The following is a 54079-nucleotide window of genomic DNA, read 5'->3' on the forward strand; positions in this document are numbered from 1 at the left end:
CGCCCGGCACCGGACGGCCGCGTCGGGCGAGAGCTCGGCGAACGCCTCCCGCAAGGCGCCCTCGTCCAGGCCCCTGACCTCCTCGGCGTGCAACGCCGACCACTCCACCTGCTCATGTGCCTCGTCCGTCGCCGCCGTGGCGCGGGCGACCGCGTGCAGCAGACCGAGGTCGGCGGCCAGGGACAGCCGGGCCAGACCGGTCCGGCGGTCCTCGTCCGGGTAGGGCCGGTGCAGCGCGGGGTGCAGTCCCACGAGGTCGGCGACCCGGCGCGCGAGCGGCATGCCCACGACCCCCGCCGTCCGAGCCGCGATCCGGGCCCGTCGGCCGCCCTGGTCGTGGTGGTGCAGCAGCGCGGCCAGTACGCCGATGAGCCGGTCGTCGCCGGTCCGCCCCGCCGGGTCGAAGCGGGCGACGGCCTCCCGGTCCCCCTCGCCGGGCAGCCCGACGGCCTCCGCCAGCGCGTCGGCGTCCGCGGACGCGCCGGAGCGCACGGCCCAGAGCGGGGCTCCCGTCCCGAGCCCGTTCTCCACGACGGCCGCGTGCATCCAGTGCGTGTCCGTCCGTACGTGCCCGGCCCGCACCCACTTCGCGACGCGCGCGCCGAACTCCTGTGCGCCGAAGCCGTCCACGACCCGGACGACGTACCCCTCCTGCCGCCCGAGATCCAGCCGCAGCGCGCGCAGCGCCCGCTCGTCGAACACTCCCCGCCACAGCACGCGCGGCACGGGGATACCGAGCCCGCGCAGAAAGACCACCGTCCGGTCCCAGTCCAGGCAGCGCCCGTCCACGTCCCACACCGAGAAGCCGTAGAACCAGCTGTCCAGGTCGTCGTACCGGAGGGAGTGGCGGGCGAACATGTTCTCCCCGCACACCCGCCAGCCCGCCGGGACGGCGTGGCCGATCCGGGCCTGCAGAGCCTTGACCCAGGTGCGGGAGGGGTGGTGCGCGGAGTCGAGCGAGCGGGCGTGCAGGCCGTCGGCGTACAGCGTCGTGTTCTCGCCGTCGAGTTTCTCGGTCACGACGACCTCGTGGCCGCGCAGGCCGGACAGGTCGGTGACCCGCAGATCGTCGGGGGTGGCGCCGGGGGACCAGGGCAGATGCCTGGTCCGCGGATAGTGCGTACGCATGGTGAACGTTCCCCCGTGACAGCCGATTTACCTGATCAGCGTAGGAGCGTGTGGCGGCGGCGGGCGAGCGGATTACCGTGGCCCGGGGTCCCGTCGTGAACCGGGCCCGGGCGAAGCCGGTCCCGTCGTGAAGCGGGTCCGCCGAAGCGGCGGGCCAGGGAGAGTTTCGGCCAATCGTCCTGCCCGGCACCGCGCTCTTCCGCATCATGCGAGTACCGGAATGCGAACTGCCCGGAGTCCCCAGCCTGGTGTGCGAGAACGGCCGGATCGTCTGCCTGGGCACCTACGCGACGGCGCTGTTCATGATCTACTTCCCACTCGGCGTCGTCGCTCCCGCACCGCGTCCCTGGGCCGCCGCGATGTCCATCGGCTTCCATGTCTCCCTCGCCGTGTTCATGGGTCTGACGGGCTTCGCGCCGACGAGGGTCGCCTGCGCTCTCGTCTTCCTTTCCTCCTTCCTCGACCGCGCCCTGTCCGCGGCTCACGCCCTGCGTGTCCGTGTCGCCGACCGTCCGCACACCCGACGCACCGGAACCGGCCCGTCCGACGGCCGTGTTCCGCAGGCGTCCGAGGCCGAAGGGGTATCCCGATGACGACCGCCACCTGCGTCCTGGCGAGCGAGGGCATCCGCTCCCACACGACTCCCGGTCACGACCCCGACGCGTTCGCCGAGATGGCCTCGCTGACGAAGGTCGTCACCGGCACCGTCCTCACGCAGTTGGCCAAGGCCGGAGCGCTCGGCCTGGACGACCCGCTCGGCACCTGGCTGCCGGCCGCGACCGGCACCGGGATCACTCTCGAACAGCTGGCCCGCCACACCTCCGGCCTGCCGCGTCTGCCGCCCCGGATCCGGTCCCGTGATCCCTATCGGTCCTTCACGCAGGACACCCTCGACGCCCTCCTCCCTCGGCTGGACACCCTGGCCACCCGCCCGCCGGGCGCGGAGGAGGAGTACTCGAACCTCGGCTACGCGATACTCGGCGCCGCCCTGACGGCCGCCACCGGCCGTACCTACGAGCAGCTCGTCACCGACCACGTGCTCACTCCCCTCGGGCTGCCGGCCGGCGCGATGACCCCGCGGCCTCCCCAGCGCCGATCCGTGCGCCGGGGCCTCCTGGGGCGCCAGGTCACCCCGTGGACCCTGGACGGCGCGATCCTCCCCGCCGGGGGACTGTGGGCGACGCCACGCACGATGGCCACGCTGCTGAGGCTGGTCACCGACCGCACCTTGGGGGAGCCCGCGCCTTCCTGGCGGCAGACCGGGCCGCTGACCTGGCACAACGGGGCCGTCCGCGCCTCCTCGGTCTTCGCCGGGGCCCTTCCGGACGGACGCTGGCTCCTCATGCACCGCCTGCACGGCTCGCCCGCCAGGACCGACGACGCGGCTGTCCAATGGTTCAAGACCCGAGGACAGCAGGAGGGACCACAGTGACCGTCCTGGTCGGTCGGATCGTGGAGGAGATCATGCGTCCATGCATCTTTCAGTAAGTCGTATCACCGGTGTGGCGGCGGTTCTGGCCGGCATCGCCCTCGGTCTCTGGGTGGCCTTCGGCGCCCCCCGTGACTGGCACGGGGGCATGAGGTTCCTGCGGTACGCGCTGGTGCTGGGGTGCCTCGGAGCGATCAGCGGCGGCGCCAAGCTCGTGTTTCCCGACACCTCGGGTGACCTTCCGGACGCCACCTCTCGCGAGGCCCCGGACGGCGGGAGCGGCTCCCGGGTTTGACCTGCGTCACTCTCGGGGTAATCTCTCCGGCTCGATTGGCGGAGGTGCTGCGCCGTATGGCAGACTAGCGGGGTTGCTCGGTCGAGTGTTGATGCTGCGCGCCTCCCGCCGGGAGGACCGGAAGCGAGTCCCACAGTACTCGTCGCCCCAACTGCCGTAAGGCAGCGCTGAGGCGGACGTACGGGAATCTTTCGGGAAGTGTCAGTGCGGCGCCGGCCAGGCACCCGGTGGGCTTCTGCCCCCGGCCCGCGGTTGCAGTAATGGGCCGTGTTTCCCGGACAGGGGATGTTCGAACAAGGGGCATCTGTGTCAGCGGAAGCGCGACACGCCCGACCGCGTGGGTCGGAGGAGCGGGTGACGGAACACCGGGTTCCAGAGCGTTAAACGAGACAAAGGACTACTGAGTAGCCATGGCGGGACAGAAGATCCGCATCCGGCTCAAGGCCTACGACCACGAGGTCATCGATTCCTCGGCGAAGAAGATCGTCGAGACGGTGACGCGCACTGGTGCGTCGGTCGCGGGCCCGGTGCCGCTGCCCACTGAGAAGAACGTGTACTGCGTCATCAAGTCGCCGCACAAGTACAAGGACTCGCGCGAGCACTTCGAGATGCGCACGCACAAGCGCCTGATCGACATCCTCGACCCGACGCCCAAGACCGTTGACTCTCTGATGCGACTCGACCTCCCGGCCGGTGTCGACATCGAGATCAAGCTCTGAGGGCCGGTGATCTGAGAATGGCTAAGCAGATCAAGGGAATCCTGGGCGAGAAGCTCGGCATGACGCAGGTGTGGGACGAGAACAACCGTGTTGTTCCGGTCACCGTCGTCAAGGCCGGCCCCAACGTCGTGACCCAGGTCCGTACGAACGATGTCGACGGCTACGAGTCGGTCCAGATCGCCTTCGGCGAGATCGACCCGCGCAAGGTGAACAAGCCCCTCAAGGGTCACTTCGCCAAGGCCGACGTCACCCCCCGCCGCCACCTCGTCGAGATCCGCACCGCGGACGCCTCCGAGTACACGCTGGGCCAGGAGATCTCCGCCGAGGTCTTCGAGGCCGGCGTCAAGGTGGACGTGACCGGCAAGAGCAAGGGCAAGGGCTTCGCCGGTGTCATGAAGCGTCACAACTTCAAGGGCCTCGGCGCCGGTCACGGCACCCAGCGCAAGCACCGCTCTCCCGGCTCCATCGGTGGCTGCGCCACCCCGGGCCGTGTGTTCAAGGGCCTCCGCATGGCGGGTCGCATGGGCAACGAGCGGGTCACCACCCAGAACCTGACCGTCCACGCCGTTGACGCGGAGAAGGGTCTGCTGCTCATCAAGGGCGCGGTTCCCGGTCCGAACGGCGGCCTCGTCCTGGTCCGCACCGCGGCCAAGGGGGCCTGAGGTACCGATGAGCACTGTTGACATCCTTTCGCCTGCCGGCGAGAAGACCGGAAGCGTCGAGCTCCCCGCGGAGATCTTCGGCGTGGAGAAGGTCAGCATCCCGCTGATCCACCAGGTCGTCGTCGCGCAGAACGCGGCTGCCCGCCAGGGCACGCACAAGACCAAGACCCGCGGTGAAGTCCGTGGTGGCGGTAAGAAGCCTTACCGGCAGAAGGGCACCGGCCGCGCCCGTCAGGGCTCGACCCGCGCGCCCCAGTTCGCCGGTGGTGGCGTCGTCCACGGCCCGCAGCCGCGTGACTACTCGCAGCGGACCCCGAAGAAGATGAAGGCCGCGGCCCTGCGCCACGCCCTCACCGACCGGGCCCGCCACAACCGCATCCACGTCGTCTCCGGCGTGATCGAGGGCGAGAACCCCTCCACCAAGGCCGCCAAGTCGCTGTTCGGCAAGATCTCGGAGCGCAAGAACCTGCTCCTGGTCGTCGAGCGCGCCGACGAGGCCGCGTGGCTCTCCGCCCGCAACCTGCCCCAGGTCCACATCCTGGAGCCGGGCCAGCTGAACACGTACGACGTGATCGTCTCGGACGATGTGGTCTTCACCCAGGCCGCCCTTGAGTCCTTCGTGTCCGGCCCGAACAAGGCCAACGACACCGAAGGGAGCGAGGCCTGATGGCTACGCGTCACCCGAGCATCGCCTCCAAGGCGGCCAAGGCCGCCAAGGCCGCGCGCGTCGCCAAGGCGCGTCGCCACGAGGCCGAGGGCAAGAACACCGTCATCACCGCGCCCAGCAAGGCGTTCACGGACCCCCGTGACGTGCTGCTGAAGCCGGTCGTGTCGGAGAAGAGCTACGCGCTCCTCGACGAGGGCAAGTACACCTTCATCGTCGCCCCCGGCGCCAACAAGACCCAGATCAAGCAGGCCGTCCAGGCGGTCTTCTCGGTCAAGGTCACCGGGGTCAACACGATCAACCGCATCGGCAAGCGCAAGCGCACCAAGACCGGTTTCGGTCAGCGTGCCGGCTCCAAGCGCGCCATCGTGACCCTTGCCGAGGGCGACCGTATCGACATCTTCGGCGGTCCGACCGCGTAAGCGGGTCGGATCGTCCGATATCGGACGAGGACTGAGAAATGGGAATCCGCAAGTACAAGCCGACTACGCCGGGCCGTCGCGGCTCCAGCGTCGCCGACTTCGTCGAGATCACGCGGTCCACGCCGGAGAAGTCGCTGGTCCGCCCGCTGCACAGCAAGGGCGGCCGTAACAACGCCGGTCGTGTGACCGTTCGCCACCAGGGTGGCGGACACAAGCGCGCCTACCGAGTCATCGACTTCCGTCGTCACGACAAGGACGGCGTGCCGGCGAAGGTCGCGCACATCGAGTACGACCCCAACCGCACCGCGCGCATCGCGCTGCTGCACTACGCGGACGGCGAGAAGCGCTACATCCTCGCCCCGCGCAACCTGCAGCAGGGCGACCGCGTGGAGAACGGTCCCGGGGCCGACATCAAGCCGGGCAACAACCTGGCGCTCCGCAACATCCCGGTCGGTACCACGATCCACGCGATCGAGCTCCGTCCCGGTGGCGGCGCCAAGTTCGCCCGCTCCGCCGGTACCTCCGTGCAGCTGCTCGCGAAGGAGGGCTCGATGGCCCACCTCCGCATGCCGTCCGGTGAGATCCGCCTGGTCGACGCGCGCTGCCGCGCCACCGTCGGCGAGGTCGGCAACGCCGAGCAGAGCAACATCAACTGGGGCAAGGCCGGCCGTAAGCGCTGGCTGGGCGTCCGCCCGACCGTTCGCGGTGTGGCGATGAACCCGGTTGACCACCCCCACGGTGGTGGTGAGGGCAAGACCTCCGGTGGTCGCCACCCGGTCAGCCCCTGGGGTCAGAAGGAGGGTCGTACTCGCTCGCCGAAGAAGGCTTCGAGCAAGTACATCGTCCGCCGCCGCAAGACGAACAAGAAGCGCTAGGAGCGGGTTTAGATGCCGCGCAGTCTCAAGAAGGGGCCCTTCGTCGACGACCACCTGATCAAGAAGGTGGACGTACAGAACGAAGCCGGCACCAAGAACGTCATCAAGACCTGGTCCCGTCGCTCGATGATCATCCCGGCCATGCTCGGCCACACGATCGCGGTGCACAACGGCAAGACCCACATTCCGGTGTTCGTCACCGAGTCGATGGTCGGCCACAAGCTCGGCGAGTTCTCGCCGACGCGCACCTTCCGGGGTCACGTCAAGGACGACCGGAAGTCGAAGCGCCGCTAACGCGGGGTGGAATGACCATGACAGACACTGGAAGGACAACCATGGAAGCCAGGGCCCAGGCGCGGTACATCCGCGTTACGCCCATGAAGGCCCGCCGCGTGGTGGACCTCATCCGTGGCATGGATGCCACGGAGGCTCAGGCGGTCCTGCGTTTCGCCCCGCAGGCCGCGAGCGTGCCGGTCGGCAAGGTGCTGGACAGCGCCATTGCCAACGCCGCGCACAACTACGACCACACGGACGCCTCTTCGCTGGTCATCAGCGAGGCGTACGTCGACGAGGGTCCGACCCTGAAGCGGTTCCGTCCGCGTGCCCAGGGCCGTGCCTACCGGATCCGTAAGCGGACCAGCCACATCACCGTGGTCGTCAGCAGCAAGGAAGGAACCCGGTAATGGGCCAGAAGGTTAACCCGCATGGGTTCCGGCTCGGCATCACCACGGACTTCAAGTCCCGGTGGTACGCCGACAAGCTGTACAAGGACTACGTCAAGGAAGACGTCGCCATCCGTCGGATGATGACGTCCGGCATGGAGCGCGCCGGCATCTCCAAGGTCGAGATCGAGCGCACCCGTGACCGTGTCCGCGTGGACATCCACACCGCGCGTCCGGGCATCGTCATCGGCCGCCGTGGCGCCGAGGCCGACCGCATCCGCGGTGACCTCGAGAAGCTCACGGGCAAGCAGGTCCAGCTGAACATCCTCGAGGTCAAGAGCCCCGAGACCGATGCTCAGCTGGTCGCTCAGGCCGTCGCCGAGCAGCTCTCCTCCCGCGTCTCCTTCCGTCGCGCCATGCGTAAGAGCATGCAGGGCACGATGAAGGCCGGCGCCAAGGGCATCAAGATCCAGTGCGGTGGCCGCCTCGGTGGCGCCGAGATGTCCCGCTCGGAGTTCTACCGCGAGGGCCGTGTGCCCCTGCACACGCTCCGCGCGAACGTGGACTACGGCTTCTTCGAGGCCAAGACGACCTTCGGCCGCATCGGCGTGAAGGTCTGGATCTACAAGGGCGATGTCAAGAACATCGCCGAGGTCCGCGCCGAGAACGCCGCGGCCCGTGCGGGTAACCGCCCGGCCCGTGGTGGCGCCGACCGCCCGGCCCGTGGTGGCCGCGGTGGCGAGCGTGGCGGGCGCGGTCGTAAGCCGCAGCAGGCTGCCGGCGCCGAGGCCCCCAAGGCCGAGGCTCCCGCCGCCGCCGCTCCGGCTGAGAGCACCGGAACGGAGGCCTGACCGTCATGCTGATCCCCCGTAGGGTCAAGCACCGCAAGCAGCACCACCCGAAGCGCCGTGGTCAGGCCAAGGGCGGTACGACGGTTGCGTTCGGCGAGTACGGCATCCAGGCCCTCACGCCGGCGTACGTGACCAACCGCCAGATCGAGGCGGCCCGTATCGCGATGACCCGCCACATCAAGCGTGGCGGCAAGGTCTGGATCAACATCTACCCGGACCGCCCGCTGACGAAGAAGCCCGCCGAGACCCGCATGGGTTCCGGTAAGGGTTCGCCGGAGTGGTGGATCGCGAACGTTCACCCGGGCCGGGTCATGTTCGAACTGTCCTACCCCAACGAGAAGATCGCCCGTGAGGCCCTCACTCGCGCAGCCCACAAGCTGCCGATGAAGTGCCGGATCGTCAAGCGCGAGGCAGGTGAAGCGTGATGTCGGCCGGTACCAAGGCGTCCGAGCTGCGCGAGCTGGGTGACGAGGAGCTTCTGGCGAAGCTCCGCGAAGCCAAGGAAGAGCTGTTCAACCTCCGCTTCCAGGCGGCGACCGGACAGCTTGAGAACCATGGCCGTCTGAAGGCGGTCCGCAAGGACATCGCGCGGATCTACACCCTGATGCGCGAGCGTGAGCTGGGCATCGAAACGGTGGAGAGCGCCTGATGAGCGAGAACAACGTGACTGAGACGAACACCGAGGCGCGCGGCTTCCGCAAGACTCGTGAGGGCATCGTCGTCAGCGACAAGATGGACAAGACCGTCGTCGTCGCTGTCGAGGACCGCAAGAAGCACGCCCTGTACGGCAAGGTCATCCGTAGCACGAGCAAGCTCAAGGCGCACGACGAGCAGAACGCCGCCGGCATCGGCGACCGTGTCCTCCTCATGGAGACCCGGCCGCTGTCCGCCACGAAGCACTGGCGCGTCGTAGAGATCCTCGAGAAGGCCAAGTAATTTCCTGCGGGCAAACCCGCAGGACAGTTCCGCCAGGCTCCGGGGGCCGTTCCTGAACGGCCCCCGGGGAACCGGCAGACAATCAGGAGATAGACGTGATCCAGCAGGAGTCGCGACTGCGTGTCGCCGACAACACTGGTGCGAAGGAAATCCTTTGCATCCGTGTGCTCGGTGGCTCCGGTCGCCGCTACGCGGGCATCGGTGACGTCATCGTCGCCACCGTCAAGGACGCGATCCCCGGCGGCAACGTGAAGAAGGGTGACGTCATCAAGGCGGTCATCGTTCGCACCGTCAAGGAGCGCCGCCGTCCGGACGGCTCGTACATCCGCTTCGACGAGAACGCCGCTGTCATTCTGAAGAACGACGGCGACCCTCGTGGCACCCGTATCTTCGGCCCGGTCGGCCGGGAGCTGCGCGAGAAGAAGTTCATGAAGATCATCTCGCTCGCGCCGGAGGTGCTGTAAGCATGAAGATCAAGAAGGGCGACCTGGTCCAGGTCATCACCGGTAAGGACAAGGGCAAGCAGGGCAAGGTCATCACGGCCTTCCCCCGCGAGGACCGCGTCCTGGTCGAGGGTGTCAACCGGGTCAAGAAGCACACCAAGGCCGGCCCGACCGCCAAGGGTTCGCAGGCCGGTGGCATCGTCACGGTCGAGGCGCCGATCCACGTCTCCAACGTCCAGCTGGTCGTGGAGAAGGACGGCAAGAAGGTCGTCACGCGTGTCGGCTACCGCTTCGACGACGAGGGCAACAAGGTTCGCGTTGCCAAGCGGACGGGTGAGGACATCTGATGGCTACCACCACGACTCCGCGTCTCAAGACGAAGTACCGCGAGGAGATCGCGGGCAAGCTGCAGGAAGAGTTCTCCTACGAGAACGTCATGCAGACCCCGGGCCTCGTCAAGATCGTGGTCAACATGGGTGTGGGCGACGCCGCCCGCGACTCCAAGCTGATCGAGGGCGCCATCCGCGACCTCACCACGATCACCGGTCAGAAGCCGGCCGTCACCAAGGCCCGTAAGTCCATCGCGCAGTTCAAGCTGCGTGAGGGTCAGCCGATCGGTGCCCACGTCACGCTTCGTGGCGACCGCATGTGGGAGTTCCTGGACCGCACCCTGTCGCTCGCGCTGCCGCGCATCCGCGACTTCCGTGGTCTGTCCCCCAAGCAGTTCGACGGCCGTGGCAACTACACCTTCGGTCTCACGGAGCAGGTCATGTTCCACGAGATCGACCAGGACAAGATCGACCGCACCCGGGGTATGGACATCACCGTGGTGACCACGGCGACCAACGACGCTGAGGGCCGCGCGCTCCTCCGTCACCTCGGCTTCCCCTTCAAGGAGGCGTGAGCGAGATGGCGAAGAAGGCTCTGATCGCGAAGGCTGCTCGCAAGCCCAAGTTCGGCGTGCGTGGCTACACGCGCTGCCAGCGCTGTGGCCGTCCCCACTCCGTGTACCGCAAGTTCGGCCTGTGCCGCGTGTGCCTCCGTGAGATGGCTCACCGTGGCGAGCTGCCGGGCGTGACCAAGAGCTCCTGGTAGTCCCTCCTTTCAGGGATTCCCGAAGCTCTCGGTAAGCACTGGGCGTGTCAGGCGCCCGCCCTTCCATGGCTTAGGCTTGGAGGGTTGGGCGCCTGACGGTCGCCCGTACGACTTACTACGCCGTAGGTCCCCGCACCGCACCCGTCCCGCCACCGAGTGGGGAGAGGGATGGCGCATACAGGAAACCCCGGCGAGAGAGGCCGAAGGCCAATTCATGACCATGACTGATCCGATCGCAGACATGCTTACGCGTCTGCGGAACGCGAACTCGGCATACCACGACTCCGTGACGATGCCGGCATCGAAGATCAAGTCTCACATCGCGGAGATCCTCCAGCAGGAGGGCTTCATCACGGGCTGGAAGGTCGAGGACGCCGAGGTCGGCAAGAACCTCGTCCTCGAGCTGAAGTTCGGCCCGAACCGTGAGCGCTCCATCGCGGGCATCAAGCGGATCTCCAAGCCCGGTCTCCGGGTTTACGCGAAGTCCACCTCCCTGCCCAAGGTGCTGGGTGGCCTCGGCGTGGCGATCATCTCCACGTCCCACGGGCTCCTCACCGACAAGCAGGCCGGCAAGAAGGGCGTAGGCGGAGAAGTCCTCGCCTACGTCTGGTAGCGGAAGGGAACGGAGGAAACAGCTATGTCGCGCATTGGCAAGCTCCCCATCACGGTTCCCGCCGGCGTGGACGTCACCATCGACGGCCGTACGGTCTCGGTCAAGGGCCCCAAGGGGTCCCTGAGCCACACCGTCGCTGCGCCGATCGACATCGCCAAGGGTGAGGACGGCGTTCTCAACGTCACCCGCCCCAACGACGAGCGTCAGAACAAGGCCCTGCACGGCCTGTCCCGCACGCTGGTGGCGAACATGATCACCGGCGTGACCCAGGGTTACGTGAAGAAGCTCGAGATCAGCGGTGTCGGTTACCGCGTGCAGGCCAAGGGTTCGAACCTCGAGTTCGCGCTCGGCTACAGCCACCCGATCACCGTCGAGGCGCCCGAGGGCATCACCTTCAAGGTCGAGAACCCCACGCGGTTCTCGGTCGAGGGCATCGACAAGCAGAAGGTCGGCGAGGTTGCGGCCAACATCCGCAAGCTGCGCAAGCCTGACCCGTACAAGGCCAAGGGCGTCAAGTACGAGGGCGAAGTCATCCGCCGCAAGGTCGGAAAGGCGGGTAAGTAAGCCATGGCATACGGTACGAAGATCGCTAAGGGCGATGCTTACAAGCGTGCTGCCATCAAGCGGCGCCAGATCCGGATCCGTAAGAAGGTCAACGGTACGGCTGAGCGTCCCCGCCTGGTCGTGACCCGCTCGAACCGCCACATCGTGGCCCAGGTGATCGACGACCTCAAGGGTCACACCCTTGCGTCGGCGTCCACCCTGGACTCCTCGATTCGTGGTGCGTCGGAGGACAAGTCGGCGCTGGCCGGCAAGGTCGGCGCCCTGGTCGCCGAGCGTGCCAAGGCCGCCGGTGTCGAGGCCGTCGTGTTCGACCGTGGTGGTAACCGGTACGCGGGTCGCATCGCGGCCCTGGCCGACGCCGCCCGCGAGGCCGGGCTCAAGTTCTGAGCTCGCTGCGTAGCTAGCGGAAAGAGAGAGGTAAATCCAATGGCTGGACCCCAGCGCCGCGGTGGCGGTGCCGGTGGCGGCGAGCGGCGGGACCGGAAGGGCCGTGACGGCGGCGCAGCTGCCGCCGAGAAGACCGCGTACGTTGAGCGCGTTGTCGCGATCAACCGCGTCGCCAAGGTTGTGAAGGGTGGTCGTCGCTTCAGCTTCACTGCGCTCGTCGTAGTGGGCGACGGTGACGGCACCGTGGGTGTCGGTTACGGCAAGGCCAAGGAGGTGCCGGCCGCCATCGCCAAGGGTGTTGAGGAGGCCAAGAAGCACTTCTTCAAGGTCCCCCGTATCCAGGGCACCATCCCGCACCCGATCACGGGCGAGAAGGCCGCGGGCGTCGTCCTGCTCAAGCCTGCTTCCCCCGGTACCGGCGTTATCGCCGGTGGCCCGGTGCGTGCCGTGCTCGAGTGCGCCGGTGTGCACGACATCCTGTCGAAGTCGCTCGGCTCGTCGAACGCGATCAACATCGTGCACGCGACCGTGGAGGCCCTGAAGGGTCTGCAGCGTCCCGAGGAGATCGCGGCCCGCCGTGGTCTGCCGCTCGAGGACGTCGCTCCCGCGGCTCTGCTGCGTGCGCGTGCCGGGGCTGGTGCTGCGTAATGGCTCAGCTCAAGATCACGCAGACGAAGTCGTACATCGGCAGCAAGCAGAACCACCGTGACACCCTGCGTTCCCTTGGTCTCAAGGGCATCAACACGCAGGTCGTCAAGGAGGACCGCCCCGAGTTCCGCGGCATGGTGCACACCGTCCGCCACCTCGTGACGGTCGAGGAGGTCGACTGATCATGGCGGAGAACAACCCGCTCAAGATCCACAACCTCCGTCCGGCCCCGGGCGCCAAGACCGCGAAGACCCGTGTCGGTCGTGGTGAGGCGTCGAAGGGTAAGACGGCCGGTCGTGGTACCAAGGGCACGAAGGCCCGCTACCAGGTTCCGGAGCGCTTCGAGGGTGGCCAGATGCCCCTCCACATGCGTCTCCCGAAGCTGAAGGGCTTCAAGAACCCCTTCAAGACGGAGTTCCAGGTCGTGAACCTGGACAAGCTCTCCGCCCTCTACCCCGAGGGTGGGGAGGTCACCGTTGCCGACCTGGTCGCCAAGGGTGCCGTCCGCAAGAACAGCCTCGTCAAGGTCCTCGGCCAGGGCGAGATCTCCGTGGCGCTGCAGGTGACGGTCGACGCCGTCTCCGGCTCCGCCAAGGAGAAGATCACCGCCGCCGGCGGTACCGTCACCGAGCTCGTCTGAACACATCAGGTGTCTCGATGACTTGAGCGATCCCGACCGGGGATACCCCACAAATGGGGTATCCCCGGTTGGTCGTTCCTAGGGAAGCAGTCTCGCCGGTAAGGTGACCTGCGCTGCCCGTTTTCACAGGGTGCTCCTACACGGGCACTCGGCGCGGCAGTTAAACGTTACGTAAGTCGTTACGTAAGTCGTCCTCATCAGAATCTCAAAACCGTCACCCTTGACGCAGTAGCGCGGGGGTCGCAGGAGGCACCGTGCTCACCGCGTTCGCCCGGGCGTTCAAGACGCCCGACCTGCGCAAGAAGCTGCTCTTCACGCTCGGCATCATCGTGATCTATCGGGTCGGCACGCATGTGCCGATCCCGGGTGTCGACTACACCGCCGTCCAGTTCTGCATCGACCAGGCCCAGACCAACAAGGGGCTCTTCGGTCTGGTCAACATGTTCAGTGGTGGCGCGCTGCTGCAGATCACGATCTTCGCGCTCGGCATCATGCCGTACATCACAGCGAGCATCATTCTGCAGCTGCTGACCGTGGTGATCCCGCGTCTGGAAGCCCTGAAGAAGGAGGGGCAGGCCGGCACGGCGAAGATCACGCAGTACACGCGCTACCTGACGGTGGCCCTGGCCATCCTGCAGGGCACCGGCCTCGTCGCCACCGCGCGCAGCGGCTCGCTGTTCAGCGGCTGCCAGCTGGCCGGCCAGATCGTCCCCGACCGCTCGATCTACACCACCATGGTCATGGTCATCACCATGACCGCCGGTACGGCCGTCGTCATGTGGCTCGGTGAGCTCATCACCGACCGCGGCATCGGCAACGGCATGTCGATCCTGATGTTCATCTCGATCGCCGCCACCTTCCCGTCCGCGCTGTGGGCCATCAAGGAGCAGGGTGACCTGGCGGGCGGCTGGATCGAGTTCGCCATCGTGATCGCCGTCGGCTTCGTCATGGTCGGGCTCGTGGTCTTCGTCGAGCAGGCCCAGCGTCGTATCCCGGTCCAGTACGCGAAGCGCATGATCGGCCGTCGGTCCTACGGCGGCACGTCGACGTACATTCCGCTGAAGGTCAACCAGGCGGGCATCATCCCTGTGATCTTTGCCTCGTCGCTTCTCTACATCCCGGCACTGGTCGCCCAGTTCGTCGGTGGAACTTCCGGCTGGAAGACCTGGATCGAGAAGAATCTCGCGGAAACGGATGCTCCGGCGCACCTCGCTCTCTACTTCCTCCTGATCGTTTTCTTCGCGTTCTTCTACGTGGCCATCTCGTTCAACCCCGAGGAAGTCGCGGACAACATGAAGAAGTATGGTGGCTTCATCCCGGGCATCCGGGCTGGCCGACCGACCGCTGAGTACCTGAGTTACGTACTCAACCGGATCACCTGGCCGGGTTCGCTGTATCTGGCTCTGATTGCTCTCGTCCCGACGATGGCGTTCGCCGGCTTCGGGGCAAATCAGAACTTCCCGTTCGGTGGTACCAGCATCCTGATCATCGTGGGTGTGGGTCTGGAGACGGTGAAGCAGATCGAGAGCCAGCTCCAGCAGCGCAATTACGAAGGGTTCCTCCGCTGATGCGTATCGTCCTCGTCGGGCCGCCGGGTGCGGGTAAGGGAACGCAGGCCGCGTTCCTGGCCAAGAACCTGTCGATCCCGCACATCTCCACGGGCGACCTGTTCCGGGCCAACATCAGCAAGCAGACGGAGCTCGGCAAACTCGCGAAGTCCTACATGGACAAGGGCGAGCTGGTCCCGGACGAGGTCACCATCGCGATGGCCAAGGACCGCATGGAGCAGGCGGACGCCGAGCAGGGCTTCCTGCTCGACGGCTTCCCGCGCAACGTCTCGCAGGCCGAGGCGCTGGACGTGACGCTCCGGGACGAGTCCATGAACCTGGACGCGGTGCTGGACCTGGAGGTCCCCGAGGAAGAGGTCGTCAAGCGGATCGCCGGCCGGCGCATCTGCCGGAACGACTCCGCCCACGTCTTCCACGTCACGTACAAGAAGCCGAAGCAGGACGGCGTCTGCGACGCCTGCGGCGGCGAGCTGTACCAGCGTGACGACGACTCCGAGGAGACCGTCCGCAAGCGCCTGGAGGTCTACCACACGCAGACCGAGCCGATCATCGACTACTACAAGGCCCAGGGCCTCGTGGTGACGATCTCGGCGCTCGGTCCGGTGGAGGAAGTCACCCAGCGCGCCATGGAGGCGCTCAAGCGCGAGGACGACGACAAGTAAGGTCGTCGGTTCAGTACGTCGGCCGCGGTGCCCTGGAGGGGCGCCGCGGCCGTACTGTTGTGCAGGCAACCCAAGACCCAGAGTTCGTATTCACGGAAGACGGAGAGCGCAGGCCCCCATGGTGCAGATCAAGAGCCCCGAGCAGATCGCCAAGATGCGCGAGGCGGGGCTGGTCGTCGCCGCCATCCACGCGGCCACCCGGGAGGCCGCCGTGCCGGGCGCCTCCACGAAGGACCTCGACGAGGTGGCCCGCAAGGTGCTCGCGGAGCACGGGGCCAAGTCGAACTTCCTCGGGTACGGCGGCTTCCCCGCGACCATCTGCACCTCGGTGAACGAGGTCGTGGTCCACGGCATCCCGAGCGACGAGGTCGTCCTGAAGGACGGCGACATCATCTCCATCGACTGCGGCGCGATCGTCGACGGCTGGCACGGTGACGCGGCCTACACCGCGTTCGTGGGGTCCGGTCACGCTCCGGAGCTCCTTGAGCTGTCGCGGGTGACCGAGGAGTCCATGTGGGCCGGGATCGCCGCCATGAAGGTGGGGAACCGGCTCGTGGACGTCTCCCGGGCCATCGAGACGTACATCCGCCGGCAGCCGAAGCCGGGTGGGGGGAAGTACGGCATCGTCGAGGACTACGGCGGCCATGGCATCGGGACCGAGATGCACATGGACCCGCATCTGCTGAACTACGTCGAGCGGCGGCGGGGCAAGGGGCCGAAGCTGGTTCCCGGGTTCTGTCTGGCGATCGAGCCGATGGTGTCGCTCGGCACGCCGAAGACCAAGGTTCTCGCGGACGACTGGACCGTGGTGAGCACGGACGGGACGTGGTCCTCGCACTGGGAGCACTCGGTGGCGTTGACCGAGGCGGGGCCGCTGGTGCTGACCGCGCCCGACGGGGGCAGGGCGAAGCTGGCCGAGTACGGGATCACCGCGGCGCCTGATCCGGTGGGTTGATCTTCGTTGCCGGGTGCGGGGGGTTCGTGGTCGCCCGCGCGGTTCCCCGCACCCCTTCAGACGCGTACGGCCGGGCGCATAAGGATCTTCCACCCTGGGCATCCTTACCCGAATTCGTGTTTCTGGAGGCCCTGACGTAGACTGACTCGTCGGCTCTCGTGTTTCCGTGTGTCCTCATTCGGTTACGCGGAGTCGATCAAGGTAGTCGATTCGAAGGGCGAAGCGTGGCCAAGAAGCAAGGTGCCATCGAGATCGAGGGCACTGTCGTCGAGTCTCTTCCGAACGCCATGTTCAAGGTCGAGCTCCAGAACGGCCACCAGGTCCTGGCACACATCAGCGGCAAGATGCGTATGCACTACATCCGTATCCTCCCTGACGACCGGGTCGTGGTGGAGTTGTCTCCGTACGACCTGACGCGTGGCCGGATCGTCTACCGCTACAAGTAGATCTTGCCCCTGCTCTCCGTGCCCGGTCTCCGGGTCGCGGGTGGTGGCACTGACCCGGAGAACCTCACCCCATGAAGGTCAAGCCGAGCGTCAAGAAGATCTGCGACAAGTGCAGGGTGATCCGCCGTCACGGTCGGGTCATGGTCATCTGCGAGAACCCGCGCCACAAGCAGCGCCAGGGCTGACGCACGACCGATCCCTCTGCTCGATTCGCAGAGATTCGCGCGACGCAAGCTGAATATGTTCATACGCAGGACCCAGGCGCCCGAGAGTGCCTGACACCCCCGGCTCGGAGGCCGGGGACCCGGGTCGTACCCACTCTTCGACACAAGAAGAGGCCGGCGGCCGGGACCCGGTTCTGTGGAAGACCTCCGACAATCACCAGGAGCCATTGAATGGCACGCGTTTCCGGTGTTGACATCCCGCGCGACAAGCGCGTGGAGGTCGCCCTCACCTACGTGTTCGGCATCGGCCGGACCCTCTCCCAGGAGACGCTGGCTGCGACCGGCGTCAACCCGAACACCCGCGTTCGCGACCTCTCCGAGGAGCAGCTCGTCGCGATCCGCGAGTACGTGGACAGCAACATCAAGACCGAGGGTGACCTCCGTCGCGAGGTACAGGCCGACATCCGCCGCAAGGTGGAGATCGGCTGCTACCAGGGTCTCCGTCACCGTCGTGGTCTGCCCGTCCGCGGTCAGCGCACCAGCACGAACGCCCGTACCCGCAAGGGCCCGCGTCGCGCCATCGCCGGTAAGAAGAAGCCGGGCAAGAAGTAGTCCGCAGCGGATTCGCCGTCCAGCGGTCTTCGCTGTAGGACCGACCACCTCCCGTAGGAGTTATAGATGCCCCCCAAGGGTCGTCAGGGCGCTGCCAAGAAGGTGCGCCGCAAGGAAAAGAAGAACGTCGCTCACGGCCACGCGCACATCAAGAGCACGTTCAACAACACGATCGTCTCGATCACGGACCCCTCGGGCAACGTGATCTCCTGGGCCTCCGCCGGCCACGTCGGCTTCAAGGGCTCCCGGAAGTCCACGCCGTTCGCCGCGCAGATGGCCGCCGAGTCGGCTGCCCGTCGCGCGCAGGAGCACGGCATGCGCAAGGTCGACGTGTTCGTCAAGGGCCCGGGTTCGGGTCGTGAGACGGCCATCCGTTCGCTGCAGGCGACCGGTCTCGAGGTCGGCTCCATCCAGGACGTCACGCCCACCCCGCACAACGGCTGCCGTCCGCCCAAGCGTCGCCGCGTCTGACCCGACGTACGGCTGCTTGGTCTGAGGTTTTCGGGCGGTATGGCTCTTCGGGGCCATATCGCCCGTACCCTTGTAGTACTCAAGGGCATCAAATAGTGGGTGCCCATGACTGAAGGATTCACTTCATGCTGATCGCTCAGCGTCCCTCGTTGACCGAAGAGGTCGTCGACGAGTTCCGCTCCCGGTTCGTGATCGAGCCGCTGGAGCCGGGCTTCGGTTACACCCTCGGCAACAGCCTCCGCCGTACGCTCCTCTCCTCGATCCCGGGTGCGGCGGTCACGTCCATCCGTATCGACGGTGTCCTGCACGAGTTCACCACCGTGCCGGGCGTCAAGGAGGACGTCACCGACCTGATCCTCAACATCAAGCAGCTGGTCGTCTCCTCGGAGCACGACGAGCCGGTCGTGATGTACCTGCGCAAGCAGGGCCCGGGTCTGGTCACCGCCGCCGACATCGCGCCCCCGGCCGGTGTCGAGGTGCACAACCCCGACCTCGTCCTCGCCACGCTCAACGGCAAGGGCAAGCTGGAGATGGAGCTGACGGTCGAGCGCGGCCGCGGTTACGTCTCCGCCGTGCAGAACAAGCAGGTCGGTCAGGAGATCGGGCGCATCCCGGTCGACTCGATCTACTCGCCGGTTCTCAAGGTCACCTACAAGGTCGAGGCCACGCGTGTCGAGCAGCGCACCGACTTCGACAAGCTGATCGTCGACGTCGAGACCAAGCAGGCGATGCGTCCCCGTGACGCCATGGCCTCCGCCGGTAAGACCCTGGTCGAGCTGTTCGGTCTCGCCCGCGAGCTGAACATCGACGCCGAGGGCATCGACATGGGTCCGTCCCCGACGGACGCCGCGCTCGCCGCCGATCTGGCGCTGCCGATCGAGGAGCTGGAGCTCACCGTTCGGTCGTACAACTGCCTCAAGCGCGAGGGCATCCACTCCGTGGGTGAGCTCGTGGCGCGTTCCGAGGCCGACCTGCTCGACATCCGTAACTTCGGTGCGAAGTCGATCGACGAGGTCAAGGCGAAGCTGGCCGGCATGGGCCTGGCCCTGAAGGACAGCCCGCCCGGATTCGACCCCACCGCGGCGGCGGACGCGTTCGGCGCGGACGACGACGCGGACGCCGGGTTCGTCGAGACCGAGCAGTACTGAGAGCTCGGGACCGACTGCCGGATCCTGGCTGCGGGACCGTTGTGGCTGGTCGCGCAGTTCCCCGCGCCCCTTACGGGGCGCGGATCCTCCGGGGTGCTTCGAAAGAGGCGCCCCGGATCTCCGACAGGCGATCGCCTGCTCGGACACTGACCTCGGTACCTGATACGGCCGGGGCAGACACCTAGGAGAAACACCATGCCGAAGCCCACCAAGGGTGCCCGTCTGGGCGGCAGTGCCGCGCACGAGAAGCTGCTGCTCGCGAACCTCGCGAAGAGCCTTTTCGAGCACGGCCGCATCACCACCACCGAGGCGAAGGCCCGCCGTCTGCGGCCGTACGCCGAGCGTCTGGTCACCAAGGCGAAGAAGGGCGACCTTCACAACCGCCGCCAGGTGCTCCAGGTCATCACGGACAAGAGCGTCGTGCACACGCTCTTCACCGAGATCGGCCCGCGGTACGAGAACCGTCCGGGTGGCTACACCCGTATCACCAAGATCGGTAACCGCCGTGGCGACAACGCGCCCATGGCTGTCATCGAGCTGGTCGAGGCGCTGACGGTCGCGCAGCAGGCGACGGGTGAGGCCGAGGCCGCCACCAAGCGTGCGGTCAAGGAGTCCGAGGAGGCCAAGGTCGAGGAGACCAAGGCCGACGAGGCGACCGAGGCTCCGGCCGAGGAGTCGAAGGACGCGTAAGCGTTCTGTCGGGGGGCTGTGCGTCTGCGGCTGCGGGTTCGTGGTGGTTGTTCGCGCCCACGCGGCGGAGCCGCACATCGATACAGTCCCGCGCCCCTTCAGGGCGTTGGCGGGCCCGTCCCTTTCGAGGGGCGGGCCCGCTTTTGTGTTGTTGAGAGGATCTCTGAGTGAGTGACGAAGTACAGCCCGGGCAGGTCCGGGTGCGCCTCGACCTGTCGTACGACGGTGCCGAGTTCTCCGGGTGGGCCAAGCAGGCCGCAGGGCGGCGGACCGTGCAGGGGGAGATCGAGGACGCCCTGCGGACGGTCACCCGGTCCCGGGAGGCCTATGAGCTGACCGTGGCCGGACGGACCGACGCCGGGGTGCACGCGCGGGGGCAGGTGGCGCACGTGGATCTGCCGGAGGCCGTTTGGCGTGAGCACCACGAGAAGCTGCTGAAGCGGCTCGCTGGGCGGCTGTCGAGGGATGTGCGGGTGTGGGCCCTCAGGGAGGCGCCCAGTGGCTTCAACGCGCGGTTCTCGGCGATCTGGCGGCGGTACGCCTATCGGGTCACCGACAATCCCGGCGGTGTCGATCCGTTGCTGCGCGGTCACGTCCTGTGGCACGACTGGCCGCTCGACGTGGACGCCATGAACGAGGCGGCGCGGCGGCTGCTGGGGGAGCACGACTTCGCGGCGTACTGCAAGCGGCGGGAGGGGGCGACCACCATCCGTACGCTGCAGGAGCTGAGCCTGGTGCGGGGGGACGACGGGATCATCACCGCCACCGTGCGGGCCGACGCCTTCTGCCACAACATGGTGCGCTCGCTGATCGGGGCCCTGCTGTTCGTGGGGGACGGCCACCGGGGGCCGGAATGGCCCGGGAAGGTGCTGGCCGCCGGTGTCCGGGACTCCGCCGTGCATGTCGTACGGCCGCACGGGCTGACCCTGGAGGAGGTCGGGTACCCGGCCGACGAGCTGCTGGCCGCGCGGAGCAGGGAGGCGCGGAACCGGCGGAGTCTGCCGGGAGTGCCCGGGGGCGGCTGCTGCTGACCCCGGGCGGCGGGGGACTGGGGACCCGGGTTACTGGCCGTTGGCCGCGGCGGCCGCCTGGGTCTCGCCGCGGCGGCGGATCTGTCCGTACGTGGACGTGGTGAGGTCGTCGCCGGCGGCGAAGACGGCCTTGTCCTTCTCCGTCACGTCCCTGCCGTCGGTGAAGCCGGAGAGGGTGAAGTACGTGTAGCGGCCGTAGGAGTTGGCGGTCGTCCGGCACACCGTCGTACGGCAGAAGACGGGGACGCCCTCACCGGAGAGGGAGACGATGGTGCTCTGCTTGTCCCAGTCGTCCTTGACCTTGGTCGCCTTGGCCTCGGTGTCGAACAGGGCGACGCCGATGGTGGTCGCGACCTTGTCCCGGAAGTAGGTCACGCGCATGAAGCGGGTGCAGTCGTTGTCGGTGAGGAGCTTGTCGAGGGTGCCCTGGACGGCCGAGGCGCAGTCCTTCGTCGAGGCCGTGGCGCCCTTGCGGTAGACGACACCCTCGCGCTTGGTCAGCTGGGAGCCCGGGAAGAGGATGTCCGGGCTGATCGGCGCCTTGTCCTTGCCCGAGCTGGAGATGAAGTCCTTCGGGTTCAGCGGGGGCGGGGCCGACGTCGGTGCGAACGACGGGTCCGTCTTGGCGCTGGCGCTCGGGATGCCCTCCGTGGCCGGCAGGTCGTTCGGGCCGTTCGCCGAGGCGCTGCCGTTGTCGGTGTTGACGACGGCGACGGCCACGGCGACGCCTATGCCGACCGTGGCGAGGGCGCCGCCGACGATCAGCAGGAGTCTGCGGCGCCTGTTGCGTGTTTCGGACTGCTCGGCGAGTGACGCCCAGTCCGGGGTCTGGTTACTGGCGGAACCCCACTGATTGTCCCACGGATTGTGGGAACCCCCGGGGCTCCACTGAGACCCCCCCTGCCCAAAGCTCATGGGCCGCAGTTTAGACGGGCGAGGGGAGGCCTTCTTCAGTTATGGGTCACGCCGGGGACGGGTTACGCCTTGTCCTGCCTGCTGGCGACGAGCTCGCGCGTGTTGTGGTCGCTCAACTTCGTGTACGAGAAGACGTTGATGTCGAGCTTGTGCCCGTTCTTGAACTTCATGTCGCAGGTCTTGCCCTTGCCCTTGCCCTTGCCCTTGCCCTTGACGTGGCAGGTGTCGAACGTCGGGTTCTTCGCGGACTCGTCGTAGACGGAGACGTAGAGACCGGTCTTGCCCGCCTTCATGTCCCAGATCTTGAGGATCTCGCCCTTGGACGTGAACTTCACCTGGCCGCCGGGCACCGAGTAGTAGCTCGACGCGGACGCGGTGCCGGCGTTGCCCAGGGTCAGGGCGACCCGGCCTCACGTGCCTCGCGGCGCGTGAGGCCGGGTCGTATCGAACCCGTGGGCGAAGTGGATCAAGGGTGCGGTGGCCTCCCCGGCCCGGACCCGTTTTGACCTGTCCGGGGCGGCGCGGGTACCCTTTCAGTTTGTTATGCGTATGGGCTTGGTCGTTCTCACGCGAGAGGCCCTTGCGTAGGTTCCCTGGAGCAGTTACCAGTGGGCGGCATACGGGCAGCGTCCCCGGCATTGTCGTCCCCAGCTGCACGATCGCTTCAGTGATGCCATGTGTCAGCACCCATCCACTGAAGAAGAAGGCTGCGAAGTGCGTACGTACAGCCCCAAGCCCGGCGATGTGACTCGCCAGTGGCACGTCATTGACGCTCAGGACATCGTCCTGGGCCGTCTGGCTACCACTGCCGCGAACCTCCTCCGTGGCAAGCACAAGCCGACCTATGCCCCGCACATGGACATGGGCGACTTCGTCATCATCATCAACGCCGACAAGGTTCACCTGTCCGGCAACAAGAAGACCCAGAAGCTGGCGTACCGCCACTCCGGCTACCCGGGTGGTCTGCGCTCCGTCCGCTACGACGAGCTGCTGGCGAAGAACCCCGAGAAGGCCGTCGAGAAGGCCATCAAGGGCATGATCCCCAAGAACACCCTGGGCCGTCAGATGATCTCGAAGCTGAAGGTCTACTCGGGCGACCAGCACCCGCACGCTGCGCAGCAGCCGGTGCCGTTCGAGATCACCCAGGTCGCGCAGTAGTTCCGGCCACAACCCCCTAAGACAGAAAAGAATCTGAGGAGAATCGTGGCCGAGACCACCGTTGAGCAGCCGGTCGAAGAGACTGAGCTCGTAGACATCGACAGCTACACCACGGAGTCGGACGTCCCCGTCGAGGGCGAGTACACCTCCGAGTCCATGGCCTCCCGCTTCGGCGACCCGCAGCCGGCCGCCGGCCTGGGCCGTCGGAAGAACGCCATCGCCCGCGTCCGGATCGTCCCGGGCTCCGGCAAGTGGAAGATCAACGGGCGTACGCTCGAGGACTACTTCCCGAACAAGGTGCACCAGCAGGAGGTCAACGAGCCCTTCAAGGTTCTTGAGCTCGAGGGCCGCTACGACGTCATCGCCCGCATCTCCGGCGGCGGCGTCTCCGGTCAGGCCGGTGCGCTCCGTCTCGGTGTCGCCCGCGCGCTGAACGAGGCCGACGTCGACAACAACCGTGGCGCCCTCAAGAAGGCCGGTTTCCTCCGTCGCGACGACCGTGCGGTCGAGCGCAAGAAGGCCGGTCTCAAGAAGGCCCGTAAGGCTCCGCAGTACAGCAAGCGCTAAATCGCGCTTGCGCCGCATCGCGCGCATCGCCCCGGTGGCACGTACCCGTGCCGCCGGGGCGGTTTGCGTAGCAGGGCCGATCGTTTATCACAGGCTTATACACGGACTGTCGGTACAACCCCGAAAGGGGGAGGACAGTCTCAGGGGATGTACTTGGTCCGGGGAATGCCGGGACACTCGGGGACACCCGGTGCGGGACCGCCCGGTAGGGGACCATCAGGTACGAGCCGCACATTCTCAGCAATTCGGAGGACACCACAGTGGGACGACTCTTCGGCACGGACGGCGTGCGCGGTGTCGCCAACGCGGATCTGACGGCCGAGCTCGCGCTCGGACTCTCTGTCGCGGCGGCACACGTACTCGCCGAGGCGGGAACGTTCGAGGGCCACAAGCCGGTGGCGGTGGTCGGACGGGATCCGCGAGCGTCCGGGGAGTTCCTGGAGGCGGCCGTCGTGGCCGGCCTCGCCAGTGCGGGCGTCGACGTGCTGAGCGTCGGTGTGCTGCCCACCCCCGCGGTGGCGTTCCTCACCGGCGAGCTGGGCGCAGACCTCGGCGTGATGCTCTCCGCCAGCCACAACGCCATGCCCGACAACGGCATCAAGTTCTTCGCCCGCGGCGGCCACAAGCTCGCCGACGATCTGGAGGACCGGATCGAGGGCGTGTACGAGGAGCACCGCACCGGGGCGCCCTGGGACCGGCCGACGGGTGCGGGTGTCGGGCGCATCCGGTCGTACGACGAGGGCTTCGAGCGGTACGTCGCGCATCTGCTCTCCGTCCTCCCCAACCGGCTGGAGGGGCTGAAGGTCGTCCTCGACGAGGCGCACGGTGCCGCCGCCGGGGTCTCGCCGGAGGCGTTCACCCGCGCCGGCGCCGAGATCGTCACCATCGGGGCCGAGCCGGACGGGCTCAACATCAACGACGGGTGCGGGTCCACGCACCTCGGGAAACTGCGGGCCGCCGTCGTCGAGCACGGGGCGCACCTCGGCATCGCGCACGACGGGGACGCGGACCGCTGCCTCGCCGTGGACCACGAGGGCAACGAGGTCGACGGGGACCAGATCCTCGCGGTGCTCGCGCTGGACATGCGGGAGCGGGGGGTGCTGCGGTCGGAGACCGTGGTCGCCACCGTGATGTCCAACCTCGGCTTCAAGCTGGCGCTGGAGCGGGAGGGGCTCACGCTGGTGCAGACCGGGGTCGGTGACCGGTATGTGCTGGAGGAGATGAAGGCGCACGGGTACGCCCTCGGGGGCGAGCAGTCCGGGCATGTGATCATCTCCGACCACGCGACGACGGGTGACGGCACGTTGACGGGGTTGCTGCTGGCCGCTCGGGTCGCGCGGACCGGGCGTACGCTCAAGGACCTCGCGGGGGTGATGGAGCGGCTGCCGCAGGTGCTCATCAACGTCCCGGACGTGGATCGGTCGCGGGTGGGGACGTCCGCGGAGCTGGCTGCGGCGGTGGCCGAGGCCGAGGGGGAACTGGGTTCTACGGGGCGGGTGTTGCTGCGGCCGTCCGGGACCGAGCCGCTGGTTCGGGTGATGGTCGAAGCGGCGGATATCGAGCAGGCTCGGTCTGTCGCGGGGCGGCTTGCTGATGTTGTGAAGTCGGCGCTCGGTTAGGTCTGGCGTTCCGTTCGTTCCGGGTAGGGGCGTGGGGTTCTGTGCGTTGCGGGCCGCGGGTGATTCGTGGCTTGTCGCGCAGTTCCCCGCGCCCCTGTTGAGTGCGCCCCCTGGTTAACAGGCGCCGCGTTGCCTGGACCACAGCCACTTCTGGAGCAGCAGGGTGAGGGTGCCTGCCAGGACGATGCCCAGGAGGTTCAGGAGGAGTTGCTCCGTCGAGCCCACGGTCTGGGGCGTGTCGCCGTAGCTCAGGGCCACTGCCGCGTTCGCGGCCGCCGGGACCGTGGTGACCGAGATGGCCACCCCCACCAGGGCACCCGACTTCGCCGAGGTGAGGGAGAGGGTGCCGGCGATGCCGGCGAGGACGGCCACGACGAAGGAGAAGGCGTCGGGGGCGTAGACGAAGGCCGTGTTGGGGCGTTCGGCGTCCAGTTGTTCGCGGCTGAACAGGTCGAGGGCGTCCATGAAGAGGCTGAAGCCGACGGTCACGGCCATGGCCATCGCGAAGCCCACGAGGAGCGCGATCAGGGAGCGCAGGGCCAGGCGCGGGTGGCGTTGGACGATGGATGTGCTGATGCCCGCCAGGGGGCCGAACTCGGGGCCCACCGCCATCGCGCCGACGATCAGGATCGCGTTGTCGAGGACCACACCGCAGGCCGCGATCATCGTGGCGAGGGTGAGGAAGGCGACGTAGGTGACGGAGAGCGTCGACTCCTCGTGGGTGGCGTCCGTCAGGTGCTCCCACAGGACCGCGTCCGCGCCCTCGCCGGGCGCGTCCTTCTCGGCCTCGTCGGCGCGTTCGGAGAGCGACAGGTCGATGTTCTCGACGGCGATGGAGCCGGTCCTGTCGAGGTCCAACGCCCTGAGCGCGCCGATCAGTTCGTCGCCCGCCTCGCGCGCCACGTCGCACATCACGACGTCTCCGGCGGGGTTGCGGGCGGCGCCCGGTACGACGACGAGGTGGGTGGTGCCGACCGCGTCCTCGAGCAGGCGCACCACCTCGTCGGTCCTGTCGGACGGGGTGATCAGGCGGAGATGCAGCATGCCGCCCTTTCTAACAGGCCGGGGTTACGGCCGGGGTGGTGCGGTACCCCCGGTCTCAGAGTTTGCGCAGGCTGAGGCGGCGCACCTTGTGGTCGGGGCCCTTGCGGATGATGAGGGTGGCGCGGCCGCGGGTGGGGGCGATGTTCTCCACCAGGTTGGGCTTGTTGATGGTGCGCCAGAGGGTGCGGGCGTAGTCGAGGGCGTCGTCCTCGGAGACCTGGGTGTACTTGCGGAAGTACGAGTCGGGCTTCTGGAACGCGGTCTGGCGGAGTTTCTTGAAGCGGCTGAGGTACCAGCGCTCGATGTCGTCGGCGCCGGCGTCCACGTACACGCTGAAGTCGAAGTAGTCGGCGAGGCCGACGCGGGTGCGGCCGTCCTGGCCGGGGAGGGCGGGCTGGAGGACGTTCAGGCCCTCGACGATGAGGATGTCGGGGCGGCGGACCGTGAGCCGCTGGTCGGGGACGATGTCGTAGATGAGGTGGGAGTAGACGGGGGCCGTCACCTCGTCCTTGCCGGCCTTGATGTCGGCGACGAAACGGGTCAGGGCCCGGCGGTCGTACGACTCGGGGAAGCCCTTGCGGGAGACCAGGCCGCGTTCCTGGAGGTCCTTCATGGGGAGCAGGAAGCCGTCGGTGGTGACCAGTTCCACGCGCGGGTGTTCGGGCCAGCGGGCGAGGAGCGCCTGGAGGAGACGGGCGACGGTCGACTTGCCGACGGCCACGGAGCCGGCGACGCCTATGACGAACGGGGTGCCGGACTGGGAGCCCTGTTCGCCCAGGAAGGTGTTCAGGGCGCCGCGCAGGCCGTGGGTGGCGCCCACGTAGAGGTTGAGGAGACGGGACAGCGGCAGATAGATGTCCCGCACCTCGTCGAGGTCGATGACATCGCCCAGACCGCGCAGCTTCTCGACCTCCTCGGCGTTCAGGGGGAGCGGCGTCTTTTCACGCAGCGCGCTCCACTCGGCACGGGTGAGGTCGACGTAGGGAGTCGCCTCCGGCCTGGGCCGGTGGGCGCTCCGCGGCAACGAGGAGACCGGTGAGATCACAGTCCATTGTTAACGGAGTTCGAACGGGGTGGCGGGGTGGGGTCCGTCACGCCGGGGGACACGGTAGGGGGTTTGCCCTTAGCTGTGCGTGAACTGTGACGAAGGTATGGACCTCGGGTGGGGGGCGGGACTAGCGTCCGGGCGGTCGGGAGGGAGCCGCCTCCCGGTCGATCAGGGGGAATTGGGGGATGAGGATGACTTTCGGTGTGCGTCTGCGGTTACGGGACGCTGCTCGACGAGGATCTACGCGCGGTGACGCGGAGCTCGCCGGGCGGGTGTGCAGTGAGCTCTCGGCGGATCTGCCGGACGAGGATCTGGGCGAGCACCTCTACGACGCGATTGACATGTACCGCATGGGGAGTAAGCCGCGGTGCGAGGAGGTCGAGTATCTGGGGATGGTGCGCGAGGCGATCGACCGGATCGAGGAGGGGGAGTAGGGGGAGGAGGGGAGCAGAGGGAGTGAGGGTGCGGGACGGGAAGCGGAGTGGAGCGGACGGGGCGAGGGCGTACCGGGCGGGGTGAGGGTCAGGCGGTGATGTCCCGCCATGCCGCCGGGATCGCCTCCGCCACGTCGTGGGCGCCCGTCGGGGCGCCGTCGGCGGCGTAGCGGCCCGCCAGGCCGTGGAGGTACGCCGCCGCGCTCGCCGCGTCCAGCGGGGAGAGACCGGCGGCCAGGAGCGAGCCCGCCAGACCGGAGAGGACGTCGCCGCTGCCGGCGGTGGCGAGCCAGGGGGTGCCGGTCGGGTTGACGCGGACCGGGGCGTCGGGGTCGGGGGCGGCGATCAGGGTGGTGGAGCCCTTGAGGAGGACCGTCGCGTCGTAGGCGCGGGCCAGCTCGCGGACGGCGGTCAGGCGGGAGGCCTCCACCTCCTCGCGGGAGATGCCGAGGAGGGCCGCGGCTTCTCCGGCGTGCGGGGTCATCAGGGTCGGGGCCGGGCGGGTGCGTACCGTGTCGCGGTCGGCGAGGCGGAGGCCGTCGGCGTCGAGGAGGACGGGGACGTCGGTGGAGAGGGCCTCGGCGACGGGGGCCGGGTCGTCGCCGGCCCCGGGGCCCGCCACCCAGGCCTGGACCCGGCCCGCCTTCTTCGGGCCCGTGTTCGAGACCAGGGTCTCCGGGAAGCGGGCCAGGACCGCGTCGGTGGCCGCGCCCACGTAGCGGACCGCGCCCGCTCCGCCGCGCAGGGCGCCCGCGACCGCGAGGACCGCCGCGCCCGGGTAGCGGGCGGAGCCCGCCACGATCCCCACGACCCCTCGCCGGTACTTGTCGCTCTCCTGGGACGGGTGCGGGAGAAGGGCGGCCAGGTCGGCGTGCTGGAGGGATTCCAGGGCCGGGGCGGCCGGGAGGGTGTCCGCCAGGCCGATGTCGATCAGACGGACCGAGCCGGCGTACGCGCGGGCCGGGTCGATGAGGAGGCCCGGCTTGTGGGTGCCGAAGGTGACGGTGAGGTCGGCGCGGACGGCTGCGCCGCGCACCTCGCCGGTGTCCGGTTCGATGCCGCTCGGGAGGTCCACGGCGACGACCGTGGCCCGGGAGGCGGCCACGAGGTCGGCGAGGTGGGCGGCTTCGGGGCGCAGGCCGCCCTTGCCGCCGATGCCGACGATGCCGTCCAGGACGAGGTCGGCACGGGAGATGGGGGCGGCGGCGGAGTGGGGGGTGGTCGTGGTGCCGCCTGCTCGCAGGAGGGTCTTGAGGGCGTCCGGGTGGGTGCGGTCGGGGGTGAGGAGGACGGCCGTCACGCCCGCGCCACGTTTGGCCAGGCGGGCGCCGGCGTAGAGGGTGTCGCCGCCGTTGTCCCCGCTGCCGGTGAGGAGGACGATGCGGCTGCCGTACACCCGGCGGGGGAGGACGTCCGCGCAGGCCGCGGCCAGGCCTGCGGCCGCGCGCTGCATCAGGGCGCCGTCGGGGAGCCGGGCCATCAGGGTGCGTTCGGCTGTGCGGACGGTTTCGACACGGTGGGCTGAGCGCATGGGGATGAGTCTGCCTTGTGGTGGGGGGTGGGTGCAGCTGGGCGGGGGTGCGGGGTGCGGTTGGCTGTCACTGGGCGGGGATGTTGGGTGCCCTCCGCTGTGGCCGGGCGGGGGTGGGTCCGCTGCTCGGCGGTGACGAGGTGCCGCTGCGCCCACCCTCCCCCACTCTCGGCTTCGCTCGAGCGGGGGGGACCCCCATCGCCCCAGCGGCACGATTGCCCGCAGTTGGGGCGGGGCGGCAGGGTTGCCCGCGGCTGTGAGGGAGGGGGCGGGCAGTCGTGCCCCTTCAGGGGCGCGGGGAACTGCGCGATCGGCCACGTACGGCCCGCAGCCGCCCGATGACGCGCACCCCTGAGCTGTCAGGCGCCCCTGACGCGCACCCCCGAGCTGTCAGGCGCCCCTGACACGTGCCCGAGCTGTGACGCGCCCCTCACCCCTCGGCGATCACCACCGCCGAGGCCACCCCCGCGTCGTGGCTCAACGAGATGTGCCAGGACTTGACGCCCAGTTCGGAGGCGCGGGACGCGACCGTGCCGGTCACGCGGAGGCGGGGCTGGCCGGAGGGCTCGACGTAGACCTCGGCGTCGGTCCAGCGCAGGCCGCTGGGGGCGCCCAGGGCCTTGGCGAGGGCCTCCTTCGCGGCGAAGCGCGCCGCGAGGGAGGCGATGCCCCGGCGTTCCCCGCTGGGGAGCAGGAGTTCGCTGGGGAGGAAGAGGCGATCGGCCATGCTGGGGGTGCGGTCCAGCGAGGCGCGGAAACGGTCGATCTCGGCGACGTCGATGCCGACTCCGATGATGGGCATGATCCGCACCCTACGGTGACGCCGACGAGCTGGGGACGAGCGGAGCCCCAGCCCCCACGACTCGCCGGGTCACTCCACGACTCGCCGGGTCACTCCACCGTCACCGACTTCGCCAGGTTCCGCGGCTGGTCCACCTCGTTGCCCCGCGCCGTCGCCAGTTCGCAGGCGAAGACCTGGAGGGGGACCGTGGCCACCAACGGCTGGAGCAGGGTGGGGGTCGCCGGGATGCGGATCAGGTGGTCGGCGTACGGGACCACCGCCTCGTCGCCCTCCTCCGCGATGACGATCGTGCGGGCACCGCGCGCGCGGATCTCCTGGATGTTGGAGACGATCTTGTCGTGGAGGAGGGAGCGGCCGGCGGGGGACGGGACCACGACGACCACCGGGAGGTCCTCCTCGATCAGGGCGATCGGGCCGTGCTTCAGCTCGCCCGCCGCGAAGCCCTCCGCGTGCATGTAGGCCAACTCCTTGAGCTTCAGGGCGCCTTCCAGAGCGACCGGGTAGCCCACGTGACGGCCCAGGAACAGCACCGTGTTCTTGTCGGCGAGGGTGCGCGCCAACTCCCGTACCGGCTCCATCGTTTCGAGGACCCGTTCCACCTCGCGGGAGATGCGGGAGAGGTCGCGGATCACCGCCCGGATCTCGTCGCCCCACTTGGTGCCGCGCACCTGGCCGAGATACAGCGCGACGAGGTAGCAGGCCACCAGCTGGGTCAGGAACGCCTTCGTCGAGGCGACCGCCACCTCCGGGCCCGCGTGGGTGTAGAGGACCGCGTCGGACTCGCGGGGGATCGTCGAGCCGTTGGTGTTGCAGATGGCGAGGACGCGGGCGCCCTGTTCGCGGGCGTGGCGCAGGGCCATCAGCGTGTCCATGGTCTCGCCGGACTGGGAGATGGCGATGACCAGGGTGCGCGGGCCGAGGATCGGGTCCCGGTAGCGGAACTCGCTCGCCAGCTCCACCTCGCACGGGATACGGGTCCAGTGCTCGATGGCGTACTTGGCGATGAGGCCCGCGTGGAACGCCGTACCGCACGCGACGATGACCACCTTGTCCGTCTCGCGCAGCTCCGAGTGCGGGATCCGGACCTCGTCCAGGGACAGCGAGCCCGCCGCGTCGATACGGCCGAGGAGCGTGTCCGCGACCGCCTTGGGCTGCTCGGCGATCTCCTTGAGCATGAAGTAGTCGTAGCCGCCCTTCTCCGCCGCCGACGCGTCCCAGTCGACGTGGAAGGAGCGGACCTCGGCGGGGCGGCCGTCGAAGGTCGTCACCGTCACGCCGTCGCGGCGCAGTTCGACCACCTGGTCCTGGCCCAGCTCGATCGCCGACCGAGTGTGGGCGATGAACGCGGCGACGTCCGAGGCGAGGAAGGCCTCGCCCTCGCCGACACCGGCCACCAGGGGGGAGTTGCGGCGGGCGCCCACGACCACGTCCGGCGCGTCCGCGTGCACCGCGACCAGCGTGAACGCGCCCTCCAGCCGACGGCACACATGCCGCATCGCCTCCGCGAGGTCGTCGCACGACGAGTACTCCTCGGCGAGCAGGTGGGCGACGACCTCGGTGTCCGTCTCGGAGGTCAGGTCGTGGCCCCGCTCGGCCAGTTCCGCGCGCAGCGCGGCGAAGTTCTCGATGATGCCGTTGTGGACGACGGCGACCCGGCCCGCGTTGTCGAGATGCGGGTGGGCGTTGGTGTCCGTGGGGCCGCCGTGCGTGGCCCAGCGGGTGTGGCCGATGCCGGTCGAACCGGTCGGCAGCGGGCGCCCGACCAGCTCCTTCTCCAGGTTGACCAGTTTTCCGGCCTTTTTGGCGGCGGCCAGACCGCCGTCGGCCAGTACCGCGACGCCCGCGGAGTCGTACCCCCGGTACTCCAGCCGCTTCAGCCCGGCCAGGACCACGTCGAGCGCGGACTGCGATCCGACGTAACCCACGATTCCGCACATATCAACCCCTGTGTCGTACCGTTCGCGACCTGTCGTGTGCCGTATGTGACTGTACGTGACGCCGGTGGCGCCCGGTGAGCCCTCATATCGGGTGACTTCCCACGGGGCTATCGGGTGACCGCACGCGCGGCGCCCCCACGCGGGTGGGTGCGGCACGTATCGCTGATCACATGACGAGCAGACAAATGACATTCCGTATCGCCGTGCCCCGAACGAACGGGCTGCGCCCGTTCGAAGGGGCTTCCGGGGCTCTGAGACACTGGGGCTGACATGAGTGAGACAGCACCTCTGCGGAGCGCGCCCCTGCGGGCCCGTGCCGAGATCGATCTGGATGCCCTGCGGGCCAACGTGCGGACGTTGCGTGCGTCGGCGCCGGGTGCCGAGCTGATGGCCGTGGTCAAGTCGGACGCGTACGGCCATGGCGCGGTGCGGTGTGCCCGGGCGGCGGTCGAGGCGGGGGCGACCTGGCTGGGGACGGCCACACCGGAGGAGGCGCTGGCGCTGCGGGCGGCGGGGCTGTCGGGGCGGCTGATGTGCTGGCTGTGGGCGCCGGGCGGCCCGTGGCGCGAGGCGGTCGAGGCCGGACTGGACGTCGGGGTCAGTGGGCTGTGGGCGCTGCGCGAGGTCACCGACGCCGCCCGTGCGGCGGGCGCACGCGCGCGCGTGCAGCTCAAGGCCGACACCGGGCTCGGGCGCAACGGCTGCCAGCCCGACAGCTGGCCGGAGCTCGTCGCCGAGGCGCTGCGGGCGGAGGCCGAGGGGCTCGTGACGGTCACCGGACTCTGGTCGCACTTCGCGTGCGCCGACGAGCCGGGGCACCCGTCCATCGAGGCCCAGCTCACCCGCTTCCGCGAGATGGTCGCGTACGCCGAGGACCAGGGCGTCCGCCCGGAGGTGCGGCACATCGCCAACTCACCCGCCACCCTCACCCGCCCGGACGCGCACTTCGATCTCGTCCGCACGGGAATCGCCCTCTACGGCATCTCGCCCAGCCCGGAGCTGGGCAGCCCGGCCGACCTCGGGCTGCGCCCGGTGATGCGGCTCAGCGCCTCGCTCGCGCTGGTCAAGCACGTCTCCGGGGGCCACGGCGTCAGCTACGGGCACCACTACGTCACGCCCGGCGCCACCACCCTCGGCCTGGTCCCCGTCGGCTACGCGGACGGCATCCCCCGGCACGCCTCCGGCACCGGGCCCGTGCTGGTCGGCGGCAAGTGGCGGACGGTCGCGGGCCGGGTCGCCATGGACCAGTTCGTCGTCGACCTCGGCGGGGACGAACCCGCCGCCGGCGACGAGGTCGTGCTGTTCGGGGCGGGAGACGGGGGCGAGCCGACCGCCGAGGACTGGGCGAAGGCGGCCGGAACCATCGCGTACGAGATCGTGACGCGCATCGGAACCCGCGTTCCGCGCGTCTACGTCGACACGGGTGAGTGAGCCGACACGGGTGAGTGAGCGGGCGCGTGCGACCGTGAGCACGGCCCCCGAGTATGTGATCACGGGCCTGTGATCCGGGGTACGTGAACGATCGGCACGGAACACGAGTAAGTGAAAGACGAACAAGAGTGGTAACTCCGTACTGATGTGCGGAGCGTAGCGACAGCGGGATCGGCAGCAGGACCGGACGTCGGCGAAGAGGAGCGGGACGTGAGCGAGAGCAGCGCGGAGGCCGTGGAGGCCGTCGCGAGCGCGGCCGCCGCCACGGCCGCGTCCGGCGACGGGATCTGGCGCAGAGCCGGTGTCGCGGGGGCGGCGATAGGCGTGGTCGCGGCGGGCGCGGCGGCCGGCGTCGCCATAGAGCGGCTCACCGTCGGACGCGGCATGCGCAGGAAGGCCCAACTCGCGCTCGACTCCACCGGCCCGTACGGGGCGCTGCGCGGCACCCCGGCCAAGGCGTACGCCGACGACGGCACCGAGCTGTACTACGAGGTCGACGACGTCGAGCCCGAGGCCGGTCTCTCGCCCCGCAGACGCCGGCTCTTCGGCCGCAAGGCCCCGGCCCCCGTCACCGTCGTCTTCAGCCACGGCTACTGCCTCAACCAGGACTCCTGGCACTTCCAGCGGGCCGCGCTGCGCGGTGTCGTACGGACGGTGCACTGGGACCAGCGCAGCCACGGCCGCTCCGGGCGCGGGGTGGCCCAGGTGCAGGACGAGCGGCCGGTCACCATCGACCAGCTCGGGCGCGACCTCAAGGCCGTCATCGACGCGGCGGTCCCCGAGGGGCCCATCGTGCTCGTCGGGCACTCCATGGGCGGCATGACCGTCATGGCGCTGGCCGCGCACTACCCGGAGCTGATCCGCGAGCGGGTCGTCGCCGTCGCGCTGGTCGGTACGTCGTCGGGGCGGCTCGGCGAGGTCAACTTCGGGCTGCCGGTCGCGGGCGTCAACGCGGTGCGGCGGGTGCTGCCGGGGGTGCTGAAGGCGCTGGGGCAGCAGGCCGCGCTGGTGGAGCGGGGGCGGCGGGCGACCGCCGACCTGTTCGCCGGGCTCATCAAGCGGTACTCGTTCGCGTCGCGGGACGTCGATCCGGCGGTCGCGCGGTTCGCCGAACGGATGATCGAGGGCACCCCGATCGACGTGGTCGCCGAGTTCTACCCGGCGTTCACCGAGCACGACAAGACCGAGGCACTGGTGACCTTCGCCGAGCTGCCGGTGCTGGTGCTGGCCGGGGTCAAGGACCTCGTCACGCCGAGCGAGCACAGCGAGGCGATCGCGGACGTGCTGCCGGACGCGGAGTTGGTGCTGGTGCCGGACGCCGGGCATCTGGTGATGCTGGAGCACCCCGAGGTCGTGACCGACCGGCTCGCCGACCTTCTCACCCGGGCGGGGGCCGTTCCGGCGGGGGCTACCGTAAGTGGTTATGGAAGCGCCAGCAGCACCGCACGTCCCGGGTGAGTCCGGCACGTCTCTGCGGATCACCGTACATTCGCCCGACCAGATGCTGGAGCTGGGCCGTCGCCTGGCGAAGCTGTTGCGGGCGGGCGATCTCGTGATGCTCAACGGGGAGTTGGGCGCCGGGAAGACGACCCTGACCCGGGGGCTCGGGGAGGGGCTGGGGGTGCGGGGTGCGGTCACCTCGCCGACCTTCGTCATCGCCCGGGTGCATCCCCCGCTGGGGGAGGGGCCGCCGCTCGTCCATGTCGACGCGTACCGCCTGGGGGGCGGGCTGGACGAGATGGAGGACCTCGATCTCGATGTCTCGCTGCCGGATTCGGTGATCGTGGTGGAGTGGGGCGAGGGGAAGGTCGAGGAGCTGACGGACGACCGGCTGAACGTGGTCATCCATCGGGCGGTCGGGGACACGACGGACGAGGTACGGCACGTGAGCGTCACCGGGCTGGGGGAGCGGTGGGGCTCCGTCGAGCTGGGTGTGCTGTCCGCGTAACTCCAGGTGGTCGAGCCGGTCGTCTGTTCCGACGAGGTGTCGGCAAAATGTTGCGTTGGTCGTTCTCGGCGTGGTCACATGGTAACCAGTCCTTGGTTAGGTCTACCTAACTTGGTTCGCCGGTGGCACCAGGAGGCGTCCATGTCGACAGCGGAACGAAAGCCGTCCGGGGTGGCCGGGGTGTCGATGCGGGACCTGTTGGCGGCGTGTGCGGCGGCGAAGGCCGTGTCCACACCGCCGCCCGCTCCGCCGGTGCGGGTGGAGGAGCGGCGGCCTGTGGATGAACGGTGCCGTAAGGCTGCGTAGCGCCCGCGGCGGGGTGGAGCCGTTTGATTCGCGGCCGCGGGTGGGTGGGGGCTGGTCGCGCGGTTCCCCGCGCCCCTGAAAAACACCCGCCCCCGGCGCTTGAAAGTGGCCCCCTACTCGACCACGACCACCTTCGTGCCGATGCCCGCGAACTTCCACATCGCCTGGCCGTCCTTGCGGGCCTCGCGGATGCCGCCCGTCTTGGTGGCGGGGTCGGGCTCGGGGGTGGAGCCGTCGACGGCCGCGCTGAAGCCGATGGAGACGCCGTCGACCGAGGCGAAGCGGACGACGTTCTCGATCGGGGTGCCGTCGGAGCCGGTGACGGCGGCCGAGCGTGACGTGACCGTGTAGGTGGCGGGGGTGGGGTCGACCGTGCTGGGGGTGACCTCGAAGGTGCGGGTGACCTTCTCGTTGGCGCCGACCAGCCAGACCCGGTCCCCGTCGAGGGAGTAGACGACCCGCTCGCCGGAGCCCGAGTCGTCGGGGAGGACCTCGTCGGTGTCCTTCTCCTGCCCGGCGGGGGCCTTGGACTTCGGGAGTGCCGAGGACTTGGAGGGGGACGGCTTCCCCAGGTCGTCGGGCACGTGCGCCGACGCCTGATAGGTGAGGAACCCGACTGCGGCGATGGCCGCCGCGGTGAGCCCGGCCACGAATACCGAGCTGCTACTGGCCACCTTCTGAGCCCACCTCTCGTACCCACGTACGCCCTTGAAGTACGTCTGTGCTGTGACGGTAGCAGCAGAGGGGACGTGTCCCAGGTCGGCCGTGGCGCGGGCCGAAGCGCCGTAGGCTGTTTGCGTGCTCTTGCTCGCTCTGGATACCGCCACCCCCGCCGTCACCGTCGCGCTGCACGACGGGACGGACGTCGTCGCCGCGTCGAGCCAGGTGGACGCGCGGCGCCACGGGGAACTGCTGCTGCCCGCCGTCGACCGGGTCCTCGCCGAGGCGGGCACCCGCCTCGACGCCGTCACCGGCATCGTCGTGGGCATCGGCCCCGGCCCGTACACCGGGCTGCGCGTCGGCCTCATGACCGCCGACACCTTCGGCCTCGCCCTCGGGGTCCCCGTCCACGGACTGTGCACCCTCGACGGGCTGGCGTACGCGGCCGACGTCGAGGGCCCGTTCGTGGTGGCCACCGACGCCCGCCGCAAGGAGGTGTACTGGGCGCGCTACGAGGACGCGCGGACGAGAGCGACCGAGCCGGCCGTCGACCGGCCCGCCGAGATCGCCGAGCTGGTGGCCGGGCTGCCCGCGGTGGGAGCCGGGGCGACGCTCTACCCCGACACCTTCCCGGACGCCCGCGGGCCCGAGCACGTCTCCGCGGCCGCCCTCGCGGCGCTGGCCGCCGAACGGCTCGCGGCGGGCGAGGAGCTTGAGGCGCCCCGGCCGCTGTATCTGCGCCGGCCCGACGCCCAGGTGCCCAAGAACTACAAGGTGGTCACCCCCAAGTGACGACCGCCGTGCTGCGCGAGATGCGCTGGTGGGACATCGAGCCCGTCCTGGAGCTGGAGAAGGTCCTCTTCCCCGAGGACGCCTGGTCCCGGGGCATGTTCTGGTCGGACCTCGCCCACGCGCGGGGCCCGAACGCGACCCGGCGGTACGTCGTGGCGGAGTCCCCGGACGAGGACGGGCGGATCGTCGGCTACGGGGGCCTCGCCTCCGCCGGGGACGTCGCCGACGTGCAGACCATCGCCGTCGCCCAGGAACACTGGGGCACCGGCCTCGGCGCGCTGATCCTCACCGAACTGCTGCGGGCCGCCACCGCCTTCGAGTGCGCGCAGGTGCTGCTCGAATGCCGGGTCGACAACGTCCGCGCCCAGAAGCTGTACGAACGCTTCGGCTTCGAGGCGATCGGCTTCCGCCGCGGCTACTACCAGCCGGGGAACGTGGACGCGCTCGTCATGCGCCTCAACGACCCTTCCACATCCGTACAAGGAACCGAGATCAATGGCTAGGTCAATGGCTGACGAACCGCTGGTCCTGGGGATCGAGACCTCCTGCGACGAGACCGGTGTCGGCATCGTGCGCGGTACGACACTGCTGGCCGACGCGATCGCGTCCAGCGTCGACGAGCACGCCCGTTTCGGCGGGGTGGTCCCCGAGGTCGCGTCCCGCGCGCACCTGGAGGCGATGGTCCCGACGATCGACCGCGCGCTGAAGGAAGCCGGGGTGAGCGCGAAGGACCTCGACGGCATCGCCGTCACCGCCGGGCCGGGGCTGGCGGGTGCGCTGCTGGTGGGCGTCTCGGCGGCGAAGGCGTACGCGTACGCGCTGGGCAAGCCGCTCTACGGCGTCAACCACCTCGCCTCCCACATCTGCGTCGACCAGCTGGAGCACGGGGCCCTGCCCGAGCCGACGATGGCGCTGCTCGTCAGCGGGGGGCACTCGTCCCTGCTCCTGTCCACGGACATCACGTCGGACGTACGGCCGATGGGCGCGACGATCGACGACGCGGCGGGCGAGGCGTTCGACAAGATCGCGCGCGTCCTCAACCTCGGGTTCCCGGGCGGGCCGGTCATCGACCGGTACGCGAAGGAGGGTGATCCGAACGCGATCGCCTTCCCACGCGGGCTGACCGGGCCCCGCGACCCCGCGTACGACTTCTCCTTCTCCGGGCTGAAGACGTCCGTGGCCCGCTGGATCGAGGCCAGGCGGGCGGCGGGGGAGGATGTCCCGGTGCGGGATGTGGCGGCTTCCTTCCAGGAGGCCGTGGTGGACGTCCTGACGCGGAAGGCCGTACGGGCTTGTCGTGATCAGGGCGTGGACCATCTGATGATCGGTGGTGGCGTCGCCGCCAACTCCCGGCTGCGGGTGCTGGCCCAGGAGCGCTGCGAGGCGGCTGGCATCCGACTGCGGGTGCCCCGACCCAAGTTGTGCACGGACAACGGGGCGATGGTGGCCGCGCTGGGCGCCGAGATGGTGGCGCGGGGGCGCGCCGCCTCGGACTGGGACCTGTCGGCGGACTCGTCGTTGCCGGTGACGGATCCACATGTGCCGGGGACGGGGAACGGGCATGCCCACGGTCATGCCCACGGGCATGATCACGATCATGTGCACGAGCTGGCGAAGGACAACCTCTACTCGTGACCGTCGCCCTGATGTGGGAGGCGCGGGCCGTGGCGGGCCGGGGCGAGGAACTGCTCGCCTGGGCCCGTGCGCAGGAGCTGCCGGGGGAAGCAGGACGGCTCCTGCGCCGGGAGACCCTCCGGGCGCCCCAGGACCGCGTACTGGTGATCACGTGGTGGGACGCGGACTACGACGCGGATTTGCCCGAACTGCCGGAGCCGGATGGTGAGTTGGTCAGCCGGGCGGTGCACCGGTGGCGGTTCGAGTCGCTGGGCGGGTGAGGCGGCGGTGGCGACTCTCGCCGAAGCGGTCCAGGGCGAGGAACAGGACGGGTACGCAGGCCAGCGGGATGCCCACGAACAGCAGGTACATGTGCGTCGGCCGGTCGGTGACGATCAGCCAGATGGAGAAGACGAACAAGGCGGCCGCGACCCCCAGGATCGCGATGGCCGTCCGCTGCCACGCCTTGCGCCTTCGCGCCTCGCGCTCGACGCGTTCCTCCACGTCGGGCCGCGTCTCCAGGGAGGTGAGCCCGAGCTGTACGGCGGTGGCGCACAGGTCGGCGACCTCGGCGATCGGGTCGGTCAGCTGGTGGTCGTCGAGGTGGTGGAGGCGGGCCCGGCGCCCGTCGGTGGCGTAGAGATACGCCGACCAGCGGGGGGTGCCCCGCTTGTTGTCCTCGACCCGGATGCCGTAGATCTCGGACCAGGTCCACGTGCGGGTGCGCAGCGCCCCTCGTACGGTGACCCCGTCGGCCGTGACGAGCGTACGCGCCCGCCACTGCTCCAGCCCCACCCGGCCGATGGCGACCGTCCAGGCCACCACGACGAGCCAGTCCAGGCCCGACCGCCCGAACTCCGTCATCGACCACACCGTGTTGGCGCAGATCAGCCCGCCCGCGACGACCAGCATGACGTAAGAGGGCGGAACCCCTTGTGCCTTGCGGTACTCCCGCTCGATCCCGACACTCATCCGAACCCCCCGTTCACCAGGCCCTCATGGCGTACGCATGGGGCGGAGGGATGTTACAGCTTGTTGTCATGAACGGGAGGGGGTGGTCGGTACGGCGCGTACTGAGGGGGGAGTACGTGGCTGTTCGGTGGACAGTACGGTGATCGAGCGGTCACTCTGGGTTGATGGTGCACGGTGTGGAGTGGGCGGCGCAGGGGTCGGGTGGTGAGCCCGAGTCGTCGGACAGCATGAAGGCGTTCGGGGCCGTTGTGCAGGCGCTGCGGGAGCATGCGGGGTTGAGCCGGGAGGAGTTCGGGGCGCTCGTCCATCTGTCCAAACACTCCGTCGCCTCCATCGAGTTGGGGCGTCGGCTCGCGGATCAGCGGTTCGTGGAGCTGGCGGAGGGGGCTACGGGCAGCACGGGGGCTGTGGGGGGCGCGTTCAGACATATGGCTCGGCAGCCGGGGTTGGCGGCGTGGTTCAGGACGTGGGCGAGGCTTGAGCGGGATGCCGTATACCTCGCTACGTACGAGTGCCGCCTGGTTCCGGGGTTGTTGCAGTCCGAGGGGTACGCGCGGGCGGTGTTCGGCAATCGCATCCCGCCGCTGTCGGACGAGCAGTTGGAAGCGCAGGTTGCCGCGCGGATGGAGCGGCAGGGCATGCTGCGCGAGCGGCCCAACACCTCGTTCAGCTTCGTCGTGGACGAGCACATCGTCCGGCGTCGTCTGGGCGGAAGCGAGGTGTCGCGGGGCCTGTTCGATCACATGCTCGCGCACGCCCAACTCCGCAACGTGGAGATCCAGATCATGCCGCTCGAATGCCAGGCGCACGCGGGGCTGGACGGCCCGCTGGCACTGCTGGAGAACCCAGACGGGAGGCATCTCGCCTACGCCGAGGGGCAGGAGACCGGACGCCTGATTGCCGACGGAAAAGAGGCGGCCGTCCTGCACCGTCGGTATGCGACACTCCGCGCACAGGCTCTCAGTCCCCTGGACTCCGTGAGCTTGCTGGAGCGGATCAGAGGAGCGTTATGAGCATCACCGAACCTGCGTGGTTCAGGTCCAGCCACAGTACGGATCAAGGTGACAGCTGCGTTGAAGTCGGCCTGGACTGGCGCAAGTCCACGTTCAGCGGCACTGCGGGCGACAACTGCATAGAAATCGCCGCCACCCCCGCCACCATCCACATCCGCGACTCCAAGGACACCACCCGCCCCCACCTCGGCCTCGGCCCCTCCGCCTGGGCCGCGTTCGTCGTGCACGCGGCGGCCCAGGCGGACTGACCGTCAGCTCTCGGCCACCCGGACCTCCGTCTCGCAGTGCAACCGGCGGTTCGGGCCCACCTCGCGGACCGGGCCCGTCAGCGTCAGCCGTGCCCGGTGGCGGATGTCCGCCGTGGACGCGCCCAACCGCAGTTCCAGGGCCCCCGGTTCGACCGTCCGCCGCCCCGAGCGTCCTGCGAACGACGACACGTCGGCGTGGAAGCGGAAGGTCACGCGGGAGGCGGCGCCCGGATCCAACTCCAGCCGCTGGTAGGCGATCAGGCGTACGTCGGGGCGGGTCACCGAGGCCACCGGGTCGTGCAGGTAGAGCTGGACGACCTCCGCACCCGCCCGCTCACCCGTGTTGCGGACGGTCAGCGAGACGTCGTACGTGTCATCCCCGTCCGTGGCGATCTCCGGAGCCGGGCCGTCGTCACTGCTCCCGCCCTCGAAGTCCGTCCACTCGAACGTCGTGTACGAGCGGCCGTGCCCGAAGGGGTACAGCGGGGTCGGGTCGATGTTGCTCGCGCCACCGCTGAGGCCCAGGGGCGGCTGGAGGTACGTCCACGGCTGGCCGCCGGGCCGGTTCGGGACGCTCACCGGCAGGCGGCCCGAAGGGGAGACGCGGCCCGACAGCACTCCCGCCACCGCCGGGCCGCCTTCCTCTCCCGGGAAGAACGCCTGCACGGTTCCGGCCAGTTGGCCGTTCCAGCGGCCCAGTGCGTAGGGGCGCCCGGTGAGCAGCACCAGCACCACAGGGGTGCCCGTCGCCACCAACGCGTCCAGCAGCTCCGCCTGGACCCCCGGGAGGCGGAGGTCTTCCGCGTCGCAGCCCTCGCCCGAGGTGCCGCGACCGAAGAGGCCCGCCCGGTCGCCCAGTACCGCCACGCAGACGTCCGCCTCCGCCGTGCGGGCGACCGCCTCCGGGAAGCCTCCGGTGTCCTCGCCGTCGACGTCGCTGCCGACCGCGTACGTGATCTTCGCGTCGGGGAGTTCGGTGCGCAGGGAGTCCAGGACCGTGGGGATCTCGATGCCCAGCTGGGTGCCGGGGTGGGCCGGGAGGACGTGGGAGGGGAAGGAGTAGCAGCCGAGCATGGCCAGGGCGTCGTCCGCGCGGGGGCCCACCACAGCGATCCTGATGTCCGGGGCCAACGGCAGTACGGCGTCCGGGTTGTCCAGCAGGACCACCGACTCCTCGGCCAGACGGCGGGCCAGGGCGCGGTTCTCGCGGGGGTCGAGGTCGACCTCGCCGCCTTCGGTCTCCGGGGCCCAGTCCTCGTCCAGCATGCCCAGCCCGCACTTCTGGAGCAGGACCCGGCGGGCGGCCCGGTCCACCAGGGACTCGGGGATCCCGCCCGCGCGGACCGCCTCCACCAGGGCCTCGCCGTAGCAGCGCAGGGAGGGGAGTTCCACGTCGATGCCGGCCGTCAGGGCCGCCCCGGCGGCCTCCGCGCGGCTTCCCGCCACGCGGTGGTTCGTCTCCAGGAAGCCGACGCCGAAGTAGTCGGAGACGACCGTGCCGGTGAAGCCCCAGTCGTCGCGCAGGAGTTCGGTCAGGAGGTGGGGGTCCGCCGAGACCGGGACGCCGTCCGTCTCCGTGTACGCGGCCATCACCGAGCGCGCGCCGCCCTCGCGCAACGCCATCTCGAACGGGGGCAGGGTCACGTCCGCGAACTCCCGTACCCCGGCTCGTACGGGCGCGTGGTTGCGGGCGCCGACGGACGCGGCGTACCCGGCGAAGTGCTTCAGGGTGGCGACGATGCCGGCCGACTCCAGACCCCGGACGTACGCCGTGCCGACCGTGCCCACCAGGTACGGGTCCTCGCCGATCGTCTCCTCGACCCGGCCCCAGCGCGGGTCGCGGACCACGTCCAGGACGGGTGAGAGCCCTTGGTGGACGCCGACCCGCGCCATGTCCCGGCCGATGTGCCGGGCCATGTCCTCCACGAGCGGTGGGTCGAAGGTCGCGCCCCAGGCCAGGGGGACCGGGTAGGCGGTCGCACGCCAGGCGGTGAAGCCGGCCAGGCACTCCTCGTGGGCGACGGCGGGGATGCCGAAACGGTTCGCGGCCATGATGCGGCGCTGGGCGCGGGCCAGTGCCGCCGCGCCCAGCGCCGGGTCCACGGGGGCCGTGCCGAAGGTGCGGGTGAGCTGGCCGAGGCCCCGGGTGATCAGCTCGTCGAAGTCGAACGTCTCCGACATGCCCTGCTCGTCGGGGGCGATGTCCTCGCCGCTGGAGTCGCTCTTCACCCACACGCCGTACAGCTGGGCGCACTTCTCCTCCAGGGTCATCCGGGAGAGAAGGTCGTCGACCCGGGCCGCTGCGGGCAGGGCCGGGTCACGCCAAAGGGCCGTGGTCATGAAACTCCTGTCATGGGTTGGTGAGTTTCAGTGCATGGATGCGATGGATGCGATGGATGCGCTGGGTGTGATGAGGTCTCATTTGCCGCCCACCCCCATCAACCCGCCCACCAGCGCCCGTCGCGCCACCAGGTACACGGCGAAGATCGGGATGCCGGAGAGGACGACTGAGGCGAGCACGGCGGGGATGTTGACGCCGAACTGGCTGACGTAGTTGAAGAGTCCGAGGGTGAGGACCCGTGGCTCGTCGGACTGGGTGAAGATCAGCGGGAAGAGGAAGCCGTTCCAGGCCTGGAGCGCGGAGAAGATGACGACCGTGCTGATGCCGCCCTTGGCCAGCGGGATCGTCAGCTGGAAGAGCATCCGCAGGGGCGAGGCGCCGTCGAGGGCCATCGCCTCGTACAGGTCCTCGGAGACGTCCCGGAGCGTGCCCACCAGGACCAGGACCGAGACCGGCATCGCGAAGGCCGCCGTCGGGAGGATGACGGCCAGGAGGGTGTCGTAGAGGTCGAGTTTCGCGATGAGCAGGTACAGCGGGACGACCACCGCCTGCGCCGGGATCGCCACCCCCAGCAGGAACAGGCGGAAGGCGGCGTTCGACCAGCGGTCGCGGGTGCGGACGGCCACGTACGCCAGGGGGATGGACAGGGCCAGGACGATGCCCACCACCGACACCGCGACGATCGCCGTGTTGCTCAGCAGATGGCCGAAGCCGGTGGTCAGGACGGTGTTGTAGTTGTCGAGGGTCGGGTCCGTGGGGGGCTTGAGGGGATTGCCCGTCAACGCCTTGTCCGCGCTCGTGAGAGAGGCCGACAGCATCGCGTAGATCGGGATCAGGACGATGACCAGCCAGACGAAGGCGCCGAGGCCCGCGACCGGGTTGGCGCGCCTGGTCCAGTGGCGGCGCCGGCGTGGGGCGCTCGCCCGCACGCGTCGGGGCTCGTCGGTCTTCGTGGGGCGCGCCAACGTATCGTGTGACACTCCGTCACATCCCTTCGCGGGTGCTGCGCATGCCGCCGAAGCCCGTCAGCCGGACCAGGACGAGCGACAGGCCGGTCGCGGCGAGGACCAGGAAGGACGCGATGGCGCTCGCGTAGCCGAAGTCGTACGTCTTGAAGCCCGCCTCGTACATCAGGTACGGCAGGATCGCGGTGTCCGTGCCGGGGCCGCCCTTGGTGAGGATCAGGACCGTCTCGAAGTACGTCAGTGAGCCGACCACCATCAGGACCGTGGACGTGGTGATGGTGTGGCGCAGCTGCGGGAGCGTGATCGAGAAGAACTGGCGGTAGCGGCCGGCGCCGTCGATGGCGGCCGCCTGGTAGAGGACGTCGGGGATCTGGCGGGCCCCGCCCTGGTAGATCAGGGTGTGGAAGGGGATGAACTGCCAGCCGCCGACGAAGACGATCGCGAGGAACGCGCCGCTCTGCGAGCCCAGGGTGTCCTTCTGGATGATGCCGAAGTTCGGGTCGAGGAGGGCGTAGAAGAGGATCGCGATGGCGGTGGAGGAGAGCAGGAACGGGACGAAGAAGACCGCGGAGAGGATCGCGCGGTTGCGCTGCCGGCCCGCCGCCCACACGCCGAGCAGCAGGGCGACGACCGTCTGGAAGGCCCAGCTGGCGACCGTCAGCACGACGGTCAGCCAGAGGGACTGGGTCATCCGGGGGTCGTCGAGGAGCTTCTTCCAGTTGTCGAGGCCGACCGGCCGCGGGTCGCCGAGGCCGTCCCAACTGGTGAAGGAGAGGTAGAGGGCCAGGGCCATCGGGACGACCGCGAAGAAGGTGAAGAAGAGGACGCCGGGGAGGGCCCAGGCGGCGTGCGGGCGGCCGGCGCGGCTCGCCCGGTGCGCCGGCCGCTTCCGTGCCGTCGGGGGCTTCTCGACCGTGACGGTCACTTGAGCCCCTTGCAGGCCGTCACGAACTCGCTCGGTGAGGACTTGCCCGCGAACAGCTTGCCTATCTCCGTGTGCATCTTGGTGCCGAGCCCGTCGCCGAGCGCCTGGTCCCAGGAGAGGGTGAAGGCGGGGGCCTGCTGGACCATGTCGTACTGGAACGTCGCGTACTCGGGATTGGGCGAGGAGGCGAGGAGGTCGGCCGCGTTCGAGGTGGTCGGGACGTCGCCGTTGTCGATCAGGGCCTGCGCGTACGCCTCCGAGGCGCAGTCCTTCAGGAAGCCGACCGCGAGGTCCTTGTTCTTCGTCCGGGCGTTGACGGACCAGTAGTTGGTGGGGTTGCCGACGACGTTGCGGACGTCGCCGGTGCCGCCCTCGACGGTCGGGAAGGCGGCCCAGCCCAGGTTCTTCCTGGCGAAGTCCGGGAACTTGCCGAGCTGCGTGGAGTACTCCCAGGAGCCCATCAGATGCATGGCGGCCTTGCCGCGCGCGAAGACCGCGGGGGCGCCGCCGTTGACGTACGACACCGAGGTGAACTTGGAGCCGAAGGCGCCGTCGTCGACCAGTTCCTTGACCAGTTCGGCGGCCCTGAGGACGGTGGGATCGCCCCAGCCCTCGGCGTCGCCGTCCTGGATGCGCTTGAAGACCTCGGGGCCGCCGAGGCGGTCGACCAGGTACTCCAGCCACATCAGCTCGGGCCAGACGTCGGAGCCGCCGAGGGCGAAGGGAGTGATCCCCGCCTTCTTCAGCTTGGCGTTGTTGTCGAGCAACTGGTCCCAGGTGGTCGGCGGCTGGAGCTTGTGCTCGGCGAAGACGGCCTTGTTGTAGAAGAGGATCACCGGCTGCATGCCGCGCATCGGGATGCCGTAGTGGTGGCCCCCCAGGTCGCCGGCGGCGAGGACCGAGGGCAGGAAGCCGTCCTTGAGGACCGGGTCGCCCTCGATGATGTCGGTGAGGTCGACGAGCTTGCCCGCCTCCTCGTACGGCTTGATCGAGCCGCCGCCCCAGTTGAAGAAGACGTCCGGGGCGCTGGGGGAGCCCATCGCCGTGCGGAGCTTGGGGGAGTAGTCGGAGCCGGGCACCTTCTGCAGCTTGATGGTGCCGCCGGCCTTCTTCGCCGCGGCCGACTTGTTGAACCGGTCGACGCCCGCCTGCTGGACCTTCACCGCGTCGTCGCCGTACACGAACGCGGTGAGCGTCTTGCCGTCCCCGCCGCCCGCTCCGCCGCCGGAGCCGCAGGCGGTGAGGCCGGCGCCGAGTCCCGCGGTGACCAACGAGGCGGAACCGGCGCCGAGGAACCAGCGCCTGCTGAACGAACGGCCGCCGTCGCCCGGGCCGCTCCCGGGGGACCGGCCCGCGTTCGTCCCGGTCGACTGGCCTCTGCTCGACTCCATGACAGCACCCTTCACGAATGTTCGGACGTGCGAATGTTTCGGATGGCACCTCGAATGTTCCGGGAACTTATGGCCGTCGAAAGGGTTCGTCAAGAGGTCGCGCAGGGATACGATCCGGTTCATGAAGCCCGCGAAGTCCGAGGAAACCCAGACAAGAGCGCGTGCGTCGCACTCCACGCAGACGGCGACGCTCGCCGAGATCGCCCGCCAGGCGGGTGTTTCGGCTCCGACTGTTTCGAAAGTGCTCAACGGCCGCGCGGACGTCGCGCCCGGGACCCGCACCCGCGTCGAGGACCTGCTGCGCGCGTACGGCTACCGCCGCCGGCGCGCCGAGGCGACCCGGTCGCCCCTCATCGACCTGGTCTTCCACGAACTGGAGAGCGCCTGGGCGATGGAGGTCATCCGGGGCGTCGAGAACATCGCGCGCGAGGAGGGCCTGAGCGTCGTCCTCTCCGAGAGCGCCGGCCGCCTCACCCCCGGCCGCACCTGGGCCGACCAGGTCGCCGCCCGCCGCCCGCACGGTGTCGTCCTCGTCCTGTCCGGGCTCGACGAGTCCCAGCGCGCGCTCCTGACCAGCAGGTCCATCCCGTTCGTGGTGATGGACCCGGCGGGCGACCCCGGCGACGACGTGCCCTCGATCGGCGCCACCAACTGGCAGGGCGGCCTCGCCGCCACCCGCCATCTGATCGAACTCGGCCACCGGCGCATCGGCGCCATCAGCGGACCCTCGCGGATGATGTGCAGCCGCGCCCGGGTCGACGGCTACCGGGCCGCGCTGGAGACCGCCGGGCTGCCGGTCGACCCGGGTCTGCTCAGGGCCGGCGACTTCCACCACGAGACCGGATACCGGCTGGGCCTGGAGCTGCTGCGCCGCCCCGACCGCCCGACGGCCGTCTTCGCCGGCAACGACCTCCAGGCGCTCGGCCTCTACGAAGCCGCCCGCGAACTGGGCCTGCGGATCCCGGAGGACCTGAGCGTGGTCGGCTTCGACGACCTGCCGGTGGCCCGCTGGGTGGGGCCGCCCCTGACGACCGTACGACAGCCGCTGATGGAGATGGCCGAGGCGGCGGCCCGGCTGGTGCTCGACCTCGGCCGGCAGGAGGGATCCTCCGCGGCGACCCGGGTGGAGCTGGCGACGAGCCTGGTGGTGCGGAGCAGCACGGGAGTGCCTCCGGCTGTCTAGCGGGTGTGCCGCGGATGTATTGACGAGTGTGGGGCGGCCCCCCACACTGCTCCGAGCCAATCGGTTGCACCACCGAAACTTTCGGAGGCACCCGCATGAGAACCATGAGCACTCTCAGAACCGGCTTCTCCCTCACCTCGCTGCTCACCGGCGCCGCCGCGCTCGCCGCCCTGCTCGTCGCGGCCCCCGCCGCCCACGCGGCCGACCCGCCCCTGCGCGACCTCGCCGCCGCCAAGGGCAAGGCCATCGGCACCGCGGTGACCGGCTCCAAGCTCACCGGCACCTACGGCGAGATCGCGGGCCGGGAGTTCAACTGGCTCACCCCCGGCAACGCCATGAAGTGGGGCTCCATCGAGCCCACCCGGGGCACCTTCAACTGGACCGAGGCCGACCAGATCGTCGACTTCGCCGAGGCCCACGACCAGGACGTACGCGGCCACACCCTGGTCTGGCACAGCCAGAACCCGAGCTGGCTCGACAACGGCACCTGGACGCCCGCGCAGCTCAGCCAGCTGATGAACGACCACATCGCGCTCGAGGTCGGCCGCTACAAGGGCCGGCTGGCCGCCTGGGACGTGGTGAACGAGCCGTTCAACGAGGACGGCACCTACCGCCAGACCCTCTGGTACAACGGCCTCGGCACCGACTACATCGCCCAGGCCCTGACCGCCGCCCGCGCCGCCGACCCGGCCGCCAAGCTCTACATCAACGACTACAACGTCGAGGGCGTCAACGCCAAGAGCACGGCCCTCTACAACCTGTTCCGGGACCTGAAGGCACGCGGTGTCCCGATCGACGGGGTCGGCCTCCAGGCCCACCTGATCCTCGGCCAGGTCCCCTCCACCCTCCAGCAGAACATCCAGCGCTTCGCCGACCTGGGCGTGGACGTCGCCATCACCGAACTCGACATCCGCATGCAACTGCCGGCCACCGAGGCCAAGCTGGCACAGCAGCGCACCGAGTACGACGCCGTGGTGAAGGCCTGCGTGGCCGTGACCCGCTGCACCGCCGTCACGGTCTGGGGCTTCACCGACTCCGACTCCTGGATCCCGGACACCTTCCCGGGCCAGGGCGCGGCGACCCCGTACGACGAGAACTACGCGCCGAAGCCCGCCTACTACGGCATCGTGACCGCGCTCGGCGGCACGGCCGGCGAGCCGCCGGTCCCGGCCGGCTGCTCGGCGACGTACAGCGTCGCGAACCAGTGGAACACCGGCTTCACGGGCAACGTGACGATCCGTTGCGCCGCCGGGTCCTCACTCTCCTCCTGGCGGGTCACCTGGACGTTCGGGGCGGGGCAGCAGGTCGGTCAGGCCTGGAACGCGACGTGCACCCAGACCGGCGCGACCGTCAGCTGCGCCAACGCCCCCTGGAACGGCGGCGTGTCGAGCGGCGGCTCGGTGAGCTTCGGGTTCAACGGCACCTGGAGCGGCAGCAATCCGGTGCCGACGGTGACGCTGGGATGAGAGCGGTTGAGAGAAGTCTGAGAATTTCCGAAGGAAAGGCGTCATGAGGTTCTGCCCGTAACAATTCGGACGTAAGTTCCTGTGCGTGACGGGTGAAGAAAGCGCGTGCGGGGACGGCAACGGGGGCATGGGCAGACAGCGGCGCCGGCTGAGGATCGCCGGGTTCACACTCGTCGGAGCGCTCGTACTGGGCGCGGGCGGGGCGGGCTGGACGTTCTGGCGGCTCAACGACAACATCAGGAGCGTCGACATCGACGCCGCCCTCGGTGACAACCGCCCCGCGAAGACCGGGCCGACGACCTCGGCCGATCCGTCCGATCCCTCCGCCTCGCCCTCCGCCCTGCCGTCCGCCCTGCCGAGCGGCGCGCTGAACATCCTCGTCCTCGGCTCCGACTCCCGCAGCGGCACGGAGAACGCCGAACTGGGCGGCGGCGACGACGGCGCGGGCGCCCGCTCGGACACGGCGATGGTCGTCCACATCGACGAGGGCCGCACCGGGGCGACGGTCGTCAGCATCCCCCGCGACACCCTGGTCACCCGCCCGTCCTGCCCGCTGGAGTCGGGCGGTTCGTCGTCGGTGGCGTACAACGCGATGTTCAACAGCGCGTACGCGGTCGGCGGCCCGGTCTGCGCGGTCAAGACCGTCGAGTCGATGACGCACGTCCGCATGGACCACTACATCGAGATCGACTTCTCCGGCTTCGCGCAGCTCGTCGACGCCCTCGGCGGCGTCACGGTCACGACGGACGAGGACATCGACGACGACGATTCGCACCTGGAGCTGACGGCCGGCACGCACCACCTGGACGGCGAGAAGGCCCTCGCCCTCGCCCGCACCCGCCACGGCATCGGCGACGGCAGCGACCTCGGCCGCATCGGACTCCAGCAGACGCTGGTGAAGGCCCTGCTGGACCAGATCTCCTCGACCGACCTCCTCACCGACCCCACCCGGCTCTACGAGGCCGCCGACGCGATCACCGGCAGCCTCACCACCGACACCGGCGTGGACTCCCTGACCGAACTGATGAAGCTGGGCCAGAGCCTGAAGGGCCTGTCCTCGGACACCACGAAGACCGTGATGATGCCAGTGGTCATGGCCCCCTACGACGGCAACCGGGTGGTGGCGGACGAGCCCGAGGCGAGCGAGCTGTGGGAGTCGCTGAAGTAGCCGGAGCAGGGGCGGAAAAATATTTCGAGGGAATCCGGCGACCGTGTCGATCCGGGGTGCGGCCGTTCGACGCATGGGTGAGAGTCGGGGAGAAGCCCCGGCCACCGATGCACCTGGAGTCACCATGCCGCGCTATCTCTCGATGATCCAGATCGACGAGAAGACCGCCCCCGCCGAGGGCCCGAGCCCCGAACTGATGCAGCGGATGGGGGACCTGCTGGAGGAGATCACCAAGGCGGGGGTCATGCTCGATACCGCCGGGCTGATGCCGAGCGCGCAGGGGAAGAGGGTGCGCTGGGAGAGCGGGCAACTGTCGGTCACCGACGGGCCGTTCACCGAGACCAAGGAGGTCGTCGGCGGCTATGCGCTGATGCAGTGCAAGGACATGGCCGAGGCGGTCGAGTGGGCCAAGCGGTTCCTGAAGGTGCACGAGGAGTACTGGACGGTCACCTGCGAGGTGCGGGAGATCCAGGAGGGCTGAGCCCGCTTGGCTCCGCTGCCCTCCGGGTGTCTGATGGTGGGCTGTGACCCCACAGCCCACCGCCGCCCCCTCCGGCCCCGCCCCCGATCCCGACGCGGCCATCGAGACCGTCTTCCGGATGGAGTCGCCCCGGCTCATCGCCGGGGTCGCGCGGATTGTGCGGGACGTCGGGATCGCCGAGGAACTGGCTCAGGACGCGCTGGTCGCGGCGCTGGAGCAGTGGCCGCGGGACGGGGTTCCGGACAACCCGGGGGCCTGGCTCATGGCCACGGCCAAGCACCGGGCGATCGACCTCGTGCGCCGCCGGGAGCGGTATGCGCGGAAGCTGGCGGAGGTGGGGCGGGACCTGGAGGCGGCGGGGCCGTATCTCGACCGGCCGTCCGACCCGGACGACATCGACGACGACCTGCTCCGCCTCGTCTTCACGGCCTGCCACCCCGTGCTCTCCGCCGAGGCCCGCATCGCCCTCACCCTGCGCCTCCTCGGCGGCCTGACCACGACCGAGATCGCCCGTGCCTTCCTGGCCCCCGAGGCGACGGTCGCCCAGCGCATCGTCCGCGCCAAGCGCACGCTGGCGACGAAGAACGTCGCCTTCGAAGTGCCGTACGGCCCCGACCGCGAGGCCCGCCTCGACTCCGTGCTCGAGGTCATCTACCTGATCTTCAACGAGGGGTACGCGGCCACCGCCGGCGACGACCTGTTGCGCCCCGCCCTCTGCGAGGACGCCCTCCGACTCGCCCGCGTGCTGGCCCAGTTGATGCCCAAGGAGGCCGAAGTGCACGGCCTGGTGGCCCTGCTGGAGCTCCAGGAGTCGCGCGCCGCCGCCCGTACGGGCCCGGCCGGCGAACCCGTCCTCCTCAAGGACCAGGACCGCCGCCGCTGGAACCGCCTGCTCGTCGCACGGGGCTTCACCGCCCTCGGCCGCGCCACCGCCGCCGCGAGCGGTGCCCCGGGCCCGTACGCCCTGCAGGCCGCCATCGCCGCGTGCCACGCCCAGGCGTACACCTACGAGGAGACGGACTGGCCGAGGATCGCCACGCTGTACGCCCTGCTCGCCGCGCGCTCCCCGTCCCCCGTGGTCGAGCTGAACCGCGCGGTCGCCGTCTCCATGGCCGAGGGCCCCGGCCCCGCCCTGGAGATCGTGGACCGCCTGGCCACCGAGCCCGCCCTCCACGAATACCACCTCCTGCCGAGCGTGCGAGGAGACCTGCTGCGCAGGCTGGGCCGTACGGAGGAGGCCAGGGAGGAGTTCGTCCGAGCGGCCGGACTGACCCGCAACGAGCGGGAACGGACGCTGCTGCTGGCGCGGGCGGAGGAGGGGGAGGGGGAGCGAGGGGGCGCCTCGTAGCTCGGGGGTGCGGTGGGCGCCTCATGGCTCGGGGGTGCGGGTGGTGTGGCGGGTGCGGGTGGGTGGGGGCTGGTCGCGCAGTTCCCCGCGCCCCTGAAAGCAGGGGCTGCGCCCCGTGATTTTCGGCCCGCGGGCCCGTCGTTTCCGGGGCGGGGGCTACGCCGGGTGGCCGATCAGCATTGTCGGGGCGCCTGCGACCCGGGTCAGGAAGACCGTCGCCGAGTTGCGCCCCTGCGGCTTGACCTTCTTGCGCAGTTCCTCCGGCTCGACGGCCGACCCCCGCTTCTTCACGGTCAGGATGCCGACCTCGCGCTCCCGGAGCAGGGCCTTCAACTTCTTGACGTTGAAGTGGAGCCGGTCGGTGATCTCGTACGCGGTGGCGTACGGCGTGACGTGGTGTTCGTCGGCGGTGATGTAGGCGATCGTGGGGTCGATCAGCCCGCCCGCCAGGTCCTCGGCGACCTCGGCGACGAGGTGGGCGCGGATGACGGCCCCGTCGGGCTCGTACAAGTACCGCCCCACGGAACGGACTTCGGGGTCGGGCAGGCCCCGGCCCAGCAGGCTCCGCGGCCCGGGCAGCAGGGTCGCCCGCACCGCACCCCCCGTCCCCGTGCCGAACCAGAGCACCGCCTCCTTCACATCGCCGCCGTCCGAGATCCACTCGGCCTCGGCCTCGGCGGGAACCGCCTCGTGGGGGACACCGGGGGCGATCTTCAGGGCGGCGCGCGGGGCCTTGAGGGCGGTGGCGACGGCCCAGGAGAGCGGTGGCGAGTAGGCCTCGGGGTCGAAGATCCGGCCACGTCCGCCGCGCCGCGCCGGGTCGACGAAGACCGCGTCGTACGGGGAGACGTCCACCTCCGTGACGTCCGCCTCCCGCACCTCGACGAGGTCGGTGAGGCCGAGCGCGTCGGCGTTGGCGCGGGCCACCGCCGCCGTCAGGGGGTCGCGGTCGACGGCCAGGACCCGGATGCCGGCCCGGGCGAGGGCGATCGCGTCGCCGCCGATACCGCAGCACAGGTCGGCGACGGACGTCACGCCCAGCGCGCGCATCCGCTCCGCCCGGTAGGTCGCCACGGTCGTCCTGGTCGACTGTTCGACCCCGTTCGGCGTGAAGAACATCCGCTCCGCGTCCGCCGCCCCGAACTTCGCCGCCGCCCGCTGCCGCAGCCGCGCCTGCGCCATGGCCGCCGAGACCAGCTCCGCCGGGTGGTCGCGGCGCAGCCGGGTCGCCACGGCCAACTCCCGCGCCGGTTCGGTGCCGCGCACCTCGTCGAGGAGGGCGCGGCCCTCGGGAGTGAGGAGAGGGGTGAGGAAGGAGGCGGGGTCGAGGTCGTTCACCGGGCCATTGTCGGTCAGGGGCCCGGTGGTGTGGGCCAGTCGGTGGACGCTCCGGGGCCGGCGGCGGTGTCGGGGCGGTGGGGAGGGGCCGTCCTGCGAGGATGCAGCGCCATGCGATTCGTACGACAAAATGATGGAAAGAGTGCGAAGCGGGCGGATTTCCGGAGGGGGTGCGGCGGGGTCCGGGGTGGGGTCCGGGGCGGCGTCGCCCTGCTCGCCGCCGCGGTCGTCGTCGCCGGGTGTGCCTGGGGTGGTGCCGAGGAGGCATCGGAGAGGGGTTCCGCCGAGCGGCGGGAGACCGCCGGGCCCGCCCACGGTCAGCAGCGCGGCCAGCGGCCCTTCGACGCGCCCGGCGCCCGTGCCCTCGACGCGTACGCCGGAAAGGTGCGCCGGGCGCACGCCGCGCGGGTCGCCGCCGCGAAGCGCTGGGGGCTGGCCGAGGTGCCCCTGAGCGCGCCCGCGCCCCCGGCGGAGAAGCCGGCGCTCGGGACGCGGAAGGGGTTCGAGGTCGACGGTCATGTGGAGGACGGACTTCCGCCGGTCTTCACGACCGTCCCGACCCGCCACAAGGTCGTCTTCCTCACCATCGACGACGGCGCCGAGAAGGACCCCGCGTTCCTGCGGATGATGAGCGACCTGCGGGTCCCGTACACC

Annotated in this window: 68 protein-coding genes (2 of these 68 only partly in view); 53 read left to right on the forward strand and 15 right to left on the reverse strand. The window is 69.6% G+C overall.

The annotated features are described in order from the left end of the window. Positions 1-1128 carry the 5' portion of an RNA ligase family protein gene (locus OG272_RS30095; RefSeq protein WP_405895265.1) on the reverse strand. 564 nt of this gene lie to the left of the window's left edge, so only the first 1128 of its 1692 coding nucleotides appear in the window; the start codon lies at positions 1126-1128; the stop codon falls past the left edge of the window. Positions 1129-1334: 206 nt separating this feature from the next. Here OG272_RS30095 and OG272_RS30100 point away from each other — a divergent pair, with 206 nt between their 5' ends. From OG272_RS30100 to truA, 34 genes are all read left to right on the forward strand, one after another. Next, positions 1335-1721 (forward strand): hypothetical protein, encoded by a 387-nt coding sequence (locus tag OG272_RS30100; RefSeq protein ID WP_327728171.1) that lies wholly within the window; start codon positions 1335-1337, stop codon positions 1719-1721. After that, positions 1718-2560, forward strand: coding sequence for a serine hydrolase domain-containing protein (locus tag OG272_RS30105; RefSeq protein WP_327728170.1), 843 nt, complete (start codon positions 1718-1720; stop codon positions 2558-2560). Before OG272_RS30100 ends, OG272_RS30105 begins: the two co-directional genes overlap by 4 nt. Positions 2561-2600: 40 nt before the next feature. Next, entirely contained in the window at positions 2601-2852 is a 252-nt protein-coding gene (locus OG272_RS30110; RefSeq protein WP_327728169.1) for a hypothetical protein, read from the forward strand. A gap of 410 nt (positions 2853-3262) precedes the next feature. Further along, entirely contained in the window at positions 3263-3571 is a 309-nt protein-coding gene (gene rpsJ, locus OG272_RS30115) for a 30S ribosomal protein S10 (RefSeq protein WP_003948644.1), read from the forward strand. A gap of 17 nt (positions 3572-3588) precedes the next feature. After that, complete coding sequence (gene rplC / locus OG272_RS30120; protein WP_005481233.1) at positions 3589-4233, forward strand: 50S ribosomal protein L3; 645 nt, start codon at positions 3589-3591, stop codon at positions 4231-4233. Positions 4234-4240: 7 nt separating this feature from the next. Then, complete coding sequence (rplD, locus tag OG272_RS30125) at positions 4241-4900, forward strand: 50S ribosomal protein L4 (protein ID WP_326578703.1); 660 nt, start codon at positions 4241-4243, stop codon at positions 4898-4900. Continuing rightward, positions 4900-5319 (forward strand): 50S ribosomal protein L23, encoded by a 420-nt coding sequence (gene rplW, locus OG272_RS30130; RefSeq protein WP_326578701.1) that lies wholly within the window; start codon positions 4900-4902, stop codon positions 5317-5319. The genes rplD and rplW overlap by 1 nt, the downstream gene beginning before the upstream one ends. 38 nt (positions 5320-5357) lie before the next feature. Further along, positions 5358-6194, forward strand: coding sequence for a 50S ribosomal protein L2 (rplB, locus tag OG272_RS30135; protein WP_037694116.1), 837 nt, complete (start codon positions 5358-5360; stop codon positions 6192-6194). A gap of 12 nt (positions 6195-6206) precedes the next feature. Continuing rightward, entirely contained in the window at positions 6207-6488 is a 282-nt protein-coding gene (gene rpsS / locus OG272_RS30140; RefSeq protein ID WP_005481224.1) for a 30S ribosomal protein S19, read from the forward strand. 41 nt (positions 6489-6529) lie between these two features. Beyond that, positions 6530-6877: a 50S ribosomal protein L22 gene (gene rplV, locus OG272_RS30145; protein ID WP_004571827.1), complete on the forward strand. Its 348-nt coding sequence runs from the start codon at positions 6530-6532 to the stop codon at positions 6875-6877. After that, positions 6877-7707, forward strand: coding sequence for a 30S ribosomal protein S3 (rpsC, locus tag OG272_RS30150; RefSeq protein ID WP_326578675.1), 831 nt, complete (start codon positions 6877-6879; stop codon positions 7705-7707). Before rplV ends, rpsC begins: the two co-directional genes overlap by 1 nt. Positions 7708-7712: 5 nt before the next feature. Next, a complete protein-coding gene (rplP, locus tag OG272_RS30155; protein ID WP_004927269.1) occupies positions 7713-8132 on the forward strand; it encodes a 50S ribosomal protein L16 in 420 nt (139 codons plus the stop codon). Then, on the forward strand, positions 8132-8356 hold the full coding sequence (rpmC, locus tag OG272_RS30160) for a 50S ribosomal protein L29 (protein WP_003998824.1): 225 nt from the start codon (positions 8132-8134) through the stop codon (positions 8354-8356). Before rplP ends, rpmC begins: the two co-directional genes overlap by 1 nt. Next, positions 8356-8643, forward strand: coding sequence for a 30S ribosomal protein S17 (gene rpsQ, locus OG272_RS30165; protein WP_037694127.1), 288 nt, complete (start codon positions 8356-8358; stop codon positions 8641-8643). Before rpmC ends, rpsQ begins: the two co-directional genes overlap by 1 nt. A gap of 95 nt (positions 8644-8738) precedes the next feature. After that, positions 8739-9107, forward strand: a complete 369-nt coding sequence (gene rplN / locus OG272_RS30170) for a 50S ribosomal protein L14 (protein ID WP_003992364.1) — start codon at positions 8739-8741, stop codon at positions 9105-9107. Positions 9108-9109: 2 nt separating this feature from the next. Next, positions 9110-9433: a 50S ribosomal protein L24 gene (gene rplX, locus OG272_RS30175; protein ID WP_037694132.1), complete on the forward strand. Its 324-nt coding sequence runs from the start codon at positions 9110-9112 to the stop codon at positions 9431-9433. Beyond that, positions 9433-9990 (forward strand): 50S ribosomal protein L5, encoded by a 558-nt coding sequence (gene rplE, locus OG272_RS30180; RefSeq protein ID WP_005481216.1) that lies wholly within the window; start codon positions 9433-9435, stop codon positions 9988-9990. Before rplX ends, rplE begins: the two co-directional genes overlap by 1 nt. Before the next feature lie 5 nt (positions 9991-9995). Next, entirely contained in the window at positions 9996-10181 is a 186-nt protein-coding gene (locus OG272_RS30185) for a type Z 30S ribosomal protein S14 (RefSeq protein WP_003948630.1), read from the forward strand. A 214-nt stretch (positions 10182-10395) separates the two neighbouring features. Beyond that, complete coding sequence (rpsH, locus tag OG272_RS30190) at positions 10396-10794, forward strand: 30S ribosomal protein S8 (protein ID WP_013001411.1); 399 nt, start codon at positions 10396-10398, stop codon at positions 10792-10794. A gap of 24 nt (positions 10795-10818) precedes the next feature. After that, complete coding sequence (rplF, locus tag OG272_RS30195; RefSeq protein ID WP_326578661.1) at positions 10819-11358, forward strand: 50S ribosomal protein L6; 540 nt, start codon at positions 10819-10821, stop codon at positions 11356-11358. Between the two features lie 3 nt (positions 11359-11361). Then, positions 11362-11745 carry a 50S ribosomal protein L18 gene (gene rplR, locus OG272_RS30200; RefSeq protein ID WP_326578659.1) on the forward strand — a complete coding sequence of 128 codons (384 nt, stop codon included), beginning with the start codon at positions 11362-11364 and terminating at the stop codon, positions 11743-11745. A 39-nt stretch (positions 11746-11784) separates the two neighbouring features. Beyond that, a complete protein-coding gene (rpsE, locus tag OG272_RS30205; protein WP_013001409.1) occupies positions 11785-12393 on the forward strand; it encodes a 30S ribosomal protein S5 in 609 nt (202 codons plus the stop codon). Beyond that, positions 12393-12575 carry a 50S ribosomal protein L30 gene (gene rpmD / locus OG272_RS30210; protein WP_005481207.1) on the forward strand — a complete coding sequence of 61 codons (183 nt, stop codon included), beginning with the start codon at positions 12393-12395 and terminating at the stop codon, positions 12573-12575. The genes rpsE and rpmD overlap by 1 nt, the downstream gene beginning before the upstream one ends. Before the next feature lie 2 nt (positions 12576-12577). Further along, positions 12578-13033: a 50S ribosomal protein L15 gene (gene rplO / locus OG272_RS30215; RefSeq protein WP_326578653.1), complete on the forward strand. Its 456-nt coding sequence runs from the start codon at positions 12578-12580 to the stop codon at positions 13031-13033. Positions 13034-13287: 254 nt separating this feature from the next. Beyond that, on the forward strand, positions 13288-14601 hold the full coding sequence (gene secY, locus OG272_RS30220; RefSeq protein WP_326578651.1) for a preprotein translocase subunit SecY: 1314 nt from the start codon (positions 13288-13290) through the stop codon (positions 14599-14601). Further along, on the forward strand, positions 14601-15263 hold the full coding sequence (locus OG272_RS30225) for an adenylate kinase (protein ID WP_326578649.1): 663 nt from the start codon (positions 14601-14603) through the stop codon (positions 15261-15263). Before secY ends, OG272_RS30225 begins: the two co-directional genes overlap by 1 nt. A 118-nt stretch (positions 15264-15381) precedes the next feature. Further along, entirely contained in the window at positions 15382-16218 is an 837-nt protein-coding gene (map, locus tag OG272_RS30230) for a type I methionyl aminopeptidase (RefSeq protein ID WP_326578647.1), read from the forward strand. Positions 16219-16442: 224 nt separating this feature from the next. After that, positions 16443-16664, forward strand: coding sequence for a translation initiation factor IF-1 (gene infA, locus OG272_RS30235; protein WP_003948620.1), 222 nt, complete (start codon positions 16443-16445; stop codon positions 16662-16664). 71 nt (positions 16665-16735) lie between these two features. Beyond that, complete coding sequence (gene rpmJ / locus OG272_RS30240) at positions 16736-16849, forward strand: 50S ribosomal protein L36 (protein WP_003998809.1); 114 nt, start codon at positions 16736-16738, stop codon at positions 16847-16849. Positions 16850-17059: 210 nt separating this feature from the next. Beyond that, complete coding sequence (gene rpsM, locus OG272_RS30245) at positions 17060-17440, forward strand: 30S ribosomal protein S13 (RefSeq protein ID WP_326578618.1); 381 nt, start codon at positions 17060-17062, stop codon at positions 17438-17440. Positions 17441-17506: 66 nt separating this feature from the next. Further along, positions 17507-17911, forward strand: coding sequence for a 30S ribosomal protein S11 (gene rpsK, locus OG272_RS30250; RefSeq protein WP_003956432.1), 405 nt, complete (start codon positions 17507-17509; stop codon positions 17909-17911). Between the two features lie 125 nt (positions 17912-18036). Next, positions 18037-19059: a DNA-directed RNA polymerase subunit alpha gene (locus tag OG272_RS30255; RefSeq protein ID WP_003966937.1), complete on the forward strand. Its 1023-nt coding sequence runs from the start codon at positions 18037-18039 to the stop codon at positions 19057-19059. A 195-nt stretch (positions 19060-19254) separates the two neighbouring features. Beyond that, a complete protein-coding gene (rplQ, locus tag OG272_RS30260; RefSeq protein ID WP_033528351.1) occupies positions 19255-19749 on the forward strand; it encodes a 50S ribosomal protein L17 in 495 nt (164 codons plus the stop codon). 167 nt (positions 19750-19916) lie between these two features. Continuing rightward, complete coding sequence (gene truA / locus OG272_RS30265) at positions 19917-20780, forward strand: tRNA pseudouridine(38-40) synthase TruA (RefSeq protein WP_405895266.1); 864 nt, start codon at positions 19917-19919, stop codon at positions 20778-20780. Between the two features lie 30 nt (positions 20781-20810). On the opposite strand, the gene OG272_RS30270 is transcribed toward truA, so the two are convergent. Beyond that, the gene (locus tag OG272_RS30270; protein ID WP_405895268.1) at positions 20811-21695 is read right to left on the reverse strand and encodes a hypothetical protein; all 885 of its coding nucleotides are present in this window, start codon (positions 21693-21695) and stop codon (positions 20811-20813) included. Between the two features lie 62 nt (positions 21696-21757). Then, positions 21758-22045, reverse strand: coding sequence for a hypothetical protein (locus tag OG272_RS30275; protein ID WP_405895269.1), 288 nt, complete (start codon positions 22043-22045; stop codon positions 21758-21760). 364 nt (positions 22046-22409) lie between these two features. Between OG272_RS30275 and rplM the strand changes: the two genes are divergently transcribed. From rplM to glmM, 3 genes are all read left to right on the forward strand, one after another. Then, the gene (rplM, locus tag OG272_RS30280; RefSeq protein WP_013001400.1) at positions 22410-22853 is read left to right on the forward strand and encodes a 50S ribosomal protein L13; all 444 of its coding nucleotides are present in this window, start codon (positions 22410-22412) and stop codon (positions 22851-22853) included. 45 nt (positions 22854-22898) lie between these two features. Further along, complete coding sequence (gene rpsI, locus OG272_RS30285) at positions 22899-23420, forward strand: 30S ribosomal protein S9 (protein WP_326578578.1); 522 nt, start codon at positions 22899-22901, stop codon at positions 23418-23420. Between the two features lie 260 nt (positions 23421-23680). After that, positions 23681-25039 (forward strand): phosphoglucosamine mutase, encoded by a 1359-nt coding sequence (glmM, locus tag OG272_RS30290; RefSeq protein ID WP_326578576.1) that lies wholly within the window; start codon positions 23681-23683, stop codon positions 25037-25039. A gap of 114 nt (positions 25040-25153) precedes the next feature. Here glmM and OG272_RS30295 read toward each other — a convergent pair whose 3' ends face one another. Together OG272_RS30295 and coaA are read right to left on the reverse strand one after the other, a co-directional pair. Then, positions 25154-26083 carry a DUF389 domain-containing protein gene (locus OG272_RS30295; RefSeq protein WP_327728166.1) on the reverse strand — a complete coding sequence of 310 codons (930 nt, stop codon included), beginning with the start codon at positions 26081-26083 and terminating at the stop codon, positions 25154-25156. A 55-nt stretch (positions 26084-26138) separates the two neighbouring features. Continuing rightward, on the reverse strand, positions 26139-27128 hold the full coding sequence (gene coaA, locus OG272_RS30300; RefSeq protein ID WP_326578572.1) for a type I pantothenate kinase: 990 nt from the start codon (positions 27126-27128) through the stop codon (positions 26139-26141). Between the two features lie 188 nt (positions 27129-27316). Between coaA and OG272_RS30305 the strand changes: the two genes are divergently transcribed. Beyond that, positions 27317-27565: a hypothetical protein gene (locus OG272_RS30305; protein ID WP_328506277.1), complete on the forward strand. Its 249-nt coding sequence runs from the start codon at positions 27317-27319 to the stop codon at positions 27563-27565. A gap of 88 nt (positions 27566-27653) precedes the next feature. Here OG272_RS30305 and OG272_RS30310 read toward each other — a convergent pair whose 3' ends face one another. From OG272_RS30310 to glmS, 3 genes are all read right to left on the reverse strand, one after another. Then, positions 27654-29096, reverse strand: coding sequence for an NAD(P)H-hydrate dehydratase (locus tag OG272_RS30310; protein WP_405895271.1), 1443 nt, complete (start codon positions 29094-29096; stop codon positions 27654-27656). A gap of 430 nt (positions 29097-29526) precedes the next feature. Beyond that, positions 29527-29898 (reverse strand): holo-ACP synthase, encoded by a 372-nt coding sequence (locus OG272_RS30315; protein ID WP_326578566.1) that lies wholly within the window; start codon positions 29896-29898, stop codon positions 29527-29529. Between the two features lie 89 nt (positions 29899-29987). Next, complete coding sequence (gene glmS / locus OG272_RS30320; RefSeq protein WP_326578565.1) at positions 29988-31835, reverse strand: glutamine--fructose-6-phosphate transaminase (isomerizing); 1848 nt, start codon at positions 31833-31835, stop codon at positions 29988-29990. Positions 31836-32105: 270 nt separating this feature from the next. Between glmS and alr the strand changes: the two genes are divergently transcribed. From alr to tsaE, 3 genes are all read left to right on the forward strand, one after another. Then, entirely contained in the window at positions 32106-33266 is a 1161-nt protein-coding gene (gene alr, locus OG272_RS30325; protein ID WP_405895273.1) for an alanine racemase, read from the forward strand. 210 nt (positions 33267-33476) lie between these two features. Next, on the forward strand, positions 33477-34724 hold the full coding sequence (locus OG272_RS30330; RefSeq protein ID WP_326578561.1) for an alpha/beta hydrolase: 1248 nt from the start codon (positions 33477-33479) through the stop codon (positions 34722-34724). Next, on the forward strand, positions 34690-35214 hold the full coding sequence (gene tsaE / locus OG272_RS30335) for a tRNA (adenosine(37)-N6)-threonylcarbamoyltransferase complex ATPase subunit type 1 TsaE (RefSeq protein ID WP_326578559.1): 525 nt from the start codon (positions 34690-34692) through the stop codon (positions 35212-35214). Before OG272_RS30330 ends, tsaE begins: the two co-directional genes overlap by 35 nt. A 419-nt stretch (positions 35215-35633) precedes the next feature. Here tsaE and OG272_RS30340 read toward each other — a convergent pair whose 3' ends face one another. After that, entirely contained in the window at positions 35634-36194 is a 561-nt protein-coding gene (locus OG272_RS30340; RefSeq protein ID WP_326578556.1) for a hypothetical protein, read from the reverse strand. 124 nt (positions 36195-36318) lie between these two features. On the opposite strand from OG272_RS30340, the gene tsaB reads away from it, so the two are divergent. Genes tsaB through OG272_RS30360 form a run of 4 tightly spaced genes read left to right on the forward strand, consistent with a single transcriptional unit; the run spans position 36319 to position 38867 of the window. Beyond that, positions 36319-36972 (forward strand): tRNA (adenosine(37)-N6)-threonylcarbamoyltransferase complex dimerization subunit type 1 TsaB, encoded by a 654-nt coding sequence (gene tsaB / locus OG272_RS30345; protein ID WP_327728160.1) that lies wholly within the window; start codon positions 36319-36321, stop codon positions 36970-36972. A gap of 20 nt (positions 36973-36992) precedes the next feature. Further along, positions 36993-37475 (forward strand): ribosomal protein S18-alanine N-acetyltransferase, encoded by a 483-nt coding sequence (gene rimI / locus OG272_RS30350; protein ID WP_326585663.1) that lies wholly within the window; start codon positions 36993-36995, stop codon positions 37473-37475. Positions 37476-37479: 4 nt separating this feature from the next. Beyond that, positions 37480-38607, forward strand: coding sequence for a tRNA (adenosine(37)-N6)-threonylcarbamoyltransferase complex transferase subunit TsaD (gene tsaD, locus OG272_RS30355; RefSeq protein ID WP_405895276.1), 1128 nt, complete (start codon positions 37480-37482; stop codon positions 38605-38607). Then, positions 38604-38867, forward strand: a complete 264-nt coding sequence (locus OG272_RS30360; RefSeq protein WP_327728158.1) for a hypothetical protein — start codon at positions 38604-38606, stop codon at positions 38865-38867. Before tsaD ends, OG272_RS30360 begins: the two co-directional genes overlap by 4 nt. On the opposite strand, the gene OG272_RS30365 is transcribed toward OG272_RS30360, so the two are convergent. Next, on the reverse strand, positions 38821-39558 hold the full coding sequence (locus OG272_RS30365; RefSeq protein ID WP_327728157.1) for a PH domain-containing protein: 738 nt from the start codon (positions 39556-39558) through the stop codon (positions 38821-38823). The two genes, OG272_RS30360 and OG272_RS30365, sit on opposite strands and share 47 nt — an antisense overlap. A gap of 164 nt (positions 39559-39722) precedes the next feature. Here OG272_RS30365 and OG272_RS30370 point away from each other — a divergent pair, with 164 nt between their 5' ends. Further along, positions 39723-40571 (forward strand): helix-turn-helix transcriptional regulator, encoded by an 849-nt coding sequence (locus tag OG272_RS30370; RefSeq protein WP_327728156.1) that lies wholly within the window; start codon positions 39723-39725, stop codon positions 40569-40571. After that, positions 40568-40819: a DUF397 domain-containing protein gene (locus OG272_RS30375; protein ID WP_326578544.1), complete on the forward strand. Its 252-nt coding sequence runs from the start codon at positions 40568-40570 to the stop codon at positions 40817-40819. The genes OG272_RS30370 and OG272_RS30375 overlap by 4 nt, the downstream gene beginning before the upstream one ends. Positions 40820-40822: 3 nt before the next feature. On the opposite strand, the gene OG272_RS30380 is transcribed toward OG272_RS30375, so the two are convergent. From OG272_RS30380 to OG272_RS30395, 4 genes are all read right to left on the reverse strand, one after another. Further along, positions 40823-43159 carry a glycoside hydrolase family 3 N-terminal domain-containing protein gene (locus OG272_RS30380; RefSeq protein WP_405895277.1) on the reverse strand — a complete coding sequence of 779 codons (2337 nt, stop codon included), beginning with the start codon at positions 43157-43159 and terminating at the stop codon, positions 40823-40825. Positions 43160-43237: 78 nt separating this feature from the next. After that, positions 43238-44140, reverse strand: coding sequence for a carbohydrate ABC transporter permease (locus tag OG272_RS30385; protein WP_405895279.1), 903 nt, complete (start codon positions 44138-44140; stop codon positions 43238-43240). Positions 44141-44144: 4 nt separating this feature from the next. Then, complete coding sequence (locus tag OG272_RS30390; protein WP_326578540.1) at positions 44145-45050, reverse strand: sugar ABC transporter permease; 906 nt, start codon at positions 45048-45050, stop codon at positions 44145-44147. Beyond that, entirely contained in the window at positions 45047-46441 is a 1395-nt protein-coding gene (locus tag OG272_RS30395; protein ID WP_327728154.1) for an extracellular solute-binding protein, read from the reverse strand. Before OG272_RS30395 ends, OG272_RS30390 begins: the two co-directional genes overlap by 4 nt. Positions 46442-46562: 121 nt before the next feature. Here OG272_RS30395 and OG272_RS30400 point away from each other — a divergent pair, with 121 nt between their 5' ends. The 5 genes from OG272_RS30400 (at position 46563) to OG272_RS30420 (ending at position 52087) form a co-directional block, all read left to right on the forward strand. Further along, positions 46563-47624 carry a LacI family DNA-binding transcriptional regulator gene (locus OG272_RS30400; RefSeq protein WP_326578537.1) on the forward strand — a complete coding sequence of 354 codons (1062 nt, stop codon included), beginning with the start codon at positions 46563-46565 and terminating at the stop codon, positions 47622-47624. 104 nt (positions 47625-47728) lie between these two features. Further along, on the forward strand, positions 47729-49090 hold the full coding sequence (locus OG272_RS30405) for an endo-1,4-beta-xylanase (protein ID WP_405895280.1): 1362 nt from the start codon (positions 47729-47731) through the stop codon (positions 49088-49090). Between the two features lie 127 nt (positions 49091-49217). Beyond that, positions 49218-50258: an LCP family protein gene (locus tag OG272_RS30410; protein WP_327732139.1), complete on the forward strand. Its 1041-nt coding sequence runs from the start codon at positions 49218-49220 to the stop codon at positions 50256-50258. A gap of 124 nt (positions 50259-50382) precedes the next feature. Beyond that, positions 50383-50739: a YciI family protein gene (locus tag OG272_RS30415; RefSeq protein ID WP_326578533.1), complete on the forward strand. Its 357-nt coding sequence runs from the start codon at positions 50383-50385 to the stop codon at positions 50737-50739. Positions 50740-50782: 43 nt separating this feature from the next. Next, on the forward strand, positions 50783-52087 hold the full coding sequence (locus OG272_RS30420) for a DUF6596 domain-containing protein (RefSeq protein WP_328223900.1): 1305 nt from the start codon (positions 50783-50785) through the stop codon (positions 52085-52087). A 156-nt stretch (positions 52088-52243) separates the two neighbouring features. Here the strand turns inward: OG272_RS30420 and OG272_RS30425 are convergent, their stop codons facing one another. Continuing rightward, the gene (locus tag OG272_RS30425) at positions 52244-53425 is read right to left on the reverse strand and encodes a class I SAM-dependent methyltransferase (protein ID WP_328223901.1); all 1182 of its coding nucleotides are present in this window, start codon (positions 53423-53425) and stop codon (positions 52244-52246) included. Between the two features lie 111 nt (positions 53426-53536). Here OG272_RS30425 and OG272_RS30430 point away from each other — a divergent pair, with 111 nt between their 5' ends. Then, on the forward strand, positions 53537-54079 hold the 5' portion of the coding sequence (locus tag OG272_RS30430; protein ID WP_405895281.1) for a polysaccharide deacetylase family protein. It continues 465 nt past the right edge of the window; only the first 543 of its 1008 coding nucleotides appear in the window; it begins with the start codon at positions 53537-53539; its stop codon lies off the right edge, out of view.

Origin of the sequence: Streptomyces sp. NBC_00104, assembly GCF_045160825.1 — a bacterium.
Classification (GTDB): domain Bacteria; phylum Actinomycetota; class Actinomycetes; order Streptomycetales; family Streptomycetaceae; genus Streptomyces.

Coding starts and splice junctions, on each gene's coding strand:
- OG272_RS30100 (WP_327728171.1), top strand. CDS start 1,335: ATGCGAGTACCGGAATGCGAACTGCCCGGAGTCCCCAGCCTGGTGTGC.
- OG272_RS30105 (WP_327728170.1), top strand. CDS start 1,718: ATGACGACCGCCACCTGCGTCCTGGCGAGCGAGGGCATCCGCTCCCAC.
- OG272_RS30110 (WP_327728169.1), top strand. CDS start 2,601: ATGCATCTTTCAGTAAGTCGTATCACCGGTGTGGCGGCGGTTCTGGCC.
- rpsJ (WP_003948644.1), top strand. CDS start 3,263: ATGGCGGGACAGAAGATCCGCATCCGGCTCAAGGCCTACGACCACGAG.
- rplC (WP_005481233.1), top strand. CDS start 3,589: ATGGCTAAGCAGATCAAGGGAATCCTGGGCGAGAAGCTCGGCATGACG.
- rplD (WP_326578703.1), top strand. CDS start 4,241: ATGAGCACTGTTGACATCCTTTCGCCTGCCGGCGAGAAGACCGGAAGC.
- rplW (WP_326578701.1), top strand. CDS start 4,900: ATGGCTACGCGTCACCCGAGCATCGCCTCCAAGGCGGCCAAGGCCGCC.
- rplB (WP_037694116.1), top strand. CDS start 5,358: ATGGGAATCCGCAAGTACAAGCCGACTACGCCGGGCCGTCGCGGCTCC.
- rpsS (WP_005481224.1), top strand. CDS start 6,207: ATGCCGCGCAGTCTCAAGAAGGGGCCCTTCGTCGACGACCACCTGATC.
- rplV (WP_004571827.1), top strand. CDS start 6,530: ATGGAAGCCAGGGCCCAGGCGCGGTACATCCGCGTTACGCCCATGAAG.
- rpsC (WP_326578675.1), top strand. CDS start 6,877: ATGGGCCAGAAGGTTAACCCGCATGGGTTCCGGCTCGGCATCACCACG.
- rplP (WP_004927269.1), top strand. CDS start 7,713: ATGCTGATCCCCCGTAGGGTCAAGCACCGCAAGCAGCACCACCCGAAG.
- rpmC (WP_003998824.1), top strand. CDS start 8,132: ATGTCGGCCGGTACCAAGGCGTCCGAGCTGCGCGAGCTGGGTGACGAG.
- rpsQ (WP_037694127.1), top strand. CDS start 8,356: ATGAGCGAGAACAACGTGACTGAGACGAACACCGAGGCGCGCGGCTTC.
- rplX (WP_037694132.1), top strand. CDS start 9,110: ATGAAGATCAAGAAGGGCGACCTGGTCCAGGTCATCACCGGTAAGGAC.
- rplE (WP_005481216.1), top strand. CDS start 9,433: ATGGCTACCACCACGACTCCGCGTCTCAAGACGAAGTACCGCGAGGAG.
- OG272_RS30185 (WP_003948630.1), top strand. CDS start 9,996: ATGGCGAAGAAGGCTCTGATCGCGAAGGCTGCTCGCAAGCCCAAGTTC.
- rpsH (WP_013001411.1), top strand. CDS start 10,396: ATGACCATGACTGATCCGATCGCAGACATGCTTACGCGTCTGCGGAAC.
- rplF (WP_326578661.1), top strand. CDS start 10,819: ATGTCGCGCATTGGCAAGCTCCCCATCACGGTTCCCGCCGGCGTGGAC.
- rplR (WP_326578659.1), top strand. CDS start 11,362: ATGGCATACGGTACGAAGATCGCTAAGGGCGATGCTTACAAGCGTGCT.
- rpsE (WP_013001409.1), top strand. CDS start 11,785: ATGGCTGGACCCCAGCGCCGCGGTGGCGGTGCCGGTGGCGGCGAGCGG.
- rpmD (WP_005481207.1), top strand. CDS start 12,393: ATGGCTCAGCTCAAGATCACGCAGACGAAGTCGTACATCGGCAGCAAG.
- rplO (WP_326578653.1), top strand. CDS start 12,578: ATGGCGGAGAACAACCCGCTCAAGATCCACAACCTCCGTCCGGCCCCG.
- OG272_RS30225 (WP_326578649.1), top strand. CDS start 14,601: ATGCGTATCGTCCTCGTCGGGCCGCCGGGTGCGGGTAAGGGAACGCAG.
- map (WP_326578647.1), top strand. CDS start 15,382: ATGGTGCAGATCAAGAGCCCCGAGCAGATCGCCAAGATGCGCGAGGCG.
- rpmJ (WP_003998809.1), top strand. CDS start 16,736: ATGAAGGTCAAGCCGAGCGTCAAGAAGATCTGCGACAAGTGCAGGGTG.
- rpsM (WP_326578618.1), top strand. CDS start 17,060: ATGGCACGCGTTTCCGGTGTTGACATCCCGCGCGACAAGCGCGTGGAG.
- rpsK (WP_003956432.1), top strand. CDS start 17,507: ATGCCCCCCAAGGGTCGTCAGGGCGCTGCCAAGAAGGTGCGCCGCAAG.
- OG272_RS30255 (WP_003966937.1), top strand. CDS start 18,037: ATGCTGATCGCTCAGCGTCCCTCGTTGACCGAAGAGGTCGTCGACGAG.
- rplQ (WP_033528351.1), top strand. CDS start 19,255: ATGCCGAAGCCCACCAAGGGTGCCCGTCTGGGCGGCAGTGCCGCGCAC.
- OG272_RS30270 (WP_405895268.1), bottom strand. CDS start 21,695: ATGAGCTTTGGGCAGGGGGGGTCTCAGTGGAGCCCCGGGGGTTCCCAC.
- OG272_RS30295 (WP_327728166.1), bottom strand. CDS start 26,083: ATGCTGCATCTCCGCCTGATCACCCCGTCCGACAGGACCGACGAGGTG.
- OG272_RS30305 (WP_328506277.1), top strand. CDS start 27,317: ATGAGGATGACTTTCGGTGTGCGTCTGCGGTTACGGGACGCTGCTCGA.
- OG272_RS30310 (WP_405895271.1), bottom strand. CDS start 29,096: ATGCGCTCAGCCCACCGTGTCGAAACCGTCCGCACAGCCGAACGCACC.
- OG272_RS30315 (WP_326578566.1), bottom strand. CDS start 29,898: ATGCCCATCATCGGAGTCGGCATCGACGTCGCCGAGATCGACCGTTTC.
- glmS (WP_326578565.1), bottom strand. CDS start 31,835: ATGTGCGGAATCGTGGGTTACGTCGGATCGCAGTCCGCGCTCGACGTG.
- alr (WP_405895273.1), top strand. CDS start 32,106: ATGAGTGAGACAGCACCTCTGCGGAGCGCGCCCCTGCGGGCCCGTGCC.
- tsaE (WP_326578559.1), top strand. CDS start 34,690: ATGGAAGCGCCAGCAGCACCGCACGTCCCGGGTGAGTCCGGCACGTCT.
- rimI (WP_326585663.1), top strand. CDS start 36,993: ATGCGCTGGTGGGACATCGAGCCCGTCCTGGAGCTGGAGAAGGTCCTC.
- tsaD (WP_405895276.1), top strand. CDS start 37,480: ATGGCTGACGAACCGCTGGTCCTGGGGATCGAGACCTCCTGCGACGAG.
- OG272_RS30365 (WP_327728157.1), bottom strand. CDS start 39,558: ATGAGTGTCGGGATCGAGCGGGAGTACCGCAAGGCACAAGGGGTTCCG.
- OG272_RS30370 (WP_327728156.1), top strand. CDS start 39,723: ATGGTGCACGGTGTGGAGTGGGCGGCGCAGGGGTCGGGTGGTGAGCCC.
- OG272_RS30375 (WP_326578544.1), top strand. CDS start 40,568: ATGAGCATCACCGAACCTGCGTGGTTCAGGTCCAGCCACAGTACGGAT.
- OG272_RS30380 (WP_405895277.1), bottom strand. CDS start 43,159: ATGACCACGGCCCTTTGGCGTGACCCGGCCCTGCCCGCAGCGGCCCGG.
- OG272_RS30395 (WP_327728154.1), bottom strand. CDS start 46,441: ATGGAGTCGAGCAGAGGCCAGTCGACCGGGACGAACGCGGGCCGGTCC.
- OG272_RS30400 (WP_326578537.1), top strand. CDS start 46,563: ATGAAGCCCGCGAAGTCCGAGGAAACCCAGACAAGAGCGCGTGCGTCG.
- OG272_RS30405 (WP_405895280.1), top strand. CDS start 47,729: ATGAGCACTCTCAGAACCGGCTTCTCCCTCACCTCGCTGCTCACCGGC.
- OG272_RS30410 (WP_327732139.1), top strand. CDS start 49,218: ATGGGCAGACAGCGGCGCCGGCTGAGGATCGCCGGGTTCACACTCGTC.
- OG272_RS30415 (WP_326578533.1), top strand. CDS start 50,383: ATGCCGCGCTATCTCTCGATGATCCAGATCGACGAGAAGACCGCCCCC.